A 44,526-nucleotide genomic window follows, 5' to 3' on the forward strand; every position below is an offset into this window, starting at 1 on the left:
TATCTATTTTTTGCAGTACGTTTTGCAATAAATCTTCATCTAATGAGGTCGGAGTTCCTCCTCCTATAAACACTGTATCTATTTTATAATCATTTAAGCTGTATTTTGTAATTGCCATATCTATTTCTTTCATAAGAGCATTTGCATATCTCTTTTTATGCAAATAATCGGAAATACCGGAATCAAAATCACAGTACAAGCACTTTGAATTACAAAACGGTATATGAAAATAAAGTCCTAAGTTTTTCATAAAATCTCCACTGATAAATTTTCTTCAATATAAATATATAAACACTATTTAAATTATTTATTTTATATAAGTCACGATTTATACTTTATATGCCAAAATTTGTTTAAATCATTGATTTTATACAAATGTTATGAGTTATATTCCGTATATTTTTTACCATATAGTAAGTATATCAATTTTTATTAAATATACAATTCTATTAGATTTTAGTACAAATTAGAATATGCCCAAAATATTTTGCAAACGAAATAACTAACGCTTTTATAAATATCCGTTTTTCAGATATTTATAAAAAATTACTCCGAGCAAAATATATTTGAGCATTATATTAAAAAACATCTATATTTAACCATATAAGTATGATACTATTATTTGATTGAATAATCAATAGTATTAATTTGAAAGTTGCCATTTTATTGCATCTTGTCTTTGAATTATAAAATTTTTATAGACTTTTGATATTTTCATAAGTTCATCATGTGTACCTATACTTTCCACACTTCCTCTATCGAGTACGATTATTTTGTCGGCTTCTCTTATAGTATCCAATTTATGGGCTATTATTATGGCAGTTTTACCTTTAAGTAAATTTTTTAATGCTGTCATAAGCTGTTCTTCATTTTCGGGGTCTACACTTGAAGTTGCTTCATCCAATATTACAAATTTACTTGGTTTTAACATAGCTCTTGCTATAGATATTCTTTGTCTTTCTCCTCCTGACAGATTACTTCCTCCTTCTTGTAATATTGTGTCATATCCGTCTTTTAACTGCATAATAAAGTCGTGGCATCTTGCCAATTTCGCAACTTCAATCATCTCATCATCAGTAGCATCTGTATTTCCGAATTTTATATTGTTTCTTATACTGTCATCAAACAAATAAACGTCTTGAAATACAAATGAAAAGTTAGAGAGTAAATAATCATATGTATAATCTTTTACATCTGTTTTTCCTACAAGTATTTTCCCATCATTCACATCCCAAAATCTTGCCATAAGATTACACAATGTAGTCTTGCCGCTTCCTGACGGACCTACTATTGCAGTTGTTTTTCCATCAGGAATTACAACACTCAAGTTTTTAAACAATTTATCATCATTATAAGAAAAATTTATATCTTGCATTTCTATTTCGCAATTATCTACAGTTTGTTTTTCTCCCTCCTCAATAGTAGGTATATCTCTCAGCTTTGTCAAGGCGTCCAAATTTTGTACTGCAACTCCCATTATATTTTGCATACTGCCTGTCATCTCAAAACCTCCGAAAACTATAAAACTTGACACTATGAGCATTATAGCTTTATGAGCCGAGATTTCACCTTGTGTATATCTTGTCAAACTTGCAAAAATTATTACACATATCGCTAATTTAAAAATTAATAAAAACAATATTCCAACCGGCGCCACGGCTTTTTCAACATCGAAAAATCCCTTTTTATTTTCTGAGATACTTTTTTCCAAGTTTTTTAATACTTCCTTACCTTTCCCAAAAGACTTTATCACACCTATGCCTTTTACATATTCAAGCATATCCGCATTTAGATTTATTTTCAATCCCAAAAGTTTTTTTGTACTTTCATCCGCTTTTGTCTGAAAAATATTATTTATAATAATACCAAAAATCAATGCCGCTATAATAATTACTCCTGTAACAAAATCAAAAGGTATCATAAATATTGCCATGATAAATGTTTGTATTACTCCTACAAACAGCATTTCTATAATATATACTCCTACAGTTTCCAATTCTCCTACTACTGTTGTAAGTCCGCTTGCTATATCTCCGAGTCTATTATTGCTGAAATATCCCATATTCACTCTTTTAAGTCTGTCTCCTATATATAGCCTGTTTTCAGCACCCATAGTATAAGAGGCTATAAATTTATTTCTATCTGCCATATATCCGAAAAATATCTTGCCTGCGACACTTATAAAGGCTACTGCAAATACAGATATTATATCTCTATTAAAAATTTCTCTTTTATCAAATATATTCTGAGTAATTTTTAATAAAAACAACAATACTGCGCCTAATGTCATACCTTCAAAAATATTTTTTATCACTTCAAATATGAACATATTTGTAATTTTCTTTGATTGATTTCCGGAAACTTGATACAGTTTTTTTATAAGCTCTCTCATCTATATCACCTCTTCTTTCATACTTATATGTGCATTCCACATTTTTTTATAAATTTTGCTTTTTTCAAGAAGTTCTTTATGGGTACCGATATTTTCTATTTTTCCTTTATCTAAAACTATTATTTTATTTGCATGAATAATAGTAGAAAGTCTATGTGCAATCATAATGACTGTTTTATTTTTTATAAGTGCATTTATAGATTTTTGAATATTTGCCTCATTATCAGGATCGGAATATGCTGTAGCCTCATCAAGCACAACTATAGGGCTGTTTTTCAGAAGTGCTCTTGCTATTGTTATTCTTTGTCTTTCTCCTCCTGACAAACTTCCTCCTCCTTCTCCTATTATAGTGTCATATCCGTTTTCAAGGCTCATTATAAAATCATGACAACTTGCTTTTTTGCAAGCATCTTGTATTTCTTCTATACTTGCGTCATTTTTTGCCATTCTCATATTATCCGTTATACTTTTTTGAAACAAATAATTCTCCTGTGATACATAAGTTACAATATCCATATTTTGTGAAAGAGGCATATCTATAAGATTTGCATCTCCTACAGTTATCTTACCGCCGTCAATATTCCAAAAACCGGCAATAAGTTTCGCTATTGTGGATTTACCGCTGCCGGAATAACCTACTATAGCGGTAAGTTCTCCCTCTTTCGCTGTAAATGACAAATCCTCAAACACTCTTACATTTTCATTGTAACCGAAACTTACTTTTTCAAATTTTATATCATATGAGTTTACAGCTTGAATTTTATCACCACGTTCAAGCTCTGTCAAATTCATTACAGATTTTATCTCATCTATTACTACTTTTACGTTTGCTATAGTTTCCGAGTGACTCATAGCCTTGATTAAAGGTTTATAAGAAGCATAAGATAAAAGTACGCACATTATTAATGTTCCCGTATTTATACTGCCGTTCATATATAAAAACAACGCAATAGGCAAGACAAACACAAGTGTGGACGGTAAAACTTCCATAGTTGCAGTCATAGAAAAGCAAACACTCAAATACCAATCAAGCATTGCAGATTTATTATTTTCCACAGCCGTCTTAAATTTTCCGTATGACGATGCTGATTTATTAAATGCTTTTATAACATTTATGCCTCTTATGTACTCTACCGCTGTTGTGTTCATAGACTTAGCTGCCTCTTGGTATCTTCTCGATTTTTCTTCATATCCCCTCATCATCAAAAGAGAAAATAAAAATCCGAGCGGAAGTGTTGCAAGATTAGCAAGCCCCATTCTCCAATCCATAGAAAAAATTATCACAACAAGTATGGCAGGCACAAGTAAATTTGCAATTACCTCAGGTATGACGTGAGCAATAGGTCTTTCCATTTTATCCAAAGTTTCTGTCATAAATTGCGACCACTGACCGCTACTTTTCTTTTCTATCTCTCCCATAGACAAGCTTTCAAGTTTTTGTGCAACCGTATGTCTTGACGTTTCTATTATACTAAAAGCCAAGTTATGAGAAGTAAGTGTAGATATGTAATGAAATATAACTCCCCCTACAAGTCCAACAAATATGAATAATATTGATGATACAAACTCTGATAGGTTTCTATTATTTTCTATTATTTTATTTATAATATCAGCTACTGCAAAATACGGTACTACGCTGAAAGCAACACCTGTCACAGCCATAATTACAGAAAATACTATCTTACCGATATGTTTTTTTAATACATTCATTTACTTCACCCTCTTTTAAAAAATAAATTTTATACTTATATATCTTAAAATTATAGATATTAGTATTACAAGTTGAAATTTTCGTTTCAAAAAGCAACTGCTTATACATATCTTATGATATATGTTATCATAAGTTTTTTTCTTTTTCTACTCTTTAAAGACTAAAATCTATCCATTTAGACATATATAATAAATATATTCCAAAGCACTCCTAATTAAATATATTAAATTTATCATTGTATTTATGACGGTTCAATTAGATAATGAATAGGATATAATAAATTATACTAAAAAAATGGCAAAAATCTTTAATAAATCAGATTTTTGCCATTTTTATAAAAATATAAATATTTATAATTCCGCTTAAAAAATAATATACTTAAGTATTGTTTTTTAGTAATGTTATATTTGAAACTTTGACGGTATAACCCCAAATTCTTTTTTAAAAGCTGATGAAAATTTTGCCGGATTTTCGTAACCGCTCTCTAATGCTATTTGAGCTATTGACATTTTTCCCTCCAACAACAAAGTTTTTGACTTTTCAAGCCTTAGTTTTTTTGTATAACTGTATATACTTTCGCCATAAAGTTTCTTAAACTGATTTTTAAGCGAAGATTCTGATATGTTGAATTTTTTTGAAAGTTGTTCTATAGTATAGTGATTTTCAAGATTTTTTAATATAAAATTTCTTACTTTTTTTATCTTATATAATTGTTTTTTGTTCAAAAAAGAGGTATTTTTTATTTCATTATCCCAATCTATATTTGATACAAAAAGTAGCAACTCTATACTTTTTACTTTAAGATACTCTTTCAAAAAATATTTTTGGGCATTGTAAAACTCATAAAATATATGCTCCAATCTCTCATTTGAGCGAAATATCTTGACATTTCCTCCTTTTGCAAGCGAAGCTATCTTTGAGAGGTTTATATCAAATTCTTTTATAAGTCTGCTGTTTTGTATTTTTTCTATATCTATATATAGACTTATTCCTCTATATAGTTTTGTTGGAAAATATGATATTCCTGTATTATCAATGGTATTGGATATGGATAAATCTCCTCTTGATACAAAAGCTACTGTATTTGAGTCAATCTCATATTCACATCTGCCGTCTTTGCAATGATTAATCTCAATTATGTCAGCTTTAAATTCAAAATTTCCTTCATAATAATCCATTTGAATATCATTAAACGTTATATCCAAACCGTCGCAAATATGATAGTTTGTAATTATACCTCTGCCTGTATCATTTTCTATTACAAATCTGTCCGCATCATTTTTAAGATGAATTGAGTCAATATCTTTTCCATATAAATCTATAATATAATTATCCATAATTACACCGTAATATATTCAAAATTCAGGTAAACCTGATATAAATAATACTAAAACCTATTTAAAATAACATTTATTTCTAAAAAATGCGAGCACCTCTAATAAAAAATACATACAATTTAACATTTTACATTAATCAGTTAATCGTATTATATAATTTCTACGTCTTTTTTTGCTAAAGCTCTCCATTTATATCTTCTAAAATTTCATCATTTTCCAAGACTTCTTCTTTAAATGCAGGGAATACTATAGTTATTTTTGTTCCTACTTCGTATTCACTTTCTATTGTCATAACTCCGTCTTGTAATTTTACCAATTCATCTACTATTGACAGACCTAAACCATTTCCCGGCATTGTACTTGTGCCTTTGTAAAATTTTTCTGTTATATGAGGTAAATTTTCGGCTTTTATTCCTATTCCGTTGTCTTTTACAACTGTTACTATCTTATCTTCATATCCTATAGCTATAAGCTCTATCTCTCCGCCTTCTTTGGTAAATTTGATAGAATTTGTAACCAAATTTATATATATTTGTTTTAGTCTGTTTTCATCTGCATTTATTATGGTATCTTCGCCTTTTAAGTCGCATTTTAGGCTTATATTGGCTCGCTTATTTGAAAACTGTCTATATACTTGAAATATAACATCTTTTATATTCACAGGTTTTTTTATAACTTTCATAGAGTTGGATTGAAATCTTGAAAAGTCCAGTAGCTCTTCCACCATTATACTTAATCTTTCCGCCTCTGCTGATATTATATTAAGTCCTGTTGCCACATCTGAATCTTTCATATAACCTTCGCTCATTTGCAATGTTTCACTCCATCCTTTAATTGATGTGAGTGGAGTTCTCAGCTCATGCGAAATTGATGACACAAACTCTACTTTCAATTTTTCAGTGTTTTTTATTTCATTCGCCATGAAGTTGATTGTATCTACAAGCTGTCCTATCTCGTCATTATATGTTTTTTCTGCACTTGCATTAAAATTTCCTTTTGCAAATTCCTTTGCAGTAGAATTTAATTTTTTTATAGGTTCTACTATTGATGTGGATATTAACGAAGATGTGAACAGGAAAAAACATACTATTATCATACAGAGCACTATACTTGCTATGACAAAACTTTTTATTTCTGTATCCACTTTTTCAAGTGAAACTACAAATCTGATAACTCCATCTGCTGTATTGTATCTTATAAGAGGTCTACTTGCTGCAAGAATTTTTTCTCCTGTGCTTGAACTCACTCCTCTATATAAAAATATTTTTTTTTGAAAAGCCGCCTCAACGTCCGGTGTGTTCACTTCAATATTGTCCGAAAATCCGTTTGAGTCTATTATCAGCTTTTTATCAGAATCTATGAACTGTACCAAAAATTTGTTTTCAAATGATGACATTGACATACCGAGCAAGGTTTTCGCTTTATCATATGAAGAAGAATAATTTGATGACTTGTTCAAAAATTCTGCTGTAAGAGTCACCCTGTCTTTTAATATTTGCTCTACTCCACCATAATAATAATTATATATTACAGATATTATCATTATTTCCAAAACTGCAATTGTAACTGCCATTATAAGTCCGAAATTTTTTATCATTCTTGTCTGTATACTTGAATCTGTATATCTTTTTATTTTTTGATATATTTTTTCAATTTTCATCTTCTTCCCACCTATATCCATATCCCCACACAGTTTTCAGATATGACGGATTTGACGGGTCTTTTTCTATTTTCATTCTTATTCTTCTTATATTTACATCTACCACTTTGAAATCTCCATAGTAGTTTTTTCCCCATATCTTGTCCAATATTTCATCTCTTGAAAGAGATTTTTCCTTATTTTTTATAAATAATTCCAATATTTCAAATTCTTTAGGTGTAAGCTCTATTTCCTCATTACCTTTAAGAAATTTTCGCTCTGAAAAATTGAGAGTAAATTCTCCGCTTGTAAGCTTTTCTATCTCCTCTTTATTCATATCTACACTTGTAACTCTTCTTATAAGAGCTCTTATTCTCGCTATAAGCTCTTTTGGTGAAAACGGCTTACTTATATAATCATCTGCGCCGTATTCCAAGCCGAGCACTTTATCCTCTTCATTAGTCCTTGCTGTAAGCATTATTATACCGATATTTTGCGATTTATTTCTTATATGTTTTAACACTTCAAATCCGTCTATTCCGGGGAGCATTACATCTAAAACCGCCATACTTATATCAGGATTTTTATCAAAAAGCTCTATTGCCTCTTCTCCCGATGCACTTTCTATAACATCATAACCTTCCCTTTTTAAATTAAGTGTAATAAAACTTCTTATTGAAAACTCGTCTTCCAAAACAAGTATTTTCATTTTTTCCTCCAATATATTTTTAAAGTTCTTATTGTTATTTATACAATCTTTCTTTTATAACATTTGATAAAATTTGTACTGACGAACGCATCTGTAAATAACTTTCTCTCTCCTTATCATCTAAACTGTCACTGTAATCCAACACTTTTCCGGCTATTACATAATCTTGATTTTCTGTTATGAGCTGCATACTGTTTCTAAGTTCATTGTCTTGTTGCCATTCATATTTTTTTATATAATTTATCTGTATTAGCGGATATTCCTTACCCAAATGATTTATAAAATTTATATTTGTATTCATATCATTTTCATTTATGGTATATTTCCCGGTAAAAAGTTTCGGTATATTCATTACATATCCAAGTTTTATATTTTCATATACTTCTTTGACAAGCTCCAATTTATAGTCTTTTTTTATTTTAAAATATCCGTTTATAAGTCCACCTTCTTTTGTGTCTTGAATAGACACGGAATAATTAGGTGCCTTAAACTTATATCCTACTTCTATTATACCATCGTTATCCACATCTTGGCTCTGTACATTAAACTGATAATTCCCTTTATTAAATTCTTGTATATCTCTCATATCTGTCAGTACTTTGTGATCTTTATTAAATACTAATATATCTGTATTTTCATATTTGTTGTCGCCTATATAATCTATAAATATTGCCATTTGCTCATCAAATATCTTGCCTATGGAAATATTATAAGGTTTTTTTATATCTTTCAATACTTTTTTTCTATAATTTACTATTTTACTACCGTCAAATTCGTCAATATTAAGAACATAATCCAAATCTGACAAATTTTTCGTTATAGAAAATATTTCTTTTCTTCCATCCGAATTTATATCAGCTATTTCAATAATCATATTCGGTATTTCTTTTATCACTTTTACCTCTTTATTATCAAAATATATAATACTGTAATTTCTCGGATTAAGTGTATTTTCCGGTTCATATGATTCAACAATAAGCTCTTTTTTTCCATTACCGTTCAAATCTTCTATCATAAATTCACTTATTTCATAAGTGTTAAATTTTATATCATCTTTTTTCACCCATATATTGTCCACTTTTTTGAGTATAAACATACCTATTTTATCGTCAACTTTACTTTTATAAAATGATATTATCTCGCTTGATGAATCCAAGTCCAAGTCACTTATTATCATAGACATCGACCTGTCACTGTCTGACATTATAACAGGATAACTTGCAGAATTTGGAGGTCTGAAATTATCTACAGCCTCTTTCATCTCTCTTTTTTCCTGATTTAGCGCAGGTGAAACGAGTAATTCTTCCGGAGTAGCTATTTTAAGACAGCTACTGAGCATTATTGTAGTCAATATTACAAAAACAGCCAAAATTATCTTTTTCATCTCTATATCCTTAATATATTATCATAAATTTTTTATTATGCCTTATGCACTGTGTCCAAATGTGCAAATTCTATTTTTTCACTTGTAAATTTATCCTTTATCTCTTTCATAACACTATAATACATATCCCAATAGCTGTTGTTTTTTACACTTGTTTTCGCCAATATATTCACATAATATATAGAAAGTTCATTTATTTCACAAATCACATCCGCACCTTGAATAGTATATTTACTATTTTCTAATATGCTTTTCAATATTTCTATAGCTCTATTATGATCTGCATCATAACTTATTTTAATGTTCAATATTATATTTCTTATATCATTTTTAGAATAGTTTACTACATAATTGGTTGTCAAACTTGAATTCGGAATAAATATTTTTTTATTATCAGTAGTGTCAAGGGCTGTATTCATAATGGATATTGTTCTTACCGTTCCGGATATTTGATCTTTAGTTTCAATATAATCGCCTACCTTGAAAGGTTTAAATATAATTATTATTATTCCTGAAGCAAAATTTGAAAGATTACTTTGAAGAGCAAGTCCTACAGCTATGCCGAAACCTCCCAGTGCAGCAATAAAAGACGAAGACGGTATGCCGAGTATACTGAGCGATGCTATTGATATTACTATAAGTACGCAAAAAAACAGTACTTGTGACAAAAAACCTGCAAGTGTTACATCCATATTGGCAATATTCATCATCGTTCTTATTTTTTTTCTCAGAATCTTCGCAATGACATATCCTATTATAAAAAATAAAACCGCTATTATAATATTGGGTACAGCCTTTTTTATATTTGAAAAAATAATTTCAAATATATCTAAATTTTCATCTATCACATCTTTAGTTTTTTCCAAAGTATCCATATATCACCTCTTTACATAAAAATACTGTTTAATGATTATTTTAATGGCTAATAAAATATATCAATTACTTGTATTATCGGTAAACTCTATTATACAAATTGTTGTACTTATATTATACGCCTAAAATTTATAATCACATTTTTCATTCGTACAAAAAAAATATAAAAATAATTATAAATTGTCTATATAACAGCACAATATTATTTGATTGATATAAAAAACATACTATATATAAAATATTATTACATATATATCATATAGTTATATTTTATATCAAAATGCACTTATTTTTCAATCTATAATCATAGAAAAAAACAGTTTTTTTTATAAACGAAAAATATGGTTCTATATTTCTACTTATACCGATAAATTATATAGTATTAAATATCATTTCAAATAGTGCTTTATTTTTTCAAATTTTCACTTTTTATAAAAAATTTCTGTTGACATTATATGATTTAAGGTGTATATTTTTATTTATAAAAACATAATTTATATGATTTTTTATTGTTAGTTAGTTAATTAAAAAAATTTATTATTTATGGATTCTAATCAGCATTTTGATAGTTTTTCATCTATAAGCGTATGACAATTAAATATATTGAAAATAATATATCCCACAAGTCATTAATATTTTATTTAATACAACATAATCAAATTGGGATTTAATTTTGTGATGTATGATTGGTAGTTTCTGTTTATTAATAAATGTATCCCCCCCCCCCCCCGAATTATCTATAAACCTACCTGCATCCGAAAAAAACTCAATTTAAAAATATGTCAGAATTAATTAAACTATAAAGATAATATGTTGTAATGAATATTATCCATCATAGTTGCAAGTTTTACTATATCATCTAAGTCTATATCTGAGAAGGTGGGATTTATCCAATATGGAAAGATATACAATTATAAATTCAAATTATTGCAAAAACACGTTCTTATTTTCATATGAATCTTTTAAGCAAATTTTGGCTGTAAAATATAATACGTATTACGGTGTTATTAAAATAAAATTGATTCCTGATAATTATAAGAATGGTGAATATGTTTATTTATTGAAATCGGTTGCTTTATTTTTAAAGTCTCAATTCGATAAAAATGATTTTGTAACTTGTATAGACAAGGACAGATTTTTAATTTTTATGGAAGGTGTTTATTCAACCAAATCTATAAAAAGTAAAATAGATTTTATTAGAAGCAATGCACAATATTTTTTCAAAAGAAGCGGATTTATAAAGTTATTTTCTATGAGAACGGTTTACTCAATACTTGATGTATCTGGCGATAATATTGATACTTTTTTAAAAAATATATCAAGCGGCAAAGCAAATATGTATCTTAGTGAATCCATAGATGTACCTAAAATAAATAAAAACGAATACCTGTCATTTAATAAGCTTCAGCTTTTAAGCGAAACTTCAAGAGAAGAGATATTTTCACAATTTTTAGAAGATTATTTTCCAAGAGGAGACTTTTTTGATTCTGTACTCAGTATATTATCTAATTCTTCTAATCTTAACGATGTTATAAAATATCTGTTCTCAATGTTTGAAAATAAAATAGGTATCGATTCTATTTATCTGTTTACATTGTCAGACAATGAAAAATATCTTATAAATAGTTCTATTGTAAAAGATAATGAAATAGGAAAACAAATAAATTCAATTTCCATATCATATATAACTAAATTGATGTTCAGTCATGATAACAACTATATAATGACTTTGAATGATTTCAACGTTTTTCCTCATTATATAAAGCGCAGACTTTATTTAAAAGGTGTGAAAAATCTATGTAATCGAATAATATTGGACAATAAAAAAATTGTCGGAATTATAGGTTTTCTATCAAATAATAAAAATAAAATATGGAACGATTATGACATAAATTATCTTATTTCATTGTCAAAAATAGTAACTTTATTTATACATTTTAAAGATTTTATTTATATGCCGAAAAATACCGATACCATTTCTGACTATATTTTGTCATCTATGAATGCTATTGTCTATGCAATAGACGATGAATTCAATCTTACATATGCAAATGAACAATTTAGAGAAATCACCAATTATAAAGGTGTTCGTACTAAATGCTATGAAATTTTAATGGAGAATGAATATCCCTGTGCATCATGCCCGATAAAAAATGAATTCGGTTTCAAAGATCAATGTTGTTCAGATGTGTATTTTAGAAATATGTCGTTAAATGAAACTTGTAAAAGAGAGATATATTATAAAAAATTTGATTTATATTATAAAATCTATATAACAAAAAATGAAAATCATCCAAAATATAAGTATATATTTACAGTTGCTGGATGACAGTTTTATAGATTTTCTAAAAGATATATTAAATAAATATAGACTTACACCTAATACGTTGTTTTTAGAATTAACAGAAACAAGTATAGTTAAGAACAAAAAAGATCTTATACAAAAATTTAAAAATATACAGGAATTAGGAATAAAAGTAGCAATGGACGACTTCGGTGTAGGCAGTTCATCACTCGGATTACTAAAAGAAATTCCGATAGATATGTTAAAAATAGATAAAATATTCGTAAAAGGCATTAATTCCAATAAATTCGATGCCACATTCATACAATTTATAGGCTCTTTATGTAGCAAAGCAAATATAACTACCTGTCTTGAAGGGGTTGAACTTGAAAGTGAACTCAATTCCATAAAAATATTTTCAGATATAGATATGATACAGGGTTATTTCTATGGAAAACCTGCAACATATGATGTTTTTGCAGATGAATTTCTAAATAATAAATATCTATAAAAAGCTGCTAAGAGCTATAAACTAAATAAGGTATCTATCTTTCATTTTAATACTCAAACTAAAATCACAGTTGATAATTTCAACTGTGATTTTAGTTTTTTAAGCAATATTTTGATGTTTTTTTCTCTAATTCACTACAAAATTGAACAAATATATTATATAATATAAAATTAAGATAGTTTTTTATTCAAAAATATTTAGCTACGGCTAATTACAATATATTTTCATATAATTATGAAAAGCATCAGTATTAATACTTATTGATTATCATAATTTAAACAAGTTATTAATGCAAAAAAATATTCTATTAAATTTTTAAGGAGTAAATATGGATATACAAAAAATACTTATGCAGGAGTTTTCGCTAAAAAGCGGTCAAATTGAGAATATAATGACACTTATAGGCGAAGGAAAGACAATACCCTTTATAGCGAGATACAGAAAAGAGGCAACCGGAGGAGCAAGCGATACACTTCTTAGGGATTTTGACGAAAGATTAAAATACTTGACTTCACTATCAGAACGTAAAAGCAGTGTAATAAATCTAATAGAAGAACAAGGTAAAATGACAGAAAATATAAGACTGTCTCTTGAAAATGCTATGACACTTCAAGAAGTAGAAGACATATATGCGCCGTTTAAGCAGAAAAAAAGAACAAGAGCAAGTGTTGCAAAAGAAAAAGGATTAGAGCCTTTAAGTCAAGTATTATTAGACGGCAACGAAAAAATAGAAGATAAAGCAGATGAATTCATAAACGAAGAACTTGAAGTAAACTCTACAAAAGAGGCAATCACAGGTGCAATGGACATAGTTGCCGAAATAATAGCCGATGATTTTGAACTTAAAAAACAGCTTAGAAAATTGCTTTTTGATACAGCAGTGATAATGACATCTGCAAAAAAAGGTGCAGAAGAAAAAGAAGATTTCTCCGTATATAAAATGTATATGGAATTTAGCGAAATATCGTCTAAAATGCCGTCTTATAGAATACTTGCCATAAATAGAGGTGAAAAAGACGATATATTAAAAGTGAAAATAGATTATGATTTTGAAAAATTTTTAGAAACAGCTCAAAAATCTTATATAAAATCAGAAATTCATAAAGATATAATGACAGATACAATAACAGATTCACTCAAAAGATTAATGTTACCATCACTCGAAAGAGAACTTCGCTCAGAGATGACATCAAGAGCCGAGGAAAAAGCCATAGCCGTTTTTGGAGAAAATTTATCAGCATTGTTAATGCAATCTCCTCTTAAAAATAAAGTTGTATTAGGTTGGGACCCTGCATACAGAACAGGTTGTAAGATAGCTGTAGTAGACGAAACCGGAAAAGTGCTTGACACTACAACAGTGTATCCGACTATGCCACAAAACAAAGTCGAAGAAACATCAAAAGAAATAACTTCCCTAATAAATAAATATAAAGTGAATATAATATCAATTGGAAACGGAACAGCGTCAAGAGAATCCGAGCAAATAGTTGCAGATATAGTAAAAGGAATGGATAATGTATATTATACAATCGTAAGCGAAGCAGGTGCATCAGTATATTCCGCATCAAAACTTGGAGAAGAGGAATTAAAAGATATGAACGTATCACTTCGTGGGGCTGTATCCATAGCAAGAAGAATACAAGACCCTATGAGCGAGCTTGTAAAAATAGAACCTAAATCAATAGGCGTAGGTCAATATCAGCATGACGTAAATCAAAAAAGATTGAGCGAAGTATTATCCAATGTTGTTGAAGATAATGTTAATAAAGTCGGTGTTGACTTAAATACGGCATCTTACAGCATACTCGAATATATATCCGGCATAACACCATCAATTGCAAAAAATATAGTAAAATACAGAGATACTTCAGGAAAATTTAAAAACAGAGATGAACTTTTAAAAGTATCAAGATTAGGCCAATCCTGTTTTGAACAATGTGCAGGTTTTTTAAGAGTTAAAGACAGCCAAAATTTACTCGACAATACAGGCATACATCCTGAATCTTATGAAAAAACATATAAACTTTTAGAAATATTGGGAGTAGATATATCAAACGATAACTTCATTTCAAAATTCAGCGAAAAAATAGACAAATTTTCCCAAAAAGAGTTAGCCGACAAATTGGAAATAGGTATGCCAACACTTATAGATATAATAAAAGAACTCAAAAAACCAGGACTTGATATAAGAGACGAAAAAAATATTTCACCTGTTTTGAGAAGCGATGTATTAAAATTGGAAGATTTAAGCGAAGGTATGATATTAAAAGGTACAGTAAGAAATGTACTTGAATTCGGTGCATTTGTAGATATAGGTGTAAAAAATGACGGTTTGGTACACATATCACAGTTAAGCGACAAATATATTAAAAATCCTATGGATGTAGTATCAATAGGTGATGTTGTTAATGTAAAGGTAATCGGCATCGATTATGATAGAAAAAAAGTAAGCCTGTCTATGAGAGGCATATAAATTGAATTATAAAAATAAATTTTTAATTTAAATCGGTAGCACTATTTTTGCTTAATTTTAATACTGTTATCTAATAGCATAATATTTTTTACGATAAGAAATTTATAAATAGTATTATATTAAATTTATACAATGTTATTTTTCTATTGTTCTATCAAATTTTAGTATAAGCTCTCAACTTTTTAGCTTTAATTATTACAGCATATGGAGGAAATATAATGTATATAGATGGGAAAAGAATTGACAAATTATTAAAATCTTTAAAAATAAAATTTTTTATATGGACATTTTTTGTAATTATATCAGTTTACGGAATTATTTCAGGTTTTACGGAAAATTCAGAATTGGCAGATAGCATGGTAACATATATTCAATTTGCAGTCCTGTTCTCCGTTTTAGCCTATTTGAATTTTAGAAAAAGCAATTTAATTAAAAGTGCTTATTTATATAATAATATATTCGTTCATGATGCATATGGATATATTAGTTTATCTGAATTAGCTTCAAAAATGAATAAAACAAACGATAGTGTAACAAAGGAAATAGAAAAGCTATTAAAATTAAAAATATTGATAAATATATCCTTAGAATTAGGTGGTAGTCAAAAAATAATGCTCATAAAACCTGACAACTCTGATAATTTTAATGAAAGTGTTGAGTGCCCGCACTGTGGAGCAAGAATTACAAAAAGAGCCGGCTTTGTAGCCAAATGTGAATATTGCGGTTCTGAAATAAAATAATCATAAATACATTAAATTATAAAGAAAATATAATAATAAACATACTAAAAAGCCACTATGTACTATGGCATATATGTAAAATGTTATTTCATAAAATATTGCTGTTGCTGTAATTTTCATCATTTAGTAACAGCAATATTTATGAATTTTTCTACTTAAACATATTATTTTTTATAATTTCCATTATCAATAACTTTTACAATGTCGTCAACATATATTCCATCTCTATAATCTGCATCTATAAATCTGTAACCATCAGCAGAAAATACTTCAAAATTAGCTACCATATCAAATATATCCAGTTTTGTTTTATCATAAATTTGTATTATAGTAATATTCCCATTAACATCCTCAATTATAGCTGTGTCTTTATCTGGATCACTAATATTGATCAATGCTCCATGAGAATTGCCAATTTTATATTGTATTGAATTAAAAATATAATCATATTTATTTATATCTGGTAATAAATTTATTTCAAATATTGATATTTTTTCGTTCTTTTTTTTTATATTATTTTGAAAAAATTCTCTTGTACCTGAAATAACATCCATATATACATCATCTGGATTATGTGGTTCATGAAATCTCCACACAGAATGATCTTTCTCAACTATTTCTGTATATATGTTATATTTCCCAACTTTGAAACTATTACCAAGATTTTTATCTATAATTCTTGCATCTAATTCTAAAATATCTGGAACCGATTTTATAGTTTCATAATTATTTGTAATTTCCCCTTCATATTTTTTGTTATCTAACCTAACAACATATTTTTCATTTGTTATAACGTTACGGTATTTTTTATATTTTTGATCTTGATTATACCATATTAATATCCAGATTATCACTGCTATAGTTATGCTCATTATAATAAATATTTTCTTTTTCATAATAAGTTTCCTTTATATTATTAATTATTCATATTTGTTACACTTTTAATCTTATTAAGGTATATTTTATCTCTATATGGAGAATTTATGAATTTATATCCATCTGATCTGAATAATTCTAAACTCATAACTGCATTAAATATGGATAAATTATGCTTGTGCATATCATTCATTATAATGACATATACATTGTTATATCCATCTCTAATAAACGCTATTGATGTCATTGGATCATCCATTGTATCTTGATATAATATCGCTATATGTGTATTGCCTACTCTACATATTTCTGGATCCGCATTTGGATATATATCCTTTATGGATTTTTCAGCTTCTATTAAAAACGTACCTGTGTCGGTTATACCATTTTCATAGAATGCTGTTTCACCTTGTATGATTGATACTATCATGTATTCAAAATCATTTTTATCTTTAACATAGTATGTTGTAAAACCATCATCTATCTCTTTTGTATATGATGAACCTGGTATAACTTTGAAACTTATTAAACCATCTTCATCTATTATACGTCTATCTATTTTCGGATTATCTGGTGTTGGGGTTAACTCATTAACACCGGATTTGAAATAGTAATACAATTCTGACATATCATATGTTTGACTATCAGTCATTATATCTATTGCTTTTAATTTTTTTTCTTGTATTGATAGTTGTTTTGATTCAACTTTATTTGGTTTACTAATTAACGGTATTTTACTTGAATTATATTTTAATTGTTGTACTTCATAATCTAGATTTGATAATTTATCTGCCTTCTCTCTTTCTTCTTTATAATATGCTTTATTTTTATCGCGTGCTTCTTCTGATTCGTTACCTATACTTTTATCTTGAACACAGCCTGTAGGTACCATTAACGTCAACAAAATTCCTACCAATAATAAGTTCTTTTTCATTATAATCTTTCCTTTTCTAATTTAAAAGTTCATCCATATAAGATTCAATCTTTATAGCTGAATCCATAAATTCATCAAACACATCTTCTTTATAATCTCAGCTAAGAATATCTTCAGATATAAAAAAAGTAACTCAACTTTCCCACATATAAACAGGAAACAAATCCTTCAAATTACAAGGAAATAGAGAAATAATATTATATACTTGACTTTTTATTAATTCATTTTTAAAAACATATTGTTTAATTATATCATCAAATAATATAATTAAAGCATTAAGTGCAGGTAATAGTTTAGCATCACTTACTTCATCAAATATCTTGTAATATCATAAATTTGTTGTTGGATATCTAAAATCATTATTTGCTCTTTTTAAATATTCAAGCACCATATATCTTGTAAATACTATACTTATATGTGATATCATCATATCAAAGTTTACTATTTTAAACTCCTTTCCAAGTTTTAGTAAATCCTTTGATACTTTAAACATTACTTCTATGTTCCATCTATTATCGTAGATTCTTATTATCTCTTTTTCTTCTACTGTAATATCTGTGCATAGTAATGTAAGATATTCATTTTTCTTGTTTTATAAGTCATTATTTTTTTTATGTGTTGCAATTATATTGTAAACCTAAAATTTTTTCTTGTGAGTTTATATAAGCTGTTTAATATGTTATATGAACCTTTATACAGATATTTTTATTTTAATTGTTTTACCATACCTATAACGTGCATATCTATATTCAGCATATCGAGTAAAAATGGTTCATTTGTAAACTATGAATCACATAAAACATAATCGGCAATAATACCTTTTTTATGGCATTTTCTACAAGAATTTTGCATACTTTAGGTTTTGATGATATTTCTTGTAATGTTCTGTATGTAGCTTAAAGTTTTTTTAGATATGTTTTTGCATCACATATATACCACCTAATAAAGGTGTTTTTTGATTGTAATTTTAACAAAAAGCAAGGCTTTTTATCTATTAAAAATAATTCTGAAAATGTATTAATTTTTATGTCAAGTTATATATTATTGTGTTAATAAATGTTATTATTTCAGTATTTATATTACATTTTTTATGCAGGAAAATTGAGTTTATAAGATTAAAAGATATAATAGACAGATTATGTGACACAATAAATTTATTAACAAAAATTCGGTAAAGAATGCTACAACTAGAAAATAGATAAAAATCAATAGTTTAAATAGAGTTTAGTATCAAACACTGAGAATTGTATGTAAATGTTTATATAAAATTTGAAATCAAGTATAAGGGCAGAATTTAGCTTTAAAATGACGTTGAATATGTCAGGATTTTTTTAAAATAAAAAATCCTGACATATTCAAAAACATATTTTATATTTTTTGTTAAATAAAGGCATAGTGAATAAGTATTCCCAATTCAACAATTTTCATAAAAATCTAATTTACATAAAAATCTTAGCAATACCGTGCGAGCTATAATCCAATAAGACTTCTTTTTTCTTTAAAATATAATATATTTACAATATAGATACACTCTTATATTTTAAGGCAACCATACTTTCTTAATAAGACATATCCTATATTTTTGTTTTTTTAGAATTATGCTATTCCAAAAAATTTAAGGAGCGAGCCCGAGATAACCAGCCAAACTACCACAATCGCAATCAGCTTTTTCTTTACATTAAAAAACATTGAATCAGCTCCAAGTAATCTCATAAATAGTCTGTATGCCGCATTAACAACTATAACTGAGGCAACAAATCCTAAAATAAGAATGATTATTCCTACAATCTCCACTTAATTCACCCCCTTCCTAAAAATCCAAAAATCAATCGAAACAATTATGCTATAATATATCACTTTTATATAATATACAATGTGCTAACCGATAAACAGTGCTTTTTTAATTCTATTAACATTTTCCAGTTCTGAAGGGAAATAAAGAAGTATGGAATCATAAATATCTTCATTAAGGTAATCATAACCTACTGCCTGGATATAAGCATCAATTTTATCATTTTGAGAAAGTCCTTTAATATTATCCAATATATTGTCTGCTTTTGTAGACTTATCCTTTGATATACGAGCAAATCGAAAAGTTTTCCCTTCGATATTTTCCGTTTCTTTCTCCATAATATTTATGGTATAGTCTCTTGAGTTTTCCGAAACTTCAATTAGGCAATCAAGAAACCACCCATAAGTATCATATTTTTTAAGAAATTCTCTTCGTAATTTTTTTATCTTATTTTTTGAAAATAAACCACCAGAATTCAATTGGTTATCCTCAATATCACTTAATTCTCTATAAGTATCTTCAAGATGCTTTTCTACATATCTGTTGTTAATAATATCTATATAGCTTCCTCTATTATAAGCAAATATTTTATTTTGTTTGAGAAACGAAACATAATTGTCTATTATTAAATCTATATACTTAGAAAGCATATCTGCAAACTTATCTCCCCAAGCTTCCGGATTTTCTGCAAGGGAATAATATTCAGTTCTAAATTTTGGTTCTAGAGCATACAAAATTTTTCTTTCGTGGTTGTATATTACCCCCATATTAAAGTGTCTGCTATCAAAATATAAAGTCTTACCCAATAAATTAAATTCCATATTTAATCTCCTCTATAAAAGAAAAGCGTATTTTTCTATTATTTCAAAATTTCCATATGATTCGAATTCATAATTTAATATTGTTTAATATCCATTTATAAATTATAAGTTTTAATAAAGTTGGTTAACGAATACTCTAAATAAGCCTCAAATTTAAGGTTTACTTGCTCAATTTGTCACATAGGTTTTTATAAAGAACTATTAGAAGCTGTCCATACTCCACAATCTCATTCTGAGAAGTTATTGTCCATATATAAATTATTAGTCCATATCAAAACAAAAATCCCAAGAGTTATAGGTCCTAACAAAAGATATGTCAAATATCCATTTATAGTATTTTTATGATCATATTTACTGCAAACTTTGTCGGCTTCATCAGCTATGTTTGCAATTTGCACTAAGCCATATATATTAAATGTTATAAGCGATAATAAAATTATCTTCCAAAAATTTCTATCCGTTCTTAATATTGGTCTATATTCTGATTGATTAAAATTATTGTTCATCTGATTATTGTAATTTAACTGTGCTGTATTATTTCTGCTTGTCATATTCTGCATATTCGCTATATTTCCAGAATTATTATTTGGTGTATTCACTTCATTATGTGAATTGCTATTTACTTGATTAAAATTATTATTATCTTCCAAAAAATATTCTCCCTCCTTAAAATAAGAGACAACAAATTCTTATTTCCAACTAATGAATAAAAATATAATTTAATTCTATATTTATATACATTTTATATAATTTAATTCTATATGTCAATATTTTTATAGATTTATATTCCCTTTTTATCAGAAAATTAATAGTACAATTATCATAGGTGGTGATAATATGTATAATAGCAAAGATTTCGCCAAGCGATTAAGTGAGCTAAGATTAATCAATTCGGTGTCGGCAAGAGATATGAGCTTATCATTAGGACAAAGCGAAAGTTATATAAATAAAATTGAAAATTCTAAAGCTTTTCCATCTATGGAAATGTTTTTTTATATATGTGATTATCTAAATATATCGCCGAAAGACTTTTTTGATTATGGCGTAAAAAATCCTAATCTAAGAGATGCAATAATACAAGATTTGAATCAGATTGATTATAAATATATAGAAAATTTGCACGAAATAATAAAAGGCTTAAAAAAATAGATATTATAAAAAACCATATATTTTATCAAAATTAAAGATATTTATGATAAAATATATATAATAGCTATATATAACATACTGAAATTCAATTAAATCATATAAATCAAAATACTGTTTTAAAATTAATTACAATATATTCTTTCATATATATAAGTATCAGAATATTATTTATTGATTATTTATATGTTATCAATGATAATCATATATAAATAAGGTAGCAAATATGAACACCAAAAATTTTACTATGCAAAAAAATGCAAAAATAATAATATCTGCTCTAAAAAATCATTCTTACGATGCGTATATAGTAGGCGGTTATCTTAGAGATATGATGTTAGGCAAAAGGGTAAATGACATAGATATAGCTACAGACGCCCTGCCGGACGAAGTTACAAAAATATTTAAAGATAAATATATAGTAGCCCATACAGGCATAAAATACGGTACTGTAACTGTAATAATTGATAATGTTCCCATAGAAATAACAACATATCGTAGTGAAAGCAATTATTTAGACGGCAGACATCCTCAAAAAATAAATTTTGAAAAAGATATAAAATATGATCTGTCAAGGCGAGATTTTACAATAAACGCTATGGCTTATAATGACGATGTAGGTCTAATAGATATTTTTAACTCAAAATTCGACTTAGAAAATAAGATTATAAGATGTGTAGGAAATCCGAGGAAACGATTTAAAGAAGATAAATTGAGAATGTTGAGAGCTATACGATTCGCATCTCAGCTTAATTTTGAAATAGAACAAAATACTTTTGATGCAATAAAATCATTATCACACACAATAAATGATATATCCATAGAACGTATGAATGTGGAACTTACAAAAATGCTTCTCACAGAAAAACCGTCAAAAGCTTTCATCTTAATGTATGAAACAGGTTTGTTGAAACATATTTTACCTGTTATAGACGATATGTACGGATATGACCAACAAAATCCGTATCATCAGTATGATTTGTTTTTTCATACAATGAGTGTACTCGATAATGTAAAAAATGATATAATTTTAAGATTATCCGCCCTATTTCACGATACAGGCAAACTTTACACAAAAACCGTAGACGAAAACGGTATTGCACATTTTTACGGACATAACAAGATAAGCAAAGAAATAGCCGTAAAATATCTTAAAAAGCTTAGATATCCGAACAATATAATAAATATAGTATCTCTTCTTGTTGAAAAGCATATGATAGCACCTGATACTATAACCCCAAAAGGCATAAGACGACTTATTTCATATATAGGCAAAGAAAACATAAACTATCTTGTAGAAATACAAAAGGCTGATTCAATGTCTACAACAATCGGCGATAATGATATATTTGAGAAAAAAGTAAAACAGGTATTGGATGAAGAAAATATATTTACAAAAAAAGACCTTGCTTTAAATGGAAATGATATAAAAAAATTAGGGTATACAGGTAAGGAAATAGGCGAAATACTAAATTATTTAATGGAAATCGTCCTTGACGAACCGAGGCTTAACACCAAGGAAATACTATTGCAAAAAATAAAAGATATGCAATAATTTTTATAAGCTTGGGTAAATATAATTTTATAATAAAATTTTAATGCTATCTGATTAAACAGTGATATAATAAAAATGATAAACAATTATAAATATATTATCTTAAAAACAGTTTAAAGGAATTTTCGATATGATAAAATTAGTTGCACTCGATTTGGACGGCACACTTCTCGGATCTGATAAACAAATATCATCTCAAAATGTAGAAATAATAAAAAAACATCACGAAAAAGGTATAAACTTTGTCATATGTACAGGAAGAACTCTATCAGAAGTGTACCATATAGACAGTATCAAAAACTTGCTTCCATACACAGATTATACCATACTCACAAACGGTTCCGCCTGCATAGATAAAACAGGCAACACCATATTTGATATTCGTATAAATTCCGAAGATGTGAAAAATATACATTCAAAGCTTGATCATATGAGCATGATGTTTGAATTATATTCAAACGGAAAAGTTATCTGCAGTGAAAAATCACTCAAAGAATACAAAGACTATATAAACCCTGACTTTTATAAATTAGTTGAAGATACAAGAATGACCGTACCTGATATACTCAAATTTTCAGAAGATGAACAAGGCGGAATCAATATGATTTTAGCATCCTTTTTAAGTAATTCAGATATGAAAAAAGCTTATGAAGCAGTAAATACTATGGATTATTATATAACACAAGTCGGTGAAAGAGCTATTGAGGTACATCATAGTAGTGTGGATAAAGGTAACGGTATATCTAATTTAGCTGAAAAGCTTGGTATAAATAAAGAAAACATACTGTCAATCGGTGACAGTCACAACGATTTGACCATGAGAAAAGCTGTAGGAACACTTGTTTCCATGGGCAACGGTATAGATGAATTAAAGGATATTTCAGATTTTATAACATCCACTAATGATGACTTTGGAGTATATCACGCACTGAATAAACTCTTATAAATAAAAAATGTTGTTACAAAATGATAAAAAATCATAGTAACAACATTTTTATTATTCTCTGAATATTCCCTGCATTTTCCAAATGTATTTAAATTGTTCAAATTTATTTTTTACTTCTTCTTTTTTCTTTGAACCTACTGCGACAATTATAGCATTTATTACGCTAAGAGGTGCAACCAAAGAATCTACTATGGATGTCATATTATTTACAGCTATTATTGTATTGTCCGAAAGTTCTCCTATAGGAGAATGTTTGGAATCCGTTATTGCTATTATATTGGCATCTTTATCTTTTGCATATTTTAATATATCGTAAGTTCTTGATGTATATCTCGGGAAACTTATTCCTATTACCAAATCTTCTTTTTTTACATCTACTATCTGCTCAAACACATCTGTATATGTATATTTTATAAGTTTTATATTATCCATCATAAGCTCTAAATAATATGCCAGATATTCGCTTAAAGATGTTGATGTTCTAAGACCCACAATATAAATTTTTCCTTTGCAGTTCACTATATCATTTATTATTTTTCTAAAAGTATCAGATTCTATCCTTGCCAAAGTTTGTTTAATATTATGTGTATCATTTTTGAGTACACTTTCAAATATTTTATATTCATCTATATTGTCAAAACTCATCTTAGCTCTTTGTATTATAGTAAGCTGATTTTTTATAACTTCCTGTAGATTTTTTTGTAACTGCGGATAACCGTCATATCCAAGCGCATAAGCAAATCTTACAACTGTAGATTCGCTTACATCAGCCTCTTCTCCCATTTTAGACGCTGTCATAAAAGCACATTTGTCGTAGTTTTTTATTATAAAATCCGCTATTTTCTTATGACCTTTGCTGAAATCATCATATCTGTCTCTTATAAGTGTAAAAACATCTTCCATCTTGTTCATATTTTCTCCTGTTTTATTTTATTGATAGCACACTTCTTTCAAAAAAAGACCTTGTGGCTTTGCCGTTGCACCTGCATATGATCTGTCTTTTTTTTCTATTATCCGCTTTATATCTCTCTCATTTTTATTAAGTCCTATATCTATAAGCGTTCCCACTATTATTCTAACCATATTATATAAAAATCCGTTACCCTCTATCTCAAATGTAATCATATTACTGTTTTTTAATATATCGGCACTGTATATTGTTCTTACAGGATTTTTAGGATTATTTGTCTCATATGTGTAAAATGATGTCCAATCATATGTTCCAATCAGCATCTTCACATTTTTTGACATCAAATCCATATCCAATTTTTGAGCAACTTGCATAGAATATTTATAATAAAACGGACTTGAAATTTCACTGTTATATATCCTATACATATATGTTTTCTTTTTTGCTGTAAATCTTGCATTAAATGCAAAATCCACTTCTTTTGATTCAATCACACGTATATCTCTTGGAAGTTTGGAATTTATTGCATATGCAAATTTTTGAGATGGAATGTTTGAACCTGTCTTAAAATTACATACCTGTCCTAAAGCATGTACACCTGAGTCTGTTCTACCTGATGCAATTAATTCTATATCTTCTCTCGTTATGTCTGATATAGCTTTTTCCAGTGTTTGTTGTATGCTTACAGCATTATTTTGTTTTTGCCAGCCACAGTAGTTTGTGCCATCATAACTTACTTTTAAAAATATATTTTTCATAGTTTTTCAATTCATTAAACATTTTATAATACTATCATAATTTCAAAAATTAAAACTCATCACAAAATCTTGTAATTTCTAATCAATACACTGATAATCAAATAAAAAAATAATATCGCAAGTGCAATGTAATCTCTTTGCACATACTTAATCTGTTTTAATCTTGTTCTTCCCTCACCGCCATGATAACATCTTGACTCCATAGCCATAGCGAGCTCGTCTGCTCTTCTGAACGCACTTATAAATAATGGTACTAACAGAGGTATCATGCTCTTAGCCCTGTTTATTATATTTTTACTTTCAAAGTCTGCACCTCTCGCCATTTGAGCTTTCATAATCTTGTCGGTTTCATCTAATAATGTCGGTATAAATCTGAGTGCTATAGTCATCATCATCGCCAATTCGTGTGAAGGTAAACCCATTTTTTTAAACGGTGAAAGCATATTTTCAAGTGCATCTGTAAGTTGTATAGGCGTTGTTACAAGCGTAAGCATTGATGCCCCTATTATAAGCAATAACAATCTTATCAGCATAAAAAAGCCTAAATTCAATCCATCTTGTGTTATCTTGATTATTCCGTATTCAAAATATATCTTGCCTCCATTTGTAAACAAAACGTTTAGAACAAACGTAAAAAGCAAGAGATATATTATTGCTTTAACACCTCTTAATATATATGAAAATGGTACTTTTGACAAAACAATAACCGCTGCAAGCATACCAACTACAAATATATATGCAGAGAATGTATTTACAATAAACAATGATACCATAAAAACAAAAGTAAATATTATCTTAACTCTCGGATCCAGCTTGTGAATTATTGAGTTTGTAGGATAATATTGCCCTATGGTTATGTCTTTTAGCATTATTTCTCCTTTAAATTTTTAAGTATCTCTAATTTTATATCATCAATGGTTAAAATGTCATCTGAAATATCAAAGCCTTGCTCTCTCAATTTTTTTGCCAAATCCAACACTTTCGGTACATCTAAACCTATTTGTTTAAGTCTTTCTTCATGCTTAAAAACTTCCTTAGGTGTATCAAAAAATTCTACCTTGCCTCTATTCATTACGAGTAATCTATCAGCAAGTTTGGCAACATCTTCCATAGAGTGAGATACCAATATAATGGTATTTTTTTCTTTTTCATGAATTTCTTTTATGTTTCTGAGTATATCATCTCTACCTTTCGGATCTAAACCTGCTGTTGGCTCGTCCAATATCAATATCTCAGGTTTCATAGCAATTACACCCGCTATTGCAACTCTCCTTTTTTGTCCTCCTGATATATCAAACGGAGATTTATCCTTTGATCTTTCATATTCCAATCCGACAAGCTGCATAGCATCTTTTACTCTTTGAGTTATCTCATCTTCATCAAGTCCGAGATTTCTCGGGCCGAAAGCTATATCTTTTTCAATAGTTTCTTCAAATAGCTGATATTCCGGATACTGAAAAACTAAACCTACTTTTTTTCTTACATCTGTAAGTGAGATTTTTTCATCTGTTATATCCAAATCATTTATAAAAATTTTCCCATAGTTACTTTTCAACAGTCCATTTAAATGCTGTATAAACGTAGACTTTCCTGAGCCTGTATGCCCTATAAGACCGATAAATTCACCTGTTTTAATCTCTATATTTATATCATCTAATGCTATTGTTTCAAACGGAGTATTCGGTGCATATATGTGTTTTAAATTTTCTACTTTAATTGACATAAGCTATCCACCATCTCCTCAACTGTAAGAATCTTATCATCTATGTTTACACCGTTTTTTCTAAGTTCATACGATAGTTTTGTCATAGGCGGCACGTCCAGTCCTAATTTTTGCAAATCTTCAACTTGTGGAAAAACTTCTCTCGGTGTCCCTTGCATTACGATTTTTCCCTCTTCCATAACATAAATATAGTCAGCTTTTATAGCCTCCTCCATAAAATGTGTTATATGTATTATCGTAATATTCTCTTCTTTATTCAACTTTTCTACTGTCTTCATAACTTCATATCTACCACGAGGATCAAGCATTGCAGTAGATTCATCAAGTATTATACACTCAGGTTTCATAGCGATTATACCTGCTATCGCTATTCTTTGCTTTTGACCGCCTGATAATAGATGTGGAGCTCTTGTAGAAAATTCACTCATCCTCACAGTTTCCAAAGCATAATCAACTCTTTTTCTTATTTCTTCAGACGGTACACCCATATTTTCAGGACCGAAAGCCACATCATCCTCAACTATTGTCGCCACTATCTGATTATCCGGATTTTGAAAAACCATTCCACATTTTTGTCTTATATCAAAGACTCTATTTTCATCAGTAGTATCTATATCATCTATATATACTTTCCCTTTTGTAGGTGTAAATATCGCATTCAAATGTTTTGCAAAAGTAGATTTCCCTGAACCGTTATGCCCCAAGACCACTATAAACTTACCCTTTTCTATATTAAGTGATATATCATCTACGGCTCTGCGCACATTTTCATAATCTTTATATTCATATATCAAGTTTTCAACTTGAATAAAAAATTTCATTTTTTCTCCATTTCATAAATTGTATATAATAAAAAATACTTTGTAATAATAGCATAAATTATGAAAATTTTCAACAAATTTATGAAAGCATTCTATAAAAAATATGCAAAATCTAATATCAGTATAATTGTCTAATAGTAATCTCTAATCTCATAATAAATAATTTAATATTATAAGTCTACAAATATTGCCGGATTTTATTAAATTTACATATTTTTCTATTATTCTATTAACTTTTAATATAATATAAAGTTGAATAAATATCAAAAAAATAAAAAAATTAACCTAAAAAGACAAATTATAATCTTTTTAGGTTAATTTTTTATACTAATCGTCAATAGAATAATAGATAATTTATTGATAAGAAATATATGAATATAGTTATATATTTACTAAATTTTCACAACGCTATTTTTCTATCATTCTATTGAATTTTAGTATTAATTTTAATATTTTATTTTATATATTTTTATTTTTTCTTTTCAACAGCATTGCTAAAAGTATTAAAGCAAAGCCTGAGATAGTTGTAGTTGTATTACTATTTGAACCTGTTTTTGGTAAAGTTTTATTTTCAAAATTTATCTGAGAAAGAGGTGTGTTATCTTCTATTAACTCTATAGAATTGTCATCCTCATCATACTTTATTTTACCGCTAAGAGGTACATCCGAATCATTTACAAACTCTAAAAACACACCATTGTCTTTTAACAATACTCTTGCAGTTCCTATACGGCGGTTTTGCTTATCAACAATTTCATAAACATTTTTAGATTCTATAGCTTTCTTAATCTTTTCAACATTAGATTTATCTTTTGTATTGTCAGTTGTTGTTGAATTTGGTTTAGTAGCTCCATCAGGAGCTGTATTGTTGCTTTGTTCGTGTCTATTGTTGTCAGTATTTGTTGCAGGTTTATCCGGCTTTATGTTTACAGGCATTTGACCATTTGGTGTTTTAGAAGCATTGTATATTTGTTTTAAATTATCCTCTTTTTTTTGTGTCGAATTTTCATTCGGTATATCAATTTGAATAGGAGCAGTGTTTGCGAAAGTATTTAAAGTCAAACTTTCAGGTATATTAGATTTTATAGGGTTTTTAGGTATGTTCAGTTTCGTCGTATTCTTAGAAGTATCAGAAAGTGAAAATATTATACCGGGCACACTTTGAGATGAACCTCCGCCGCCATCTCTGATACCGCCACTATTTCCTCCGACACCCCCTCCAAAACCACCACTATTTCCTCCATTAATTTCATCATCGCTGCTTGATGGTCTCGGTTCGTTTTCAAGTGTTACAGGCATAACAGTATCAAGCGATATTTCAAATTCCATACTTTCTTTGTTAAGCTCATATACGTTTGGTGCTTTTATTTCTTTTATAGTATATTTACCTATCGGCATTACTATTTGATTCTTATTTGTTACTTGATCTTTTACGATATAGATATTCTTATCTTTTGTATCTATATTCTCTGCTCTTCCATCTTCATTTGTAACAAATGTAGCTATTTTCCTATTTTCTTTATATATTTCTATATGAGCGTTACGCAAAGGCTGTCTGCTATTTTTATCCACTGTTACAAATTCCAACAAACCTGTTTTTTTAGTATTTTTTACGTTTAATTCTAAATTTTCCTGATTTAATTCTACTGTTATAGCATCTTCTAATAACCTATATTCTTCCTTAGCTTGAGTTTCTTTTATAGTGTAAGTGTCATATATTAGATTATCAAATATTATTTTGCCTTGTTCATCAGTAGTTTTTACTATAGCTGTAGTGTTGCCTACTTTCGTTCCCTTAAGTTCAAACTCTATTCCTTGTAATTTTTCTCCTGTTTTTTCGTCTGTTTTTGTCAATATTATACCTGTTCTTATCTTTGTAAGCTTGTACTCTATTTTTATTATTGTATTATTATCCGCATCTTTAAGCTCTACTTTTTTAACTGTATGATTCGGCAAATAATTAGGGTTTACTTTGGATATGCTTATATTATGTTTTCCCTTCGGTACATTTGTATAGATTATTTTGCCTGTTGAATCCGTAGTTTTTTCGCCGATATTAATAATTGATATTTCAGTATCATCTACCGGTTCATTTGTTTCACTGTCAATTACGGATACTTCTATCTTAGCTGCAAATTTATTATTTGTTATATCTTTTACTACATCTCTATTTCCATAATTTATGCTCAAATCTATCTTGCTTGTATCCATCAGTATATTATTTGGAGTTTTTTCTTCTTTGATGTAGTAATTACCGAAAATAATATTTTCTTTTTTTACTGTACCGTCATTTGTAATAAGTGTGTCTATTTTTTTATCGGAATCATCATATAATCCAAACTCAACGCCTGTTAGTTTATTACCGTCTGTATCTTTTTTGTTGATAGTAAGTGAACCGAAGAATGCTTCATGCGAAATATACAAGGTGTGATTTGTTACTCCGTTTGTATCTTTTCCGTCAGCTGATGCAGGTTTTATTTCTACTTCTTTTATATTTCCGCCTTTTGTTGTAGTAGCTGTTTTATTATTGAATTGTTCGTATCCTTTTAATACTTCTTCATTATCAGCATATTTTTCAACTACTCTGTATTTTCCCTCTTCTAATGTTGTAAATACAAATTCACCTTTAGTATCTGTAGTTGCTTCTCTAATTTTTTGCCAGTTTATCCCGTCATACTTTTCAAGTTCCACTTTTATATTTCCAAGCTTTGCTTCAGCATTTGTCAGTTTATTACGTGAATATGTGATTAGTTTTATCTCTCCAAGTATTTGTTTATTTCCAAGAGTGTAGCTTATAGTGCTGTCGTTTAATGATACATCATCTGCCAGTGTTATATTATGCTTCTTGTCATTTAGGAAATATCCATTTGGTCTGTTAAGTTCTTTGTAATACAAGCCTTCTTGCCATAATATGCCGTCATACTTCTTTACTCCATTTAGGTAAGTAGCATCAAAGTTCATAACACCGTCCGCTCCGCTTGTAGCTTCAGCTATTTTAGTGTCATTTTTGTCAAATATTGCCACTGTTGCACCTTGTACAGCATCATTTGTTCCATCTTTTACCTTTGTTATTTTAAATTTTACATATATAGGTTTATTCTCTACAGATATATTTGTATCTGCATTTATATCTTTTTTAAAAGAAAGATTATTTGATAATATTGGCGTTCCATTATCATTTACTACTATGTTAGCTGTATATCCCATTTTTCTTGTTTCTTGTATTACATAGTAGCCTGTATTTATTTCTTCTTCTATTTTTCCGTCTATATTTGTAGTAAACGTATAGTCTGCGATATTATCAAGTTTTGTATAATTTTCGTCTGTTTCATATAACTTAAACTCTACATTTGCAAAATTTGCAGAATTACCATCTCTTGTTACACTTTTCTTGTTTAGTACAAATTTTGATTTTATTTTAGTATTTGTAGCTATTACTGTCTTATCTGCTGTTATTTTCAGTTCACCTGATATTTTTTTACTATCCTCAACGACAGTATCATATAGCTGTAAGCTGTTTTGACTATAATGAGGCGCAGGAGTTATTTCTGTTATTTTTATATCTCCTTTTTGGACATTTACTTCTATTTTACCGTCGGCATTTGTAGTAAATATAGTAGTATTATCAGTGTTTTTTAGCTTTTCATAGCTACCGTTTATATTATTTTTTCTTTCTATTTCAAATTTTGCACCTTTTATTAATCTGTTATCATTTGCATCTTTTTTTACTATGCTAAGTTTTACTGTTTCTACTTCATTGTTTATTGTTTGAGTAGTTATGGCATCATTACCACTAACTTTGACATAGTATGGAGCTGATTTTTGGTATCCGTCCGGTGCTTCTACTTCTGTTATCTTATATATACCTTTTGGAAGCTTTTGTTCTATTACACCATCTTCTACACCTACTGTAGCTGTAATAGCCTCATATACTCTGTCTTTGAAATACGGATGTGATTGTAGATTAGTAGGAGCTGTTATGCCATTTACAAAACCTGCAGGTACCTTATTTATATCTGCTATATATTTTATAGTGAACTTAACATTATTTACTTTTTGATTTCCTGCTGTTTTTGTTATTTTAAGTGTTCCATAATCTACTGAGTTTGTTTTTTCTATAAGTTTATTGGTATTTTCGTCAGTTCCTACTATCAGCTTTGCAGTTCCGTTATCATTTTCTACCTTTACTGTTGTTACGGCAGTATCTTTCTTATATGGATCTATTGTAGCTGATTCTTTTAACTCATATTCTCCTACAGCGATGTTTTCAAATGTTGCTATACCGTTTTGATTGGTACTTACTGTTTTGCTGAATTTCCCTACAATATTTGAATTTGTTTTTTCTGTAAGAGTATACTGTACTCCTTTAAGTGGCAGATTATTTTTATCAGCTATATCATCATTCGCACTTTTCTTTTTCACGTCGAAATTTAAGGTTAAAGCTGTGTTTAATATAACAGTGGCATTTTTTTCATCTGTTATTATCTTTCCCTTATTTTTGTTGTTATCATCTACAGTATATATTTTTTTATTATCATTTATTTGAATTCTATATCCCGTAAATATATGATTATCTACTGTGTCAAAATTTACATATGATTCAGGTGTTTTATAACCTTCAGGTATTTTTTCATATAGTTTGTATGTGCCCACTTCAAGATTATCCCATGAAGCTTGTGCAATATCACCGATTTTTGCAGTATCTTTTTGGATTTTTACAGCAGATACATCTTGCGAATTTTCATTTGTTCCTTGTAATATAAAAGATACTCCACTCAAATATTTATCTCTGCTTACATCTTTTTTAGATATTACAATCTTTGATTTCATTCTGTTGTTTACAAGACTTTTTGTCTCTGTTCTTCCAAGTATTAAACCACTTGTATCGCTATCTCTTGTTATAAAATAAAACGTAGAATCAAGTATATATCCGTCAGCTGCCTTTGTTTCCTTGTAACCGTATTTTAAATCTGAAATATTATCAAATGTCACTATTCCACTACCATCTACTGTCTTTTCATCTATTTTAGTTCCTTCTTTTCCGTTTACAGCAGTATACAAGGCTATTTTAGTACCTGTTACAGGATGTATACCGTCACCTGTTTTTGTTATCTTGAGTGTATTATAATCTCTATGGTTGTATATTTCTTTTGTCACATCTATATCAGTTACACTTGCACGTAAATCTACATCTATTGATGTATTATTTGCTGAGCTTGATGTGAGATTTTTGGTATCAGATAAATCTATATAGCCATAGTAATAATTTGAGTGCATATTTTCTTCTGTAAGAGTATATTGCCCTTCTTTTACATACAATACATCTCCTTGCACATCTATTATATTACTGTTATCTTCAACAACTTTATATTTTTGTGTAGATGAATTTACAGTAAATTTTGCTGTGATATTACTGTCATTCTTATCAGTAAGTGTAAATGTTATATCTTTGTTAAATATTTTAGTTTCATCTGTTCCGTCATATTTTCTTATTACTTCTTTTTTATTTATTATTAATCTTTTAGCTTTTTTATAGAGTGCATCCGTATTTGTCGCTGTAAGCTCTGTCATAAAGCTTGACTTACTCACATCCACTTTATTAGGCGCTGATGAATTTTCGGTACTTATAAAATCTGTGCTTATTTCAGGCGTAATATAATAAGGTATAGCGGGAGCTATTATATCATAGATATCTTCTGCTATATCTTCAAACAGAACATAGTCGTTAGAAGCTGTATTTTTCTTTAATTCTCCTTTTGTTGCTTTTAGTATTATATCTTTGTTATTTGCGACTGTATTATCTGTAAAATTTATACCTGCTCCAACAGATGCCCATTGTTTTAAAGTAATGCTGTGTTTTTTCAGTCTTGATATCTTCACTACTATTACATCTTCTGCGCACTTATTCAAGACTATTTCATTATTATTTATATTTTTATCAGCAGTAGGTTCACCGTTTATAGATAACAACTCTATTTTATAGTTCTTTAAGTTGACATCACCTGCAGGTATTTGCAATTTTACCTTGTCATCGGTAGAATTTTTAAGCATGTCTTGCGTTATAGTATCTACATCAATAATATATTCATTTGGTGATACCAAACTTTTTATAGCATTTTTTAAAGTAATGGCATCTATCTTTTCGTTATAGCTTGCATTGTTTTTACTATACTGTAATGAAATATTAGGTGCTAATGTGTCATCAAATCTACTGCCTATATCACCTTCAAATTTTATTTTTAATTTATATTCGTTTAGTGATACATCATATTTTACATTTGTTACTTTATCTGCCACTGTTTTTTCGAAGTTACTCTCAAATTCTCTTAATTTCGGATTTGCAGTAGAATCTTGTTTTAACTTTACTTTTACAAACTTATCCGCTGATATGTTTACAGGCACCTTAGTATTTATTCCTACTTTTACAGTCTTATATAGTGTTTCCGTAGAAGTTGGACTGTCTTTTATAATCACTTCAAATTCAAGCTCATTTGGAAATATAGGACATTTTCCATTTTTGCAACAGCTTTCGTTAGTATAGCTTATGTTTATAAGACTTCCACCTTTAGGAACTATCAAAGTTCCGCTACCTCTTCTTTTAAAAGTGATTTTAGAACCGTCTTTTACATCAGCATCCGTCGGATCTTCTTTATAGCTTATTGCATTTTTCAATGCTTTTGCATTTTCGTTATTGACATGAGCATTATATGATATTTTGATAGGCTCAGTTATATCTTTTGTAAATCTAATGCTCATAACATGTCTTGCTTTTGAATCTACTGAATAATTTACAACATAGTCTGATTCGGGTACTCTTGTACCGTTTGAATAAGTCATTATTAATGAATTTGGCATGAATATCTGATCTTCGGATAATACATCGTAGATATAAGTACCTTGAGGTACTTTTTCAGCTATTTGATTAAATATAGCTGTATAGTTTATTTCATAGGCATTTAATTTGTTTTGAACACCTGTTTTATCAAATACCTCTCTTATCATTGTATCTACAATTGCTGCTATATTTACAGAAGTTAAAGGCGGTACATTGATTTCATTTTTAAGTTTAAATTTTGTCTTATTGTATATATCAAACTCTGTATTTGTCTTCTCATCATCTGTATACTTAGTATCTATTTGTGTACTGTATCTTATAGAATAACCTGTTGTTATAGGGTTCAAAAACGTTATGGTATATGAGCCGTCTCCATTATAAGTTTTTGTATAATCGGTATTTTCAATTAATTTATGATCCATATCATATTTTATATCGCCATATTTGTTAAGTTTATATGGATATATATTAAAATTATCTATTATCTTGTGATATCTTTCATCTATGGTTGTAGTATCATCAGGACTGTCTTGTTTTATTGGATATATTTTTACAGAAGTATTGGCAGGCAGCTTTTCTCCTGCATAATTTATATTTGTAGTCCAATCTATTAATCTGTCCTTAATATCACCGCCATGAAGTGTACCTGAAATATTACTGTTATTTTTATATGACTCATCGACCAATTTTTGAGGTATTATATATTCCACTTGATTATTGTTAGTGTTTGCCCCATTATACTTATCTTTCCAAGTTGCTGTTATTTTATTTGGAAAATGAGTTTTTTCAGTAGATATATTGTCATTTTTTGTAAAATGGGCTACCATTTTTATTTCCAATTTATTGGAAATTTCTTTGTTTATTGATAATTTAAAGCCCTCTGTTGCATCCGCTTTTTTCTCAAAAGTAAAATCCGCATCTGTAATACTTGTATCTGAAAAACTGATGTCTCCTCTTTCTATACTTAGACCTTTGTTTACAAATGTATCGTCTATAACTATATTTTTCATCGGAGCTCTGTTCGGCTCTACATATATATAAAACAGCATGGTTTTATTTCCCATGTCCAAATCGTCATATACTGTTATATAATTATTGTCTTTTTTCTCTGAATGAGTTCTGATATATTTATAGATTCTATTGTGCGTATTACCTCCAAGTCCTGCACTTGCACTCTTACCATCTAATGTTGCTGTATTTACTACATCATTAGGTGCATCTAATAAAGTATCATATTTTATCACATAAGACTTATTGCTTTGTTCGTTAAAACTTATATTAAAATCTCTTGTTGTATCTGTTATTTCAGATACGGTATATTTATCAGAACTTACAAGTCTTTCATTTTCATATGGTGCATCCCAAAGTTTATAATCAGGGTGATTTTCATCTTCTATTTTTTTAGGAGTTACTTCATACACTTTTATTGTATCTTTTAATACTTTAATATTGTCAGCAGGAGCTAAGCCTATGTTGTCATAGACTACAGGTGCTATATTATGTTTGTCGAAATTTACGGATATTTTCCATGTTGACTTGTATCCTTGAGTAGTTTTTGATATACCGTTTACTGATTTTTTTATGTGCATAGACTTTACTATTTCAGCTGTATCGGTAGCACTGTGTTCTTTTGCGGATAATGTAGTCTTAGCTATATTTTCTATCAAAGACTTTGTTTGTATATTAGATATTTTATTTTTTATAGGTGTATCATATGTTATTTCAAAAGTATCATTTTTTTCATCGTCATTTCTTTCAAATTCATATTCAAAATTATTTCCGTTACCCGTTGGAACGACATCTATACTTCTATTTTTATCAATGTTTTTTATAGTTATTTTTGTAGGTATGTCTATAGCGTATTCATCAGAATTTATATCATTATTTTCTTTTTTCTTACTTGACATAGCCTCTGTAATCTTGATTTTATTGTCTTCAATTACAGTTTTGGCAGAGTTTAATGTCAATTTCCAGCTTATCTTATCACCGTTGAAGTTAACAATCTCATGAGTTTTTTCCAACATATCTGTAGGTTTGAAATCTACTTCAGCTTCGGATGTAGTACCCGAAAATTCTGCCATATTTTTTATAAGTGTAGAGGAAGTGTTGTTTGACACTACATTTTCTTTAACTGGTGTAACAAACTCTATTCTTATAGGATAATCTATTTGCTTATTTACTGTTATAGTTGCTACATTACCGGATATAGACTTACTTACACCGCTGATAATCTCATCAGTAATTTCTTTATTTCCGTGTAAATCAATATTCAGTTTTTTTGCTACAACAGTTGTATTGTTGTCAAATATAACCTCATTTGGTATATTTTCTATTATGTTAAAATTTGAAATAGTTTCAGAAAATAAGTTGGTATCAATAAACCATCTTATACTGTTTAATTCCTGCAATCCTATTTTTTGTATAGATGATGTTATACCTTTTGGTGCAATATTTACAGTCAATATTTTAGTTCCGTTTTCAAAAGGAACTTCTATCTTTGTTTTAGTATGGTCCTGCACTTTGATCTTAGTAGGTAATTTTAGTATATATTCAGCAGGCTGCGATGTCAGCTCTATATCTTCAAGACATTTTAAAATAATATGTTTCTTACCGTCAAAGCCAATTTGTATTTTATAAGTAAATCCGCTATCTGTATATTCATTATTTTCAAATGTAGATAAATCTACCGGATAATCAGGAAGCGTTATATCTATAATATCATCTTTTCTTATTGTTTCTTTTATTTTTGTGTCAATTTTTATATTAAGTGGTGTATCTAATGTTATATGTGCATCGTCGAAAGCTTTTTTATCAGTCAAATCAAGAGTTGTTTCATTGTCTTCTCCGGCATTACTCAACACTTTTTGTAAGACTATATTTGCCTCAAAATTGGAAAAAGTTATGCCTCCTCTTGCAGTACCTGCCCCTCCAAACATCATTTGATTTCCGGTAGTGGTACTTACTGTATTTAAACCGTTTATGTTGTCAGCTAATACATTGATATAAGGATATTGCATATTAATAAATATCCCTATGGCTAACAAAATGCTAAATATTTTTTTATACTTTTTTATAAATTTATACATATTTTACCTCCATGTAAAATATAAAATGTATGTATAAAATATACTTTCATATAGCGATTAGCAGTATTATTCTAAGATATATTCATACTACAAACAATAATATTTTTTTAAATCAATAGTTATACTAATACCTAATTAAATAGACATATAAAAATACTAAATTAAATGTATTTTATCAGAAGCGTTTTTATCTACAATATCATTAGCAATTTCCTTGATAAAACACATTCAAGCAGATTTTATAGTAATATATGTTTTTTTTAAAATAAGGTTTAATATTATAAGATGAATTCTTCAAAAACATTATAGTCAATTTTTAATATTTTACATCTTTGATTTATTATCAATAATTCATCTAAAGCATTATAACATACTACAAATGTATTAATCAATAATTAAAGCAGTTTAATTTCTAATTTAAATTCATAAAAAATTTAAACAGTTTTATCATATGGTTAGTAATTATATTTACCTATTATAGTTTATTTTTTTATAATATACCTGCAACATAAAGAATTATACAAAACTCAATTATATGTTTATAATCCATACATTTAAAATCAAAATAATAGTCTTATAATTAAAACTTTTTTGATTTTAAATATTAAATTTAGTTTAGAAATTTTTAAAACAGCTTTATTTTCAATCACAAGCTTCCGTTTAATATTCTATTTACTTTATCAATACTTTCCTGCTCTGTCATCTCTATAGGAGTATATTTTTGAGTATAGCCTCCCATCCACCAAATAGGCACATTTTTATAAATAGGTGTTATTTGACCATTTTCATCCATATCAAGCGTAAGTTCTACAAGCAATCCTTCAGGATTTTTAGAGCTTCTGTAATTTACAAACAAAAAATTCCCTAATGAATAATATATTTTCTTGCCATTGTAATCTTCTATCCTTTGAATAGCGTGAGGGTGATGTCCATACACCATATCTGCACCTAAATCTATGAATTTTCTCGCCATTATCTCTTGTCTTTCAAGCACTATATTGTCCTCTTGACCTCCGCCGTGCATAGCAACTATTATAAAATTACATCCTTGTGATTTTAAATTATCTATATCTTCTTTTATAGTCTCATCTGACGGATGAGATGAGTTGAAAGCGTAATACCCTGCCATCCCAAGTTTGATATCATCTTTAACAAAGATTTGAACTTTATGAACCTTTACATTCCCAAGTTCAGGATCATTAGAGTCTACAAGATTTGTTCCAAAATACTTTATACCTTTTTCGTCAAGCAACTGCATACTCTCATCAAAACCTGCCTGCAAATAGTCTTGCATATGGTTGTTAACTACATTTACATACATTATATTATTAGCCGTAAGTATATCTATATAATCTTTTGAATAGGATTTATAAGTATATATTTTCCCTTGTTGCATGGTATTTAAGTCAGTAAATACATTTTCCAAGTTAGTTATATTTATGTCTGCATTTTTAAAATATTTTTCCAATCCCTTCAAAAAATATCCTGCACCGTTTTGTCTGAACACATCTTCAAAATATATCCTCTGTCCGTAAAAAGACGCTACACTTGTATCGCCGGTCATAGTTATTATCATTTTTTGAGGTTTAAATTTAGAGATTTGTTCTTCTTTTTCATCTTTTTCAACTTCGTCTGTGTTTTCAACCTCATTATTTGTAATCTCTTTACTTGTATTTTCAACTTTATTGTCACTTGTACAGCCCACGAACATACAAGACAGTACGATTATAAATACAATCCATAACTTATTTTTCATATTTCACTCTCCTAAATATAATACCGGCTTTAAATGTTGAATAAAAATTTTTTACTTATATTTTTACATTTAGCAAAAAATATATTGTTGATAAAAATATCACACATTGTCATATTTAGATTATAACAATTATATTAAAGCTTGTTAAGATTTTTTTTACAATATACTTTAAAATTTACAAGTTTTTTAATTGTATATTTTTTAAAATATAGTATAATTATGAATTACATTTCAGCATGTCCATTTAATAATATAATCTATTCAAAACAATATGTATTGCTAAAAAATGAGTTTGAATTTCCTTAATCAAACATATTCAATTTAACATTTTCATTGTATGGCTATTTAATCGGATAAACAATAAATTATGGGCTTATGCTTATAAAATCTACTGCATATTATCAGGAGGCATTATATATGAATTTTAATGAACCGCTGTTTTTAGAAAAGTTATCTTCTCTTGACTTTGAAGAAGCCGAAAATGCTATGAAAGATGTATTAAAACCTACACATCTTATAAAAAGTGAACTCCTAAGCTCCATGTGTGAAAATCAGGTTTATTTAAAGCCTGAATGTCTGCAAAAAACAGGCTCTTTTAAAATAAGAGGAGCTTACAACAAAATAAGAAAATTGACTGATGATGAAAGAAAAAAAGGAGTAGTAGCATCATCAGCCGGCAATCACGCACAAGGTGTAGCATTTTCTGCAAAAAAAATAGGTATAAATGCCACAATAGTAATGCCCACTACAACACCTCTTATCAAAGTAAACTCTACAAAATCTTACGGAGCAAACGTCATACTTCATGGAGAAGTATATGATGAAGCCTATGAAGAATCAAGAAGATTGGAAAAAGAACATGGATATGTATATATACATCCATTTAACGATTTTGACGTAATTGAAGGGCAAGGCACTATCGCAAACGAAATTTTAAAAGAATTACCCGATACCGATTATATATTGGTACCTGTCGGCGGTGGAGGACTTATAAGCGGAATAGTATTATCTGCTCTTAGAATAAATCCGAAAATAAGAATAATAGGTGTAGAGCCTACAGGTGCAAACGCTATGAAACAATCACTAATAAACGGTCATCTTACTCATCTCGAAACAGTAAGTACAATAGCTGACGGTGTGGCTGTAAAAAATCCCGGCGATATAACGTACAACATAATTAAAAATAATGTCAGCGAAATTATCGAAGTATCTGATTTTGATATAATGGAATCATTTTTATTGCTATTGCAAAATCATAAAATAGTGTCTGAAAATTCAGGTACTCTTACAGTATCGGCACTTAATAAATTGAAATGCAAAAATAAAAAAGTCGTATCTCTTATAAGCGGCGGAAACATAGATGTACTTACCATATCCTCACTTATTAACAGAGGACTCATATCTATGGGAAGAATATTTTGTTTTTCCGTTACTTTACCTGATGTTCCCGGACAGTTGTTCAAAATAACACAAGCATTAGCCGAAACAGGTGCAAACGTAGTTAAATTGGATCATAATCAATTCAAATCATACAACAGATTTAACAACGTTGCATTGGAAGTGACAGTTGAAACAAATGGACACAGCCATATAGAGCAAATAGTAGATAATCTTGTAGAAAAAAGCTACCATATAACGAGAATTTATTAATTCCATTGTTTAAAAAATATTAAAATTAGAAATTTGATAAAGCGATAGAAAAATAATATTGTGTAAATTTAATGTATTATAATAACTATTTATAAATTTCTCACTATAAAATATCTATCTATTAGATAATAGTATAATAAAACAATATTTTATAAACTTCGGATTTGTCATAAAATTAATCTACTATAAATTTATTATAGCTATTTAATATTGAAATCTTATAGAATAATAGAAAATCATAACAATTAATTTTTCTGGTAGACTATTTATATTAATGATATATAATTATACAATTTATCCATAATTTTATTAGATAGCAGTATAAATAGGTAATCGTATAAATAAAAACACCGCCTATATGACGGTGTTTTTATATTATTGCTAATTTCCCATTTGTTTTGCTACTTCTTCAGCAAAGTTTTCTTGTTTTTTCTCTATTCCTTCGCCTACTTCAAATCTTACTATTTGAGCTACTGTTATATCTGCTCCTACTGCCTTAGCAGTTTCCGCTACTACTTCGCCTACAGATTTTTTAGCTTCTTTTACGAATGCCTGATCTAATAGACAAACTTCTTTAAGTTCTTTTTTAAGTCTTCCTTCTAACATTTTAAGCACTATTTCTTCAGGTTTTCTCTTTCCTTCAGGAAGCTCATTGTTTTCATTTATTGCTTGTTGTTTTAAAACTTCTCTTTCATGATTTAGATATTCTTGATCTACATCTTTTTCTGATATATATTTAGGATTCATAGCCGCTACTTGCATTGCTACATCTTTTCCTAATTCTTCTACTTTTGCATCTTGTGAAGAAGTTTCCAATTTAACTATTGATACTATTTTACCGGCTCCGTGAACATAACTTATAAGTCTTCCGTTTTCAACTTCTAATCTTTCAAATCTTCTTATGTTCATATTTTCGCCTATCTTTGATATTTTAGCTGTAAGCTCTTCTTGTACTGTTTGGCCGTTTAATTGAAGTGCAAATAATTCTTCCAATGTTGCCGGTGCTTTTTCCAATACCAAGTTTGTAACATCTTTTACCAATTGTTGGAATTCTTCATTTTTTGCAACAAAGTCCGTTTCTGAGTTTATTTCAACCAATGCAGCTTTTTTATAATCGGCAGATACTTCTACTCCGATTAATCCTTCTGCCGCTATTCTGTCGGCTTTTTTAGCAGCTTTTGAAAGTCCTTTTTCTCTAAGCACGTCTATAGCTTTTTCCATATCGCCGCTTGTTTCTTGAAGTGCTTTTTTGCAATCCATCATTCCTGCACCTGTTTTTTCTCTAAGTTCTTTTACCATTGAAGCAGTTATTTCCATGATTTACTCTCCTTTTTATATATGAGTTAATTTTTATCTTAAATTTTATGAATTGACTTATATATTTTGACAAAATACAATAAAAAGGGCAGGGAAGATTTCCCTTACCCTTTCGGTTTTATATCAATATTATTCAGCTTGTTCTTCTACTTGCTCTTTGTCTTCAAAATCTTCTACCGTTATCTCTTTATCTTCTTCTATTTCTTCTATAAATCCTTGTTTTGCTTCTATTATAGCTTGTGACATAGCAGCCACTATAAGTTTTACGGCTCTTATAGCATCGTCATTTCCAGGAATTGGGAAGTCTATTTCATCGGGGTCGCAGTTTGTATCTACTACACCTATTACAGGTATACCTAATTTATGTGCTTCCAATACTGCTATTCTTTCTTTTTTAGGATCGATTACGAACATTGCTGCAGGCAATTCAGGCATATCTTTTATTCCACCAAGATATTTTTCCAATTTTTCTTTTTCTTGTAAAAGACCTATTACTTCTTTTTTAGGAAGTTTGTCGAATGTTCCGTCTTCTTGCATTTTTTCAAGCTCTACAAGTCTGTTTATTCTTCCTTTTATTGTCTTGTAGTTTGTCAACATTCCTCCGAGCCATCTTTCGTTTACATAGTACATTCCCGCTCTTAATGCCTCATCTTTTATAGCATCTTGAGCTTGTTTTTTAGTACCTACGAAAAGAATCGGCTTTCCTGTTTCAGCAACTTCTCTCATAAAACTGTATGCTTCTTCCAACTTTTTAACTGTTTTTTGCAAGTCAATTATATATATTCCGTTTCTTTCTGTGAATATAAATCTTGACATCTTAGGATTCCATCTTCTTGTTTGATGTCCGAAGTGAACCCCCGCCTCCAATAATTGTTTCATACTTACTACTGACATATTTGTCCTCCTTAGGTTTAATCCTCCGCAGCCGTCATATTCTATGTCCACCGTTTGGCAACCTGACAAAGAATTAGGTGCGTGTGTAATAATTTTACTGTAATATGATACACGAAAATCATCATAAAATCAAGTATTTTTTTATAATTTTATATGAATTGAAAAAACACCCCTATAAAATTATAAGAGTGTTTTTATGGTTTAATATTATGAATTTTTTAATATTTTAATTATCTTCTCTTTCTTTTTATCAATATCAATCCTAATCCTGATAATATTGATGCTATTGTAAGCGGTATTTGTGGAAACTCATCTCCTGTTTTTACCAACTTTGTCGCTCCGAGAGGTACTCCGTCTTCGTCTACATACTCGAATGTTCCGTCAGGATTTATTCTTTTTGTATATGTTCCAAGCGGTACTCCGTCTTCATCAGATACTACTATTCTGTCAGGTGCATTTGGACTGTTAGGATCAGGTAACTCGTCTATTTGATAAGTCGGTGTTGTTGTTCTTTCTTCGTTTGCTATTGTCGGTGTTGTCGGATTTACTTGTGAACCCGGTACTGTCGGATTTACAGGTGTTGTTTCAGATGTGCCTGTGTTTGTTGTATTGTTTGGAGTATTAGGTGTTGCCGGATTTGTCGGTGTTGTCGG

Annotated in this window: 32 protein-coding genes; 8 read left to right on the plus strand and 24 right to left on the minus strand. The window is 28.7% G+C overall.

Annotation, left to right across the window (positions count from 1 at the left end; all coding sequences use genetic code 11):
• From HMPREF9629_RS09580 to HMPREF9629_RS09615, 8 genes are all read right to left on the minus strand, one after another.
• The coding region (locus tag HMPREF9629_RS09580) for a radical SAM protein (RefSeq protein ID WP_009526199.1) at window positions 1-250 on the minus strand (250 nt) is incomplete at its 3' end.
• A 393-nt stretch (window positions 251-643) separates the two neighbouring features.
• Window positions 644-2,392 carry an ABC transporter ATP-binding protein gene (locus tag HMPREF9629_RS09585; protein WP_009526200.1) on the minus strand — a complete coding sequence of 583 codons (1,749 nt, stop codon included), beginning with the start codon at window positions 2,390-2,392 and terminating at the stop codon, window positions 644-646.
• On the minus strand, window positions 2,393-4,102 hold the full coding sequence (locus HMPREF9629_RS09590) for an ABC transporter ATP-binding protein (protein ID WP_009526201.1): 1,710 nt from the start codon (window positions 4,100-4,102) through the stop codon (window positions 2,393-2,395).
• Window positions 4,103-4,504: 402 nt separating this feature from the next.
• A complete protein-coding gene (locus tag HMPREF9629_RS09595; RefSeq protein ID WP_009526202.1) occupies window positions 4,505-5,440 on the minus strand; it encodes a helix-turn-helix domain-containing protein in 936 nt (311 codons plus the stop codon).
• Between the two features lie 175 nt (window positions 5,441-5,615).
• Entirely contained in the window at window positions 5,616-7,100 is a 1,485-nt protein-coding gene (locus HMPREF9629_RS09600) for a sensor histidine kinase (RefSeq protein WP_009526203.1), read from the minus strand.
• Window positions 7,090-7,788 (minus strand): response regulator transcription factor, encoded by a 699-nt coding sequence (locus HMPREF9629_RS09605; protein ID WP_009526204.1) that lies wholly within the window; start codon window positions 7,786-7,788, stop codon window positions 7,090-7,092. Before HMPREF9629_RS09605 ends, HMPREF9629_RS09600 begins: the two co-directional genes overlap by 11 nt.
• Window positions 7,789-7,822: 34 nt before the next feature.
• The gene (locus tag HMPREF9629_RS09610) at window positions 7,823-9,172 is read right to left on the minus strand and encodes a hypothetical protein (RefSeq protein ID WP_009526205.1); all 1,350 of its coding nucleotides are present in this window, start codon (window positions 9,170-9,172) and stop codon (window positions 7,823-7,825) included.
• Window positions 9,173-9,207: 35 nt separating this feature from the next.
• Window positions 9,208-10,047, minus strand: coding sequence for a mechanosensitive ion channel family protein (locus HMPREF9629_RS09615; RefSeq protein ID WP_009526206.1), 840 nt, complete (start codon window positions 10,045-10,047; stop codon window positions 9,208-9,210).
• An 893-nt stretch (window positions 10,048-10,940) separates the two neighbouring features.
• On the opposite strand from HMPREF9629_RS09615, the gene HMPREF9629_RS09620 reads away from it, so the two are divergent.
• The 4 genes from HMPREF9629_RS09620 (at window position 10,941) to HMPREF9629_RS09635 (ending at window position 16,053) form a co-directional block, all read left to right on the plus strand.
• Complete coding sequence (locus tag HMPREF9629_RS09620) at window positions 10,941-12,374, plus strand: hypothetical protein (protein WP_009526207.1); 1,434 nt, start codon at window positions 10,941-10,943, stop codon at window positions 12,372-12,374.
• Complete coding sequence (locus HMPREF9629_RS12320) at window positions 12,364-12,840, plus strand: EAL domain-containing protein (protein WP_242822049.1); 477 nt, start codon at window positions 12,364-12,366, stop codon at window positions 12,838-12,840. Before HMPREF9629_RS09620 ends, HMPREF9629_RS12320 begins: the two co-directional genes overlap by 11 nt.
• Window positions 12,841-13,168: 328 nt before the next feature.
• A complete protein-coding gene (locus HMPREF9629_RS09630) occupies window positions 13,169-15,313 on the plus strand; it encodes a Tex family protein (RefSeq protein ID WP_009526209.1) in 2,145 nt (714 codons plus the stop codon).
• Window positions 15,314-15,531: 218 nt separating this feature from the next.
• A complete protein-coding gene (locus HMPREF9629_RS09635; RefSeq protein ID WP_009526210.1) occupies window positions 15,532-16,053 on the plus strand; it encodes a zinc ribbon domain-containing protein in 522 nt (173 codons plus the stop codon).
• Window positions 16,054-16,217: 164 nt separating this feature from the next.
• On the opposite strand, the gene HMPREF9629_RS09640 is transcribed toward HMPREF9629_RS09635, so the two are convergent.
• The 6 genes from HMPREF9629_RS09640 to HMPREF9629_RS09665 form a co-directional block, all read right to left on the minus strand.
• On the minus strand, window positions 16,218-16,949 hold the full coding sequence (locus tag HMPREF9629_RS09640; protein ID WP_009526211.1) for a hypothetical protein: 732 nt from the start codon (window positions 16,947-16,949) through the stop codon (window positions 16,218-16,220).
• A gap of 20 nt (window positions 16,950-16,969) precedes the next feature.
• On the minus strand, window positions 16,970-17,863 hold the full coding sequence (locus HMPREF9629_RS09645) for a hypothetical protein (RefSeq protein WP_009526212.1): 894 nt from the start codon (window positions 17,861-17,863) through the stop codon (window positions 16,970-16,972).
• 328 nt (window positions 17,864-18,191) lie between these two features.
• Entirely contained in the window at window positions 18,192-18,356 is a 165-nt protein-coding gene (locus HMPREF9629_RS09650) for a hypothetical protein (RefSeq protein ID WP_009526213.1), read from the minus strand.
• Window positions 18,357-19,459: 1,103 nt separating this feature from the next.
• A complete protein-coding gene (locus tag HMPREF9629_RS09655; RefSeq protein WP_009526214.1) occupies window positions 19,460-19,657 on the minus strand; it encodes a hypothetical protein in 198 nt (65 codons plus the stop codon).
• A gap of 84 nt (window positions 19,658-19,741) precedes the next feature.
• Window positions 19,742-20,476: a hypothetical protein gene (locus HMPREF9629_RS09660; RefSeq protein WP_009526215.1), complete on the minus strand. Its 735-nt coding sequence runs from the start codon at window positions 20,474-20,476 to the stop codon at window positions 19,742-19,744.
• Window positions 20,477-20,703: 227 nt separating this feature from the next.
• On the minus strand, window positions 20,704-21,126 hold the full coding sequence (locus tag HMPREF9629_RS09665) for a DUF4234 domain-containing protein (protein WP_009526216.1): 423 nt from the start codon (window positions 21,124-21,126) through the stop codon (window positions 20,704-20,706).
• Window positions 21,127-21,313: 187 nt separating this feature from the next.
• On the opposite strand from HMPREF9629_RS09665, the gene HMPREF9629_RS09670 reads away from it, so the two are divergent.
• From HMPREF9629_RS09670 to HMPREF9629_RS09680, 3 genes are all read left to right on the plus strand, one after another.
• On the plus strand, window positions 21,314-21,625 hold the full coding sequence (locus HMPREF9629_RS09670) for a helix-turn-helix domain-containing protein (RefSeq protein WP_009526217.1): 312 nt from the start codon (window positions 21,314-21,316) through the stop codon (window positions 21,623-21,625).
• A gap of 223 nt (window positions 21,626-21,848) precedes the next feature.
• The gene (locus HMPREF9629_RS09675; protein ID WP_009526218.1) at window positions 21,849-23,177 is read left to right on the plus strand and encodes a CCA tRNA nucleotidyltransferase; all 1,329 of its coding nucleotides are present in this window, start codon (window positions 21,849-21,851) and stop codon (window positions 23,175-23,177) included.
• 130 nt (window positions 23,178-23,307) lie between these two features.
• Window positions 23,308-24,123: a Cof-type HAD-IIB family hydrolase gene (locus tag HMPREF9629_RS09680; protein WP_009526219.1), complete on the plus strand. Its 816-nt coding sequence runs from the start codon at window positions 23,308-23,310 to the stop codon at window positions 24,121-24,123.
• 51 nt (window positions 24,124-24,174) lie between these two features.
• On the opposite strand, the gene HMPREF9629_RS09685 is transcribed toward HMPREF9629_RS09680, so the two are convergent.
• The 7 genes from HMPREF9629_RS09685 to HMPREF9629_RS09715 all read right to left on the minus strand — a co-directional run bounded on the left by HMPREF9629_RS09685 (window position 24,175) and on the right by HMPREF9629_RS09715 (window position 40,012).
• Window positions 24,175-25,035, minus strand: coding sequence for a MurR/RpiR family transcriptional regulator (locus HMPREF9629_RS09685; RefSeq protein WP_009526220.1), 861 nt, complete (start codon window positions 25,033-25,035; stop codon window positions 24,175-24,177).
• A gap of 18 nt (window positions 25,036-25,053) precedes the next feature.
• Window positions 25,054-25,791, minus strand: a complete 738-nt coding sequence (truA, locus tag HMPREF9629_RS09690) for a tRNA pseudouridine(38-40) synthase TruA (protein WP_009526221.1) — start codon at window positions 25,789-25,791, stop codon at window positions 25,054-25,056.
• A 59-nt stretch (window positions 25,792-25,850) separates the two neighbouring features.
• Entirely contained in the window at window positions 25,851-26,660 is an 810-nt protein-coding gene (locus HMPREF9629_RS09695; RefSeq protein WP_009526222.1) for an energy-coupling factor transporter transmembrane component T family protein, read from the minus strand.
• Window positions 26,660-27,514 carry an energy-coupling factor transporter ATPase gene (locus HMPREF9629_RS09700; protein ID WP_009526223.1) on the minus strand — a complete coding sequence of 285 codons (855 nt, stop codon included), beginning with the start codon at window positions 27,512-27,514 and terminating at the stop codon, window positions 26,660-26,662. Before HMPREF9629_RS09700 ends, HMPREF9629_RS09695 begins: the two co-directional genes overlap by 1 nt.
• Window positions 27,499-28,335 (minus strand): energy-coupling factor transporter ATPase, encoded by an 837-nt coding sequence (locus HMPREF9629_RS09705; protein ID WP_009526224.1) that lies wholly within the window; start codon window positions 28,333-28,335, stop codon window positions 27,499-27,501. Before HMPREF9629_RS09705 ends, HMPREF9629_RS09700 begins: the two co-directional genes overlap by 16 nt.
• A 459-nt stretch (window positions 28,336-28,794) precedes the next feature.
• The gene (locus tag HMPREF9629_RS09710; RefSeq protein ID WP_009526225.1) at window positions 28,795-38,256 is read right to left on the minus strand and encodes an MSCRAMM family protein; all 9,462 of its coding nucleotides are present in this window, start codon (window positions 38,254-38,256) and stop codon (window positions 28,795-28,797) included.
• A gap of 646 nt (window positions 38,257-38,902) precedes the next feature.
• Window positions 38,903-40,012, minus strand: a complete 1,110-nt coding sequence (locus HMPREF9629_RS09715; protein ID WP_009526226.1) for a CapA family protein — start codon at window positions 40,010-40,012, stop codon at window positions 38,903-38,905.
• A gap of 417 nt (window positions 40,013-40,429) precedes the next feature.
• On the opposite strand from HMPREF9629_RS09715, the gene ilvA reads away from it, so the two are divergent.
• Window positions 40,430-41,662, plus strand: a complete 1,233-nt coding sequence (gene ilvA / locus HMPREF9629_RS09720; RefSeq protein ID WP_009526227.1) for a threonine ammonia-lyase — start codon at window positions 40,430-40,432, stop codon at window positions 41,660-41,662.
• 381 nt (window positions 41,663-42,043) lie between these two features.
• On the opposite strand, the gene tsf is transcribed toward ilvA, so the two are convergent.
• The 3 genes from tsf to HMPREF9629_RS09735 form a co-directional block, all read right to left on the minus strand.
• Window positions 42,044-42,979 carry a translation elongation factor Ts gene (gene tsf / locus HMPREF9629_RS09725; RefSeq protein WP_009526228.1) on the minus strand — a complete coding sequence of 312 codons (936 nt, stop codon included), beginning with the start codon at window positions 42,977-42,979 and terminating at the stop codon, window positions 42,044-42,046.
• 129 nt (window positions 42,980-43,108) lie between these two features.
• Window positions 43,109-43,873 (minus strand): 30S ribosomal protein S2, encoded by a 765-nt coding sequence (gene rpsB / locus HMPREF9629_RS09730; protein WP_009526229.1) that lies wholly within the window; start codon window positions 43,871-43,873, stop codon window positions 43,109-43,111.
• A gap of 230 nt (window positions 43,874-44,103) precedes the next feature.
• Window positions 44,104-44,526 (minus strand): LPXTG cell wall anchor domain-containing protein (locus HMPREF9629_RS09735; RefSeq protein ID WP_009526230.1); only part of this gene is annotated, 423 nt, incomplete at its 5' end.

The organism is Peptoanaerobacter stomatis (assembly GCF_000238115.1).
Taxonomy (GTDB): domain Bacteria; phylum Bacillota; class Clostridia; order Peptostreptococcales; family Filifactoraceae; genus Peptoanaerobacter; species Peptoanaerobacter stomatis.

What these genes read in the sequence shown, in the direction of transcription:
- HMPREF9629_RS09585 (WP_009526200.1), bottom strand. Translation starts at nt 2,392, where the DNA reads ATGAGAGAGCTTATAAAAAAACTGTATCAAGTTTCCGGAAATCAATCA.
- HMPREF9629_RS09590 (WP_009526201.1), bottom strand. Translation starts at nt 4,102, where the DNA reads ATGAATGTATTAAAAAAACATATCGGTAAGATAGTATTTTCTGTAATT.
- HMPREF9629_RS09595 (WP_009526202.1), bottom strand. Translation starts at nt 5,440, where the DNA reads ATGGATAATTATATTATAGATTTATATGGAAAAGATATTGACTCAATT.
- HMPREF9629_RS09600 (WP_009526203.1), bottom strand. Translation starts at nt 7,100, where the DNA reads ATGAAAATTGAAAAAATATATCAAAAAATAAAAAGATATACAGATTCA.
- HMPREF9629_RS09605 (WP_009526204.1), bottom strand. Translation starts at nt 7,788, where the DNA reads ATGAAAATACTTGTTTTGGAAGACGAGTTTTCAATAAGAAGTTTTATT.
- HMPREF9629_RS09610 (WP_009526205.1), bottom strand. Translation starts at nt 9,172, where the DNA reads ATGAAAAAGATAATTTTGGCTGTTTTTGTAATATTGACTACAATAATG.
- HMPREF9629_RS09615 (WP_009526206.1), bottom strand. Translation starts at nt 10,047, where the DNA reads ATGGATACTTTGGAAAAAACTAAAGATGTGATAGATGAAAATTTAGAT.
- HMPREF9629_RS09620 (WP_009526207.1), top strand. Translation starts at nt 10,941, where the DNA reads ATGGAAAGATATACAATTATAAATTCAAATTATTGCAAAAACACGTTC.
- HMPREF9629_RS09630 (WP_009526209.1), top strand. Translation starts at nt 13,169, where the DNA reads ATGGATATACAAAAAATACTTATGCAGGAGTTTTCGCTAAAAAGCGGT.
- HMPREF9629_RS09635 (WP_009526210.1), top strand. Translation starts at nt 15,532, where the DNA reads ATGTATATAGATGGGAAAAGAATTGACAAATTATTAAAATCTTTAAAA.
- HMPREF9629_RS09640 (WP_009526211.1), bottom strand. Translation starts at nt 16,949, where the DNA reads ATGAAAAAGAAAATATTTATTATAATGAGCATAACTATAGCAGTGATA.
- HMPREF9629_RS09645 (WP_009526212.1), bottom strand. Translation starts at nt 17,863, where the DNA reads ATGAAAAAGAACTTATTATTGGTAGGAATTTTGTTGACGTTAATGGTA.
- HMPREF9629_RS09650 (WP_009526213.1), bottom strand. Translation starts at nt 18,356, where the DNA reads ATGTTTAAAGTATCAAAGGATTTACTAAAACTTGGAAAGGAGTTTAAA.
- HMPREF9629_RS09660 (WP_009526215.1), bottom strand. Translation starts at nt 20,476, where the DNA reads ATGGAATTTAATTTATTGGGTAAGACTTTATATTTTGATAGCAGACAC.
- HMPREF9629_RS09670 (WP_009526217.1), top strand. Translation starts at nt 21,314, where the DNA reads ATGTATAATAGCAAAGATTTCGCCAAGCGATTAAGTGAGCTAAGATTA.
- HMPREF9629_RS09675 (WP_009526218.1), top strand. Translation starts at nt 21,849, where the DNA reads ATGAACACCAAAAATTTTACTATGCAAAAAAATGCAAAAATAATAATA.
- HMPREF9629_RS09680 (WP_009526219.1), top strand. Translation starts at nt 23,308, where the DNA reads ATGATAAAATTAGTTGCACTCGATTTGGACGGCACACTTCTCGGATCT.
- HMPREF9629_RS09685 (WP_009526220.1), bottom strand. Translation starts at nt 25,035, where the DNA reads ATGAACAAGATGGAAGATGTTTTTACACTTATAAGAGACAGATATGAT.
- truA (WP_009526221.1), bottom strand. Translation starts at nt 25,791, where the DNA reads ATGAAAAATATATTTTTAAAAGTAAGTTATGATGGCACAAACTACTGT.
- HMPREF9629_RS09695 (WP_009526222.1), bottom strand. Translation starts at nt 26,660, where the DNA reads ATGCTAAAAGACATAACCATAGGGCAATATTATCCTACAAACTCAATA.
- HMPREF9629_RS09700 (WP_009526223.1), bottom strand. Translation starts at nt 27,514, where the DNA reads ATGTCAATTAAAGTAGAAAATTTAAAACACATATATGCACCGAATACT.
- HMPREF9629_RS09705 (WP_009526224.1), bottom strand. Translation starts at nt 28,335, where the DNA reads ATGAAATTTTTTATTCAAGTTGAAAACTTGATATATGAATATAAAGAT.
- HMPREF9629_RS09710 (WP_009526225.1), bottom strand. Translation starts at nt 38,256, where the DNA reads ATGTATAAATTTATAAAAAAGTATAAAAAAATATTTAGCATTTTGTTA.
- HMPREF9629_RS09715 (WP_009526226.1), bottom strand. Translation starts at nt 40,012, where the DNA reads ATGAAAAATAAGTTATGGATTGTATTTATAATCGTACTGTCTTGTATG.
- ilvA (WP_009526227.1), top strand. Translation starts at nt 40,430, where the DNA reads ATGAATTTTAATGAACCGCTGTTTTTAGAAAAGTTATCTTCTCTTGAC.
- tsf (WP_009526228.1), bottom strand. Translation starts at nt 42,979, where the DNA reads ATGGAAATAACTGCTTCAATGGTAAAAGAACTTAGAGAAAAAACAGGT.
- rpsB (WP_009526229.1), bottom strand. Translation starts at nt 43,873, where the DNA reads ATGTCAGTAGTAAGTATGAAACAATTATTGGAGGCGGGGGTTCACTTC.